The organism is Nonomuraea sp. ATR24, from assembly GCF_041950485.1.
GTDB classification, from domain to species: domain Bacteria; phylum Actinomycetota; class Actinomycetes; order Streptosporangiales; family Streptosporangiaceae; genus Nonomuraea; species Nonomuraea ceibae.
This window is the reverse complement of record NZ_JBGNUU010000005.1, coordinates 1-53065: the sequence shown is the minus strand read 5'-3', so window position 1 is coordinate 53065 and position 53065 is coordinate 1. Positions and strand designations below refer to the sequence as shown.

The following is a 53065-nucleotide window of genomic DNA, read 5'->3' as shown; positions in this document are numbered from 1 at the left end:
TCCTTGTACGGGCGCACCTGGCTGACATCGAATGACGTGTCCGCGGTCATGGTGGTCCGGGACCTCGTGGCCGCTTCCATGGTCTCGGCCAGGATGTCGACCTCGTCGGCGGAGTTGTACAGGTAGAAGGAGGCCCGGATCGCGGCGGGGACGCCGAACCGGCTGCACGCGAGTTGCGCGCAGTGGTTGCCGGACCGGACGGCGATGCCCGCCTCGTCCAGGCTCGTCCGCATACGTTGCAGCGGGATGCCGTCCACCACGAACGAGAGCAGTGGCAGCCGGTCCACGGTGTCGGTCGGGCCGATGAAGCGGACACCGGGCACGTCGCCGAGCCGGTCCAGCGCGTACTCGATGAGGGCCTGGTCGTGGGCGGCGATCGCGTCCATGCCGATCTTGCTCAGGAAGTCGCAGGCGGCGCCGAGGCCGACGGCCTGCGCGACCGGGGGCGTGCCGGCCTCGAACTTGAGCGGGGGAGCGGCGTAGTGCATGGCGTCCACCGCGACGTTCTCGATCATCTCGCCGCCGCCGAGGAAGGGTGGGAGCGCCTCCAGGAGCTCGTACCTGCCCCACAGGGCGCCGATGCCGGTGGGGCCGCACATCTTGTGGCCGGAGAACGTGACGAAGTCGGCGCCCAGCGCGGTGACGTCGATGCCGAGGTGGGGGACCGACTGGGCCGCGTCGACGACCATGAGGGCGCCGACCTCGTGCGCGCGGGCGGCGATGGTGGCGATGGGGTTCACCGTGCCGAGGATGTTCGAGGCGTGGACGACCGAGACGACCTTGGTCCGATCGTTGATCTTCTCGCGCAGGTCGGAAAGGTCCAGCCGGCCGTCGTCGGTGATGCCCAGGTATCTGACCTTCGCGCCCACCCGTTCGGCCAGCAGCCGCCAGGGGATCAGGTTGGAGTGGTGCTCCATCTCGGTCAGGACGATCTCGTCGCCGGGGCCGACGCGGAGCCGCCCGTCCGCCCAGATGACCGCGTTGGCCAGCAGGTTGACGGCCTCGGTCGCGTTCTTGGTGAACACGATCTCCTCGGCTCGCGGGGCCCGTACGAACGCGGCGATCTTGCTTCGGGCGCCTTCGTACAGCTCGGTCGCCCGTACGGCCAGCCGGTACACGCCGCGGTGCACGTTCGCGTTGGCGCGGATGTAGTAATCGTTCAACGCGTCCAGGACGACGGCGGGTTTCTGCGTGGTGGCGGCGCTGTCGAGGTAAACGGGTGGGCGGGAACCGTCAGGGGCGGTTTCGAAGAACGGGAATTCCTTCCGAATCGACTCGACGTCGATCGCCATCGTGGTCTCCTCCTGCCGAATGGTGTAGCGGCAGTGTCGGCGGAGCCCGACCGGCTGGATCCAACTGGAGTTGCGTCTTCGCGACCCTCCAGAATAGCCGACATTTCAGGCGGGTATGGGCGGCAAAGAGTTGCCGTCATTTCCGGCCATCGATGGCCTGGAAATTCGTCACCTAATGTGGCGATATGGTCGGCGATTTCTTGGTGGACGGCGCGCGGATCATGGCCAGACGCCGCTCGCGCGGCCTTACCAGGCGAACCCTGGCCGACCTGGTCGGCTGCAGCGAGGAATGGCTCCGGCTGGTCGAGAACGGGGTGAAGCCCCTGGACCGGCTGTCGACCATCATGCGGATCGCCGAAGTGCTCCGCGTCGAGGACCTCTCCGAGCTCGTCGGCGGCCCGACGAAACTCCCACCCGCCCGCGACCCCGGCGAATCCGACGACGTGGGGAACGCGCTGCTGCTGCCGGGCCGGTTCACCGGTGAGGCGGCCGAGAGCGTGCCGCGGGTGCGGCACCACGTGATGGCGGCGTGGGAGATCTGGCAGCGCTCGCCCCGCCGCTACACCGAGACGCGCCGCCGCCTGCCACCGCTGCTGTCGATGGCCGACCTGTCGGCCAGGAGCGCCACCGGCGCGGACCGGGAAGCCGGTACGGCCGGCCTCACCCAGGTGTACCGGCTGTTCGCGGCGCTGCTGCGAAGCTGCGGCCAGCACGCCCTGGCCCTGGTCGCCGCCGACCGCGCGGTGGCCTCCTCGGGAGGCTCGGCGATCACCCAGGCCGAGGTGGCGGGCGTGCTCGTCTCGCTCGGCCGGCACGCCGACGCGCACTGGCTGTGCCAGGCGGTGATCGGAGACCGGCCCGAGTCGCTGGAAGTCACCGGGCTCTGCTACCTGACGGCCGCGCTCGCCGCTGCCGAGGAGAGCGACGTGCTCCGCACCGAGGAGCTGCTGAACCACGCCCGCAAGATCGGTGACCGGCTGGGCCCGGAGTTCGCGTTGGAGGTGGAGCTGCACCGGGTGGCGGTCTCGGTCCGTACGGGCCGGTACGCGCAGGCGATCCGCCTGGCGGCGGGCGTCGACGTGGACCGCCTCCCCGACAAGGACCGCCAGGCGCGGCACCTGCTGGCCGTGGCGACCGCGCACGCGATGGACGGCGACTCCGGCGCGGCCATGGCGCTGCTGTGGCGGATCGTCGAGGGCTGCCCGGAGGAGCTGCGGTTCAACGCGGACGCCGGGCCGGTGCTGGCCCGGTTGCGGGCGATGGACTGCGAGTCGACCCGGGGCGAACTGCGGGAGATGACCCGGAGCACCGCTTGACGCGCCAGGTCAGGTGAGCGGATCTTCGTCGGCGGTGAGGGTGACGAGGTAGCCGATGAACTCCCGTTCGCCCTGGTTCGGAGTCCACCCATCGGCGGAGGTCAGCGGCGAAAGGACTCCGTCGACCGGGTAGGAGTAGGCGTCCTTCCCTTCGGCGAGCCGCAAGCGGGCGTGGACCGCCGAGATGCCGGCGACCTGGGCTTCGACGCGCATCTGGCCGGCGGACGGCTCGTCGTGGTGCTCCTCGCTCCACTCGATCGTGGCGGCGGTCTCCTCGCCGAGGGCCTGGGCCAGCCACGCCCGGTCGGCCGGGACCAGGGTCCACGAGACCGTCGCGCCGACGCTGAACGGCTCGCCGCAGCACTGCATCTGCCAATCGGCGACCCAGACGTTCCATCTCATCCCGTCAGTCTCCCTCGTCGACCAGCCTCATTGCGCTCGGGGACGCGCCGGCTGACGTCGCTCTCTGCGACAGGTTCGCCCGGGCATGGGCCTCCACATCGGGATGCGGATCTCCGGCGAGTATCCGTAAGACGGCTTCCGGCGTGGTGGGGTCCATGGCCAGGCACCATCGTACGTAGATCGATCGATCACGGGCGAGACGCAGCAGTTCCTCGAGAGGGAGCCATTCCGGCTGCACTGCGGCTTCGCGTACGACGGCGGACCTGTCGTTCGCGAGCAGGCGGAGTTGATCCACCGTGAGGCGGAAGTTCCGCGCCGCACCGGCGCGTACCTGGGGATCGGCGTCGGCAACTAGGGTCGCCAGGATGTCCGGGGCATCGGTATGCGCCGCCAGGCTCGCCCTGACGATCGCCGAGCGATCCCCGGCCAGTGCCGCATTGGTTTCCTCGTCCAGTCCTCGACACCCAGCGAGTAGGTTGCGCAGAACCTCGTCCGCGGACCGGCAGATGGCACGGTGCAGCTCGGCGTCGGCGGCAGGATGGTCCGGCAGTGACCACCGGACCGACTGGTGAGGGTCTTCCACCAACGCCACCAGAACGTCAGGTGGACAGGCCGGATTCTCGACAACGGTTCGACGGGTCTTCAGGTCCGGGTCGCCGGCGAGTGCACGGAGCACGTCAGCCGGCGCATCGGTCCGAGCCGCGAGGGCCTGTCTGACCCTGCGCGAGGGGTCCGTGGTCATGGCCCGCAGGATCTCGGGGGGCGTACTGGGATCGCCTGCGACGCCCGCCCGGACGCCGACCTTCTTGTCGCGAGCGCGTACGCCGAGGTCAGCCATGCCGGTACCGCCGGCTGCCTTCGAGGCGGTGGGCCCTTGGTGCACCGTTCAGTCCTCCCGTACGTGAGCATAAATCGCGGGATATGCCGTATCTGGCGACGATAATGGCCGGCGTGACAGAGGTCCGGGTTGTGGTCGCCCATCGTGAGCGGGCGACATTGCGTGCCGGTGACGTGTTCCTGAAGATCGACGCCGATCAGGCTCGCACCGACGTCGAGGTCGAGGCGATGGGCATGGCGCCGGTGCCCACCCCGGAGGTCCTGTGGCGCAAGCCGCCGGTGCTAGCGCTCGCCGCTCTCCCGGGGCGGGCGCTCGGCCGGCTGGGCGAGCCGTCGACCGCGTCTTCGGCGGCGTGGGCCGCGGCCGGCGCCGCCGTGCGCAAGCTGCATGAGGCGCCGCTGCCGCCGTGGCCCGGCCGGAGCCTCGACGAGGTCGCGTCGCAGCTCGACGTCGAATGCGAGTGGCTCGTGGCGAACGGCGTGCTTCCCGCCGACCTGGTCACGCGGAACCGCGAGGTGGCCGAGGCCGCGCTCCGACCGTGGACGCCGGTGTTCACGCATGGCGATCTGCAGGTCAGTCATGTGTTCGTGGACGGGGATGAGGTCACCGGCGTGATCGACTGGTCCGAGGCCGGCCGGGGGGACGCCCTGTACGACCTCGCCACGCTGACGCTGGGACACGAGGAGCACCTGGACGACGTCGTCGCCGGCTACGAGGCGGACGTCGATCTCGACGTGATCCACGGGTGGTGGTCGCTGCGGAGCCTGCTGGGGATCCGCTGGCTGACCGAGCACGGCTTCGACCCGACCCTGCCCGGCTGCGAGGTCGACGTGCTGCGCGCCCGGATGTGAGGCGGCGCAGGAGTTCCGTACGGGGGTGGTCAGGGGAGGGCGTTGCGGATTCGGGCGGCGTCCTGGTCGAGGAGTTCGCGGGGGCGCTTCTTCCAGTCGGCCGTGACCGTCACGCCGTCACCCGGGAAGCGGGGCACGACGTGCAGGTGGAGGTGGAAGACCTCCTGGCCGGCGGCTTCCCCGTCCGCCAGGGACAGGCGTATCCCGTCGCAGCGGAGCCCCGACCGGCGCAGGGCGGTCGCTATGCGCCGCGCCGCGCGCCAGATCGCGGCGCCGGTCGCGTCGTCGGTCTCCGCCAGGCTGGGGATGTGCCTGCGGGGGATCACCAGGACGTGACCGGGGGTGGCCGGTTGGTGGTCGAGGATGGCCACCACCGTTTCGTCGGCGTGGACGATGCCGGCCTCGGTCCGGCCCGCGATGATCGCGCAGAAGACGCAGGGTTCGTCGGCGCTCATGGCCGTCTGTGGGCGAGGAAGAAGGCCTGCGGACCTGAGCGGGGCTTCTCGGTGTCGTCGGGCTCGCGGATGAGCCGCACGTCGAGGACGAGGCCGGAGCCGGTCAGGAGTTCGGCGTAGTCGGCGGCGACGGTGTCGTACGCCTGCCGGGTGGAACTCAGGTAGGCGGGCTCGGTCATGGTCAAGGACGATAGCGCCGATATCATCGCCGTCGTGGCGGATTGGGAGCTTCGTCTGGCTTCGGCCGCGGACGTGGATGCGGTGGCCGAGTTGCGGGCCGTGGTGCTGAGGCCGGATCTGGAGCGGCTCGGGCGGTACGACGCCGTACACGTGCGGGAGCGGCTGCGGAAGGCGTTCACCCCGGCGCACACCTGGGTGATCGAGGTCGCCGGAGCCTGGTCCGGATGCGTGGCGCTGCGGCCCGATGGTGACGCGTACTGGCTGGAGCATTTCTACCTGGACCCGGCCACGCAGGGCAGGGGCGTCGGCGGCGCCGTGCTGCGCAGCCTGCTGGAACGGTGTGACCGCGAGGGCGCCGTGGTCTGGCTGGACGTGTTGCAGGGCAGCGCGGCGCGGCGGCTGTACGAGCGGCACGGGTTCGCGGTGGAGATCGAGGACGAAGTGGACGTCTTCATGGTCCGCCGACCGTCGACGGGCGGGTTTCACCGCTCTCTCTGATGCGGGGGCGAAGCGCGCCGCATCTCGTGCCTGATCGCCAGGCGGATCGTCCAATAGAGACCGAAGAAGACCAGCATCGCGGGGATGACCCAGAGCACCGCGATGAGAAGGATTTCGACAGCCCCGATATTCATCGTTCCTCCGTGCGGGCAAACTGGCGTGTGCTGCCATCATGGTGTCATGCCGGACGACAGTACGGGAAAAGGCCGAGCGGGAGAGAGCGCGCTGCTGGCCGTGGTGAAGGAGGCCGAGCCTTTCGTCGCGCACTGGCGGCGGCGTTTCGATTCTTTCACCGAAACGGGGGTTCCGGCGCACGTCACGGTGCTCGTGCCTTTTCTGGACGCCGGCCGGATCGACGCGGCGACGGAGCGCGAACTCGGGCTGATTCTCGGCGCGCATGCCCCTTTCGCCGTCCGTTTCGAAAGGTGCGGTCGTTTTCCGGAGGTGCTTTATCTCGAACCGGCGCCCGGCGGGCCGTTCCGGGAGTTGACCGGGGCCGTGGTGAAACGGTGGCCGGAGGCGCCTCCTTATGGCGGGCAGTTCGCGGAGGTCGTACCGCATCTCACGGTCGCTCATGGCCAGGACGAGCGGGTGCTCGGTGAAGTGGAGGCCGAGGTGAGCGCGCGGCTGCCGTTCGCGGCGCAGGTCACGTCGATCAGCCTTTACGTGAGTGACGGCGACCGGTGGCACGAGCGGGCCGAGTTTCCGCTTCTCGGCTGATCTCGATATCGCCGGAACCGCGTGCGTGTGAAGATGGGGCCATGAATGGGACGGCGGTTGTGGGGGAGTCCGCGTTACGCAGGGTCGCCTATCTGGCGGTGGTGCTCGTGGCCGGGGTGGCGTTGCTGGCCGGGGTCTTGATGCTGGCTCCGGGAAAGCGGGAACGGGCGGCTCTGGAGAATGAGCGTTTCGTACGCTCGGCCGCCGCGATGGAGGAGGTCGCCCGCACGCTCGGCGAGGGCGACGAGCTCGGGGCGCGGAATATCGGGGAGCTCTCGTTCGAGACGATTCACCGCGAGGACGACCTGGTCTACTTCGCACAGGGCCGGGACATGGACAACCAGCCTTATGGATATGTGTGGACGCCGCCGGGCGGGCCGCACTGGACGTTCGCGGAGCGGGAGGACGTCCGGCCGGTGCGCGGCCCTTGGTTCGAATACCACCTCAACGTGAATCTCACCGCCGCGGGCAGGACGAAGTGAAAGCGGTCGTTCAGCGGGCGTACGGGTCGCCGGACCTTCTCGAGGTGCGCGAGGTCGACAGGCCGGCGGTCGGTGACGACGAGGTGCTGGTGCGGGTGCGCGCGGCGTCCGTCCATCCGGACGTGTGGCATGTCGTGAGCGGCCGCCCTTACGTGTTGCGCCTGATGGGGAACGGGCTGGCCAGGCCGAAGCTGCGCATTCCCGGCACCGACATGGCGGGCCGGGTGGTGTCGGCGGGCAAGGACGTGAGCCGGTTCCGGCCGGGTGACGAGGTCTTCGGGGAGACGGTACGGGGTTACCAGTGGCGCAACGGCGGCGCGTTCGCCGAGTACGTCGCCGTTCCGCAGAGCGCGCTGGCGTCGAAGCCGGGCAATGTGTCGTTCGAGCAGGCGGCGTCGGTGCCGACGGCCGGGCTGATCGTCCTGCAGAACCTGCCCGAGGGACGGGTGCGGGCCGGGCAGCGCGTGCTGGTCAACGGCGCGGCCGGTGGGGTGGGGGCCCTCGCCCTGCAACTGGCCAAGGCCGGCGGGGCGTCCGTCACCGGGGTCGACCACGGGGCGAAGCTGGATCTGGTGCGGGACCTCGGGGCCGATCAGGTCATCGACTACACGCGGGAGGATTTCACCCGGACGAGCGAGCGGTACGACCTGATCTTCGATGTCCCGGGGAATCATTCCTTCGCGGACTGCCGTAAGGCGTTGACGCCCGACGGGATGTACGTCCTCATCGGGCATGACCATTTCGGCGGCGTCGGCAGCCGCTGGCTGGGGAGCCTGCCGCATTTCGTCCGGCTGATGGCGCTCTCGCCGTTCAGGAAGCAGTTGCCGAAGGTGAACGCCGCGACCCCCGACAAGCAGGCGCAGCTCGCCGTCCTGCGCGGGCACCTGGAGTCGGGCGCGATCACGCCGGTCGTCGACAGGACGTTCGCGCTGGACGAGGTGCCGCAGGCCATCCGCTACCTGGCGGAGGGGACGGCACGCGGCAAGGTCGTCATCAGCCTTCCGGAGTGACGACGGCCCTCTCTGTTATGTGAACGTTACGGGACGCGGCCGGCGACACCCCGGCCCCGCCACCGGCGCTCTGACCTGCGATGACGCATTCCCGTCAGTGGCCACGGCCTCCTCGGCCGATTTTTTCCGCGTTATTGACCAAATTTGAGCGGCTTGGGCAGACTCTGCGGCACGCGCCGCTGTGCGGGAACGGGCCGCGCAGCCGGAGCCGACGTGGGAGGACGCTACTGATGACGAGTTCCGACAACCGGTTGTCCGTCGGCCGCAGGTCCCTGCTGACCGGGGTCGCCGGGCTCGTGGGGGCCGCGGCGCTCCCCGCGACCGCCGCACAGGCCGAGCAGGCCGCTTCGGCGCTGCGCCGGCACCCGGCGAACTGGCCGGACCCGCAGCCCTACGGCCTCGCCGACACCCGGCCCGACCTGTGGCCGCGCCCGGACAACTCCTTCATCCTCCCGCTCGAACTGCGCCCCCGCGACCGCGAGCGCGGCCGGGTCTGGATGCGCGACACGTACGTCAACTGCTTCGTCGTCGGCGGCCGACCGGTCTACGTCGCCACCGGCACCACCCGCGTGCCCGGCCTGGAAGCGGCAGGGCCGTGGAACGACGGCATCTTCGTGTGGATCGCGCCCTCGTTGCGCGGCCCGTGGCGGCTCGTCGACACGACCGGCATCCGGCCCGGCGCCGAGAAGGGCAAGGTGTGGTCGCCCGAGTTCGCCGGCGAGAACCGGCCGGGGCGCATGGTCGTCGCGCCGTGGCAGGAATACTGGCACGACGACCAGTTCGGCAAACGCGGCCAGGCGTGGGCGCCGGAGGTCCATTACTTCCGCGACCGGTGGTACATCGTCGCGTGCATGGGCGACCATTCGCGCAAGGTCGGCTCGTTCATGCTCGTCAGCGAGGGCGGGATCGAGGGCCCGTACCGGCTCGTGGAAGGCAACCACGACAAGCCGTTCGGCGACCCGTTCATCGGCGGGCCCAAGTTCATCGAGCCCGGCGCCTACCACCACATCGACGGCAGCCTCTACACCGAGGGCGACGACGCCTGGCTGGTGCTGCACAACAACTTGTACGCCAAATTCCGGGACGACATGGAGGACATCGTCCCGGCGACCGGCCTGCCGCAGTTTCAGCAGCGGCTCTACACGCCGGAGCCTTATCTCGAAGGCGCGTACGTGTTCAAGCACGGCGGCAAGTATTTCCTCCTGCACGCGGCGTGGAACCGGACCTCGGCCAATGCCGACGGCAGCACCCGTTACGCCTACGATCCGCCAGGACCGGGGCGTACGCAATACCAATATGACGCGGTCATCGCCGTCTCCGACCGTTTCGAAGGCCCCTATTCGGAACGGTGGACCGCCGGGGTCGGGGCCGGGCACAACAACATTTTCGCCGACCGCAGCGGGCAGCTGTGGGCGACGTTCTTCCGCAACCCGAACTTCGGCTACTGGGCCGACCCGTCACGCCTGGCCGACACGGCGGTGCCCGGCGTCGTGCGGCTGGAATGGACCGGCCCGCAGGGCAACCGCCTCTACGTCCAGCGGCGCAGACCGGGTCACGCGGACCGCGGCTGACCTGCGGTGACTACTGGGGTTCGAGCAGCAGGTAGTCGATCTTGCCGTCGTCGCCGACGGAGATCCGCGTGTCGTACTTCTGCCCGGCCGGGATGGACGTCAGCCCGATCAGCTCGGTCGGCTTCGTGCTGCTCAACTCGTCCAGCTTCAGCCCGGCCAGGCCCTTGGCGAGCTCGTTGAACCGCGCGGCCGGGATTTCTTTCAGGAAAGCCGGACTGAGGTGCTCCTTGAGCTCGTCGCCGGGAATCGGAGTGCGGTTGACGGCGCCCAGATACCACTCCAGTTGCGTGCCGACCGCGCTGTCGGGAATGGCGATCGTCTTTTCTTCTCCGGCGGACGCGCATCCCGCCACGAGGACGGCGAACAGGGCGAGCGAAGCGGAAACCAGTCGCATCAGGACTCCCAGCGTGGAAAACCAGTCAGCGAATGCTAGCGACCGGCGCCGACATCACCGGAACCGCCGGTGGCGCGTCACGGCGGGCCGGGGTCAGGGCGTGTCGCCGCGCAGGCGGCCGTACACCCAGCCGTCGCGCCACGCGCCCGCCCGGAACTCGATCGAGCGCAGCACGCCCTCCAGCCGGAACCCGGCCTTCTCCAGGGACTTCTGCTCGGCGATGTTCTCCGGATGGGTGCGCGCCTCGATCCGCTCGGCCGGCGTGTGCGTGAACAGGTAGTCGCACAGCGCCGCCTGCGCCCGCCAGCCGACGCCGCGGCCACGCCAGTCGGGCAGCAGGGCGATGCCGATCTCCCAGTATTACGCCAGGCCGTAGCCGCTCTCCCGCCAGTCGACGAACCCCGCGGTCCGGCCGTCCGCGGTCACGATGAGGCGGCTGTGGTCGGCGGCGAGGTAGCCGTCGAGGGCGAAGCGCCGCGCGTGGGCCTGGGCGTCGCGGAAGCCGCCCCAGTCGAGCCCGATCAGGCCGGGCTCCGTCGCGAAACGGCGGAACATCTCCAGATCCGCCTCCGTCACCGGCCGCAGCACGACGGACGACACCCCCACGACAAACCTCCCCGAATTCAGGCGTTACCCATCATGCCACCGGGAGGCCGGTTGGCGGGGTCCTTGATCCACGCGCGGATGCCGCGTCCGGCGAACGGCTCCCCGGCGTAACGCGGCACCAGGTGGCAGTGCGCGTGCGCGACGCTCTGGCCCCCGACCGGGCCGACGTTCCAGCCCACGTTCCAGCCGTCGGGCGCGTGGGGAAGGGCCTTACTTTCGACAGGGGGGTGGGGTGACGATCGGCAGATGATCGGCCGGGGCTGCCGGTGGCACGCTCACCCGGCATGAACGCATACTTTCCCGGACGATGGATCGGCGGCGCGGCCCTGGTGGCGGGGCCGGTCGTGCTGGCCGCCGGCTACCTGCTGCGCTACGTGGCCACGGTCACCGCGCTCAGCCCCGAGCAGCAGGCGTGGGCCGACGAGCAGCCGTTCGCCGCCTACGGGCAGCTGCTCGCCTACACCGCCGAGCCCGCCCTGATCACGCTCGCGTACGGGGTGTTCGCGCTGGGGATGATGCTGCTCTTCCCGGCGTTCGTCGCGCTGGCGCAGCGCGCCGGGGGCGGGCTCGCGTTCTGGGGCGGCGCGCTGCTGGTCGCCGGGCTGTTCGCCCGGCTGTACTTCGCGGGCGCCGACCAGACCGCGTTCCAGCTCACCGAATCGGCCGGGCTGGGGCGGGCGACCGACGGGGTGATGGCGGAGTACGTGGACATCGCGTACGGGCCGTGGCACATCCCGGTCATGGCCTCCGTCGGCCAGTACGCGGGCACGCTCCTGCTGGCCGTGGCCGCCTGGCGCGCGGGCGTCTTCGGCACCGCCCGCGCGCTGATGCTGCTGCTGGCGGGCGGCACCTGGGTGGGGGTGCTGAAGGGCGCCTCGATCCCGGACGTGCTGGTCACCGTGCTGCTGTGCGTGGCGCTGGTCCCGCTGGGGGTGGCGGTGCTGCGCGGGCGGGAGCCGGAGCCGGCGGGCCGGCCGAAGGCGCTGAGCTGGTGAGCTCAGACCGGCTCGGCGTCCCTGAACCGCTCGTGGGCGGCCTGCTTGGAGATCCCCATCGCGTCGCCGACCTGCGACCACGACGCCCCTCCGGCCCTGGCGGCGGCCACGGCCCGGTCGAGGAGGGCGCGCTGCCAGGCTTCCACCTGGGCGAGCAGGGTGAGGGCGGCGAGCGGGCGGTCGCCGGTGAGGTTCGCGACCTGCTCGCACAGCAGGTTCGACTTGATCACCAGCCAGTTGGGCGGCGCGGCGGCGAGCAGCGGGCCGGTGTGCTTGTACCACTGCTCCTCGGCCTCCTTCGCGCCCTGCGGCGAGGGCGGGAAGCGGCGCCGGTCGGCCCAGCCGCACGAGCAGGCGGCCTGGTAGCCGATGAAGGTCCTGGTGAACGCGCTGCCCGAGCGGGCGAGCTCGCCGCCGGGAAGCACGGGTGCCGCGAACCCCTCGTGGCCGGGGATGTCGCTCAGCTTCAAGGTCATGCCGTCAAGATACCCTGACGGTGACCCGGCCGGAAATGAGGCGGTGATCGCGGCCGGGCGTCACTACGGTGATCGGGTGACCGGCTACGAGGATCTGGTGGACCAGGCGGTCCGGGCGTCCGTGCGCGGATGGGACTTCTCCTGGCTGCGGGGCAGGACGAGCGGCGGGACGCCGTCGTGGAGCTACGCGGCCCGCGCGTCGGCGCTGCTCGCCTCGGCGCGCCGCCCGCTGGACGTCGACACCGGCGGCGGCGAGGTCCTGGCCTCCCTGGCGCCGCTGCCGCCACGCACGGTCGCCCTGGAGGGCTGGCCGCCCAACCTGGCCGTCGCCGCCCGGCGGCTCGGGCCGCTGGGCGTGGCCGTGCTCGGCGGCTCCGCGGAGCGCCTGCCCGCCCGGGACGCGGCCTTCGACCTGGTGCTCAACCGGCACGGCGGGCTCGACGCGGCCGAGGTCGCCCGCGTGCTCGCCCCCGGCGGGCGACTGCTCACCCAGCAGGTCGGCAGCCGCAACGACCTGGAGCTGAACGCCGCCCTCTGCGCGCCGCCCGCCGCCACGGCGGACGGGTGGACGCTCGACGTCGCGGCCCGTCGCCTGCGCCGCGCCGGCCTGCGCATCGCCGACGCCCGGGAGGAGATGACCGAGTACGTCTTCCACGACATCGGCGCCGTCGTCTTCCACCTGCGTGCCGTCCCGTGGCAGATCCGCGACTTCGACCACGAACGCCACGCGGGCCCGCTCCGCGCGCTGCACGAGCGGATCACGTCCGACGGCGGCTTCTCCGTGCGCAACCACCGGTTCCTGGTGGAGGCGGTGCTCGACTGAGCCTTCGCTCAGCAGAACGCCGTCGCCAGCACCTTCGGCAGCGCGTCGGCGGGGGTCTCGCCCGTGTACGGGTTGCCGGACAGGACCAGCGTGCGGCCCGAGTCCGAGCGCAGCGCGTAGGTCAGGTAGCCGAACGTGCCGCCGCTGTGCCCGTACACCTTGCCCCCGCACGGCAGCGGGAACGCCTGCAGGCCCAGCCCGTAGCCCATGCCCTGGCCCGCGTTCTCCATCGTGCGCATCTGCTTGAGCGCCTGCCCGCTGGTCAGCTTGCCGCCGAGCAGCGCGTCCAGGAACGTCGCCAGATCGGCCGTCGTCGAGATCATCTCGCCCGCGCCGTACTCCAGGGACGGGTTCATCCGGGTCGCGTCGACCATCTTGCCCTGGTACGGCGCGTAGCCGCGCGCGTGCGGCTTCGGCAGGTCCTTGCGGTGGCCCGGCAGCAGCGTGTGCCGCAGGCCCAGCGGGCGCAGGATGCGGTTCTCGATCTCCTTCGCGTACGGGTTGCCGGTCAGCTTCTCAATCAGCATGGCGGCGATCACGTAGTTCGTGTTGGAATAGCGCCAGCCCTGGCCCGGCTTGAAGTACGGCGGCTTCGACAGGCCCACGGCCAGCAGTTCCTGCGGCGTCTGGTCGTACAGCGTCTCCCTCGGCCGGTAGTCGCGCGCCGACCAGCCGGGGATGCCGGCGCCCGCGTAGTCGAAGACGCCGCTCGTGTGGTTGAGCGCCTGGCGGACGGTGACCTGGCTGTCCTCGGGGAGCGCGCCCGGCAGGTGCTTGCTCACCAGGTCGTCGAGGGACAGCTTGCCCTCGTCGGCGAGTTGCAGCAGCACGGTCGCCACGAACGTCTTGGTCACGCTGCCGACGCGGAAATGGCCGCGCGGGTCGGCGGGCGCCTTCGAGCGCACGTCCCGCACGCCGACGGCCATCGCCCGGTCGCGGCCGTCCTCGCGCACCAGCGCCAGCGCGGCCGTCATGGCCTTCGCGTCCACCAGCGCGTCCAGCTGGGTCCTCAACTGCTCGTGCGTCGGCGCCACGGTGGTCAGGGCGAGGGCGAGCGCCACGGTCTTCGTCAGGATCATGACCTCAACGCTAGGGACGCCGGACCGGCCGGACCATGCGGCGGACCGCACACCCACCTGCGGAAAACCTCAGCCCGCGACCCTGGCGTACACGTACGCAGTGCCGCGCACGCCACCCCCTGCCCCCTGGCCGATCCGGCCACCCAGTAGCCGACGCTCCCGCGGCCGTGGGGGCCGGGCCACAGCCCGATCTGGCCGACGGCGCGGCCGTCACGGGCGATCGCGAACGAGTAGCCCACGCCGTCGGCGGCTCTCGCCCACTGGCGGCGGACGAAGGCCGCGCCCTCGGCGTCGGAGTACACCGCCGGAACGGAGGTGATCAACGGGATGTACGGGTCGGCGGCGGCCTCGGCGACCGCGGGCAGGTCGGTCAGCCGCCACGGCCGCAGCAGGAAACCGCCGTCGGCGGGAAGGTCGGGGACGGTCATGGCACCATGATGGGCTCATGGGCGCCATCGTCTACGTTCGCGGCTGGCTGGAGTTCAACGGGTTGCGGGACGAGGCCGCGCGGGTCATCGGGGACGACCCGGGGTGGTCGTTCCCGGAGGGCTGGTTCGACGTGGCCTCCTACCTGCGGGCCGTCCCCGCGCCTCTGCTGGCCGACTTGGAGGAGCGGGTCCGCGCGGTCGCCGCGCTGCCGGCCGCCGACGAGGACGGCGACCGCGTGTGCGGCCTGTTCCTCGTCTTCCACGAGGTCCACGGCCAGGACGAGTGGCAGGTACGTGACGGCGGCCTGCACATCCGTCCGGCGTCGCCCGACTACGACTATCTGTGGGTCTGAGGTTCTGGGGCGACATGGGGCATTTGGATGAGAAAGGGCTAATGTTCGCCTCACCGGGCCCTCACCGCTGATCGAGATGCTTCTTCATGTCCGCACCGATGGGAAGGAAACGACATGAGGAACGTCAAGCTGGTTCTGGCAGGCGCCGCGCTGACCACCGTGTTCGGCGGGTTCGTGGCAGCCGGTCCGGCGCTCGCCGACGACAGGACCTGCCGGGGCACGATCGGCGCGGTGAGCGTGGACAGCCTGTATGTGCCGAAGGGCGCCACGTGCAAGCTGTCCGGCACCCGGGTCGAGGGTGACGTGAAGGTGGGCAAGGGCGCGACGCTGCTGGCCAAGCGGGTGAAGGTCGACGGCAACGTGCAGGCCGATGGCGCCCGCTCGGTGTCGGTGACCTCCCGTTCGGTGGTGGGCGGCGACATCCAGGTGGAGGACGGGGGCGCCACCACGGTGACCTCGTCGCGGGTCGACGGCAACATCCAGCTTGAGGACAACGACCGCCGCCAGCGCGTCGAGGGCAACCGGGTGGACGGCGACATCCAGGTGAAGGACAACCGCGGCGGCGTCCGCGTCCACCGCAACAAGGTCGACGGCAACCTGCAGTGCGAGGACAACAGCCCGCGGCCGACCGGCGGCCGCAACTCCGTCGACGGCGACAAGGAAGGCCAGTGCCGCCGCCTTTGACCGCGTTTTGACCATGCTTGCGTCGATCCGGTTCGGGTGGGCATCGTAGACCGGGTGACCAGCGATGAGACACGCGACGGGGTGGCGCTGACCAACCTCGACCAGCCCCTGTTCGACGGCGCGGAGGCGACCAAGCGGGACCTGGTCGACTACCTCGACGCGGTGCGCGACCGGATGCTGCCGGGGCTGCGCGAGCGGGCGCTGTCGGTGATCCGGGTGCGGCCCGGCCAGGCTCCCTTCATGCAGAAGAACCTGCCCAAGTACGCCCCCGACTGGATCCGTACGACGTCGATGTGGGCGGAGGCGTCCCGCAGGCGGGTCACCTACGCGCTGTGCGACGACCGGCGGACGCTGCTGTGGTTCGGCAACCAGCGGGCGGTCGAGTACCACCCGGCGCTGGTGCGGGGTGATCACTTCACCCACCTGGTGCTCGACCTCGACCCGCCGGAGGGGGCGGGGTTCGGGGCGGTGGTGGCCGCCGCGATGCTGGTACGGCAGGCGCTGGCCGACTGCGGGCTGGCCGGGGCGGTCAAGACCAGCGGGGCCAAGGGGGTGCACGTGTTCGTGCCGGTGGTGGCCGGGGTCGGCATGGAGGACCTGGCGGCGGCCACCCGGGCGCTGGCGGCGCGCGCCGAGCGGATCGACCCGTCGCTGGCCACGACGGCGTTCATCCGGGAGGACCGGGGCGGCAAGGTGTTCCTGGACTCGACCCGGGCGGGCGGGGCGACGGTGGTGGCCGCCTACAGCCCGCGCATCCGGCCGGGCACGCCGGTCTCGTTCCCGGTGGCGTGGGAGGAGCTGGAGCGGGTGTCGCCGCGTGACTTCACCGTCCACACCGCTGTGGACAGGCTCGGCGACGGTGACCCGTGGGCCGAGCTGATGCCCGCCGAGCAGCGGCTGCCCGCCGACCTGATCGAGGAGGGGCACACGATCCCGGTGGCGCGGGTGCAGGCGATGCACGAGGGCAAGCGCCGCGCCAAGGCCCGCCGGGAGGATGAGCGTTCGCCTTAGGCGTTCGTCTTGCGCGATCGCCCAAATCCGGGGTACGGTTCCGGACATGGACATCGTGCTCACCGACCGCGGCCCCGTGCGCGGGCTCGTCACCGCCGACCACCGCGCCTACCTCGGCATCCCGTACGCCGCCCCGCCCGTGGGCGAGCTGCGCTGGCGCGCGCCGCGACCGGCGGCGGCCTGGACCGAGCCGCTGGACGCCACCCGGCCGGGGCCGATGTGCGCGCAGACCGGCGACCACCTGGGAGCCGGGAGCCTCAGCGAGGACTGCCTCTACCTCAACGTGACCGCGCCCCGCGAGGGCGCCGGGCTGCCCGTGATGGTGTGGCTGCACGGCGGCAGCTTCAAGGACGGCGCCGGTCACCTCTACGACGCCCGGCGGCTGGCCGTCCAGGGCCGGGTGGTCGTGGTGACCGTCAACTACCGGCTCGGCGCGCTCGGTTTCCTCGCCCATCCGGCGCTCGACCCCGAGTCGGCCGACTGCGGGCTGCTCGACCAGCAGGAGGCGCTGCGCTGGGTGCGGCGCAACGCGGCGGCGTTCGGCGGCGACCCGGGCAACGTGACGCTGTTCGGCGAGTCGTCCGGAGGCGTCGCCGCCGGGGCCCACCTGGTGATGCCGGGATCGGCCGGGCTGTTCCACCGGGCGATCCTGCAGAGCGCGCCGGTGACCGCGCCGTGGGCGCCCTCGCTCGCCCTGGGCAACAACCCGCGCCCCCGCGCGCAGGCCGAGCGGGAGGGCGAGGCGCTGGTCGAGCGGCTCGGCCTGGCCGACCTGGGCCGGCTGCGCGAGGTCCCGGTAGAGGAGCTGCTGCGGGCCGCAGCCGACCCCGCGCAGCCCGGGTTCGGGCCGGTCGCCGGAGGCGGGGCGCTGCCGGTCGATCCGGCGGCGGCGGTGCGGGCCGGCGACTTCCACCCGGTTCCGGTGCTGTTCGGGATCAACCGGCACGAGCAGCGGATGCACGTGTGGGGGCTGGAGATGGCCGTCCACGGCGGGCCGATCCCCGCCGGGCGCTACGCGGACGAGGTGCGCGCGGCCTTCGGCGGCGACGCGGACGCGGTGCTGGCCGAGTACCCGGCGGACGCCTACGCCTCACCGGGCCAGGCGCTGGCCACGGCGCTGACCGACGCCCAGTACGCGCGGCACGCGCTCGACACCGGGGCGGCGCTGTCGCGGCGGACCGCCGCCTACGCCTACGAGTTCGCCGACGCCGCCGCGCCCTGGTTCGCGGCCTTCCCCAAGCCGTACGACATGGGCGCCTATCATGCCGCCGACCTGCCGTACCTGTTCGACGTGGGCTACAACGAGCCGCTGGACGAGGGGCAGCGGCGGCTGGCCGAGTACATGATCGGCCGCTGGGCCGCCTTCGCCCGCGACGGCGACCCCGGCTGGCCCGCCTTCACCGCGCCCGAGCCGTACGTGCACGCGCTCGCACCGGACGCGACCGGGCCCGTCGACTTCGCCGGGGAGCACCGGTACGCCTTCTGGGCCGCGCTGAAACTTTCAGCTCCGGCCGGGGTCTGACCTGAATCGATACAACGGCAGCCGCCCGCGCGATTGACCACCGCGCGGGCGGCTCCTAGCGTCTGAGGCGTCTCAGTCCTCCCCTCAGTTGGGACTTCACGATGAATCGATTCAAAGCCTGCCTGGCCGCCACGGCCGGGCTCGCGGTCGCGGGCGCGCTGGTCGGGCAGTTACCCGCCTCCGCCGCCGTGGCCTGCGCCGTGGACTACGCCGTCGCCACGCAGTGGTCCGGCGGGTTCACCGGCAACGTGACCATTCGCAACCTCGGCGACGCCGTCAACGGCTGGCGGCTGACCTGGACTTACGGGGCCGGGCAGCAGATCACCCAGGCGTGGAACGCCCAGCCGAGCCAGAGCGGCGCCGCCGTCACCATGACCGACGTGGGCTACAACGCCGCCCTCCCGGCCGGGGGCAGCGTCGCCTTCGGGTTCAACGCGTCCTGGAACGGCAGCGCGAACCCCGTACCGGAGTCCTTCGCCCTGAACGGCGTCGCCTGCACCGGCGCCGAGCCGTCGCCGTCTCCCACCGTCACCACCCCGCCGCCCGGCCCCGAGGGCGGCAAGCAGGTCGAGGACCTCGACCGGGGCCTGGTCAGCGTGCGCTCCGGCAGCGGCAACCTGGTGTCCTGGCGGCTGCTCGGCACCGAGGCCCGCGAGACCGCCTACAACGTCTACCGGGGCGGCACCCGCATCGCCACCGTGACGAACTCCACCAACTACCTGGATCCCGGCGCCGCCGCCGACGCCACCTACACCGTCCGGCCCGTCACCGGGGGCGCCGAGGGGCCCGCGTCCGAGCCGTCGCTGCGCTTCGGCAACGGCTACCTCGACGTGCCCGTCAGCCCGCCGTCCTCCGGCCACCACGCCAACGACGCGAGCGTCGGCGACCTCGACGGCGACGGCCGCCTCGACCTCGTGCTGAAGTGGGAGCCGAACAACGCCAAGGACAACTCCCAGTCCGGCGTGACCGACCCCGTCTACGTCGACGGCGTCAAGCTCGACGGCACCCGGCTGTGGCGCGTCAACCTCGGCCGCAACATCCGCGCCGGAGCCCACTACACCCAGTTCCAGGTGTACGACTACGACGGCGACGGCAAGGCCGAAGTCGCGATGAAGACCGCCGACGGCACCGTCGACGGCCGAGGCGCCGTCATCGGCGACGCCGGAGCCGACCATCGCAACTCCGGCGGCTACATCCTCACCGGGCCCGAATTCCTCACCATGTTCAACGGGCAGACCGGCGCCGCCATGTCGACCGTGCCCTACGACCCGCCGCGCGGCGACGTCTCCTCCTGGGGCGACAGCTACGGCAACCGCGTCGACCGCTTCCTGGCCGGCACCGCGTACCTCGACGGCGAACGGCCCTCGCTCATCATGGCGCGCGGCTACTACACCCGCTCGGTCATCGCCGCCTGGGACTTCCGCGACGGCCGCCTCACCAAGCGCTGGACGTTCGACTCCAACAGCTCCGGCAACAGCGCCTACGCCGGCCAGGGCAACCACTCGCTCACCATCGGCGACGTCGACGCCGACGGGCGCGACGAGATCGTGTACGGCGCCGCCGCCGTCAACGACGACGGCCGCGGCCTGTGGAACACCCGCTGGGGCCACGGCGACGCCGCCCACCTCGGCGACCTCGACCCCGGCAGGCCGGGCCAGGAGTACGTGAAGATCTCCGAATCGTCCTCCCCGCCCGGCCTCTACATGCTCGACGCCCGCACCGGCTCGGCGCTGTGGCGCACCGGCAGCTCCTCCGGCGAGGGCCCCGGCCGCGGCGTCGCCGGCGACATCCACCCGGGCAGCCCCGGCGCCGAGTCCTGGGCCGCGGGCGCCGGCCAGGACGGCCTGCGCAACACCTCTGGCACCGTCATCGGCCGCCAGCCCTCCTCGGCCAACTTCCTGTCCTGGTGGGACGGCGACCCCGTCCGTGAACTGCTGGACCAGACCAGGATCGACAAGTACGGCACCGGCGGCGAGACCAGGCTGCTGACCGCCTCGGGCGTCCACTCCAACAACGGCACCAAGGCCACCCCGTCCCTGTCGGGCGACATCCTGGGCGACTGGCGCGAAGAGGTCATCTGGCCGACGACCGACAACCGCGCCCTGCGCATCTACGCGACGCCGCACGTCACCACCACCAAGATCCACACCCTGCTGCACGACCCGCAGTACCGGGTCGCGCTCGCCTGGCAGAACACCGCCTACAACCAGCCCCCGCACCCGAGCTTCTTCATCGGGAACGCCATGCCCACCCCACCCACCCCGGACGTGTACGTCCGCTGACCGCACGCCGGGAGGCGGGGGTCGGTATCGTGGCGCGATGGCTGTTCAGGTGATCGTGCTCAATGGCGGGTCCAGCTCGGGGAAGTCCGGGATCGCGCGGTGTCTGCAGGCGATCCTGCCGGAGCCGTGGCTGACGCTCGGGGTCGACACGATGATCGAGGCGATGCCCGTCGCCATGCGCTCGTCGGAGGCGGGGATCGAGTTCGCGCCCGACGGGGGGATCAGCGTCGGGCCGGAGTTCAGCAGGCTGGACGCCGCCTGGATCGCCGGGGTCGCCGCGATGGCGCGGGCGGGGGCGCGGGTGATCGTGGACGAGGTGTTCCTGGGCGGGGCCGCCTCGCAGGAGCGGTGGGTGCGGGCCCTGGCCGGGCTCGACGTGGCGTGGGTGGGCGTCAGGTGCGAGGCGGCGGTCGCGGCGGCGCGGGAGACGGCGCGCGGCGACCGGGTGGCGGGGATGGCGGTGTCGCAGGCCGAGATCGTGCACCAGGGGGTGCGCTACGACCTGGAGGTCGACACCGCGAAGGCCGAGGCGCTGGAGTGCGCTCGGGTCATCGCCCGGTTCGTCGAGGAGCGGGAGCGCGGCGGCCGGGCGCTGCCCGGGGATCGGTGAGCGTTCTCAGGACTTCCTGGCGAAGGTCTGACCGGCGACGAGCGCGCCGAGCGCGAGGACGAAGCCGGCGATCTGCCAGCCGTTGAGCGTCTGGCCGAGCACGGCGAGCCCGGCGACGGTGGCCACGAGCGGGTTGGTGAGGCCGAGCAGCGACACGGAGGTGGGCGCGAGCCGGTCGATGCCGCGGAACCACAGCGCGTAGGCGATCGCGGTGCCGAACACGCCCAGGTAGGCGAAGCCGAGCAGGTTGGGCCCGGTGAGGGTGGCGGGCAGCCCCTCGACGGCCAGGGTGAGCGGCGCGATGGCCAGGCCGCCGATGGTGAGCTGCCAGCCGGTCATGACGAGCGGCGACTCGGGCCGTCCCCATTTCTTGGCCAGCACGATGGCCAGGCCCATGAGGGAGGTGGCGGCCAGCATGGCGAGGATGCCGAGCGGGTCGAGCCGGGCCTCGGAGGTGAGCGTCAGCAGGGCCACGCCGCCGGTGCCGGCCAGGGCGGCGTACAGGACGGCCCTGGCGGGGCGGGCGGACAGGACGAGGATCGACAGCAGCGCCACGACCAGCGGTTGCACGGACCCGATGGTGGCGGCGACGCCGCCGGGCAGCCGGTAGGCGCCGAAGAACAGCAGGGGGAAGAACGCCCCGAAGTTCAGCATGCCGAGCACCGCGGACTTCCACCACCACGAGCCGGTGGGCAGGCGCCGGGCGACGGCGAGGAGCACGAGCCCGGCAGGGAGGGCGCGCAGGGTGGCGGCGAGCAGCGGCCGGTCGGGGGGCAGCAGCGTGGTGGTCACGACGTAGGTGGTGCCCCAGCTCATCGGGGCGAGGGCGGCCAGCACGAGGTCGCCGACGCGGCCCGGGCGGACGGTCGCCGGCGCGGCGATGGTTGCCATGACGTTCCCTCCTCATTGATAATCTCAACGTTGAGATAACAACACATTGATTCAGCGAACGTCAAGTCTCTTAATGTTGAGAGGATTACCGATGGGCGACGCGGTGGACGCGGTCACCGCTCAGTGGCGGCGCGAGCGGCCGGACGTGGACGTGTGGCCGATGGAGGTCATCGGCCGGGTGTCGCGGCTGTCGCGGCTGCTGGAGCGCGGGATCAAGGAGGTGTTCGGCGCGCACGGGCTGGAGAGCTTCGAGTTCGACGTGCTGGCCACGCTGCGCCGCTCCGGCGCCCCGTACGAGCTGAGCGCCGGGACGCTGCTCAAGGCGGCGATGGTGACCTCGGGCGCGATCACCAACCGGATCGACAAGATGGAGGCCAAGGGCCTGGTCGAGCGGGTGCGCGACGTGGAGGACCGGCGCTCGGTCCGCATCAGGCTCACCCCGCGCGGGCTGGAGCTCGTCGACAAGGTCCTGGTCGAGCACGTCGCGAACGAGGCCCGCCTGCTGTCCGGCCTGGCCCCGGCCGACCGCGACACGTTCGTCGCCCTGCTGCGCGGGCTGCTGGAGTCGCTCGGGGACACCGCGATCGACTGATCAGTCGTCGAGGCCGCGCGCGCTGAGCGCCTCGCCCAGGGCGTCGGCGTGCCGCAGCGCGCTGACGACCAGCGGCACCGCGAACGCGCGCAGGCTCCACTCGACCCCCCGCGCCCGCTGGGCCTCCCTGACCCGGACCGCCAGCCCGGCCATCACCGGCACGGTCCTGATGGTCAGCGACAGCAGCAGCGACAGCCGGAACGGGTCGACGCCGAGCCGCCGGGCCGGCCGCAGGCCGCGTTCCAGCGTCGCCAGCATGGCGGAGGTGCGGGTGGTGAGCGTGACCAGCGCCGCCAGGGCCACAGCCAGGACCAGCCTGGACGTGAGCATCGCCGCCGTCGGCAGCCCCGCCATCACCCACTGCACGGCGAACAGCGCCACCGCGAACCAGCGCACCGGCCGGATCTGCGCCCAGGCCGCCGCCGCGCCCACCCCGGACAGCGCGTAGAGCCCGGCGGTCACCAGCGCCGCCGCCCCCATCGCCCACGGGGAGCGCAGCAGCACGAGCACCGTGCAGCACACCGCCAGGCCCAGCAGCTTGACGCCCACCGGCAGCCGGTGCAGCGGCGAGCTCCCGGGCACGTAGATGCCGGCCAGGCCGTTCGCGCCGCTCACGCCATGAGCTTCCGGTAGTGGCCGAGCGCCGACTCGGGGGTGGCGTCGGCCACGATCCGGCCCTCGTCCAGCACCAGCACCCGGTCGAACCCGTCGAGCAGCGGCAGGTCGTGCGTCACCACGATCACCTGCATCGGCAGCTCGCGCAGCACCTCGGCGACCAGCCGGGAGTGGCGCAGGTCGAGCAGCGTCGTGGGCTCGTCCATGATCAGGATCTCCGGCTCCAGCACCAGGACCGAGCAGAGCGCCAGCAACTGCTTCTGCCCGCCGGAGAGCTGGTGGGCCGGGTGGTCGGCGTGCCCGTCGAGCCCGTAGCGGGCCAGCACGGCCGACACCCGCCGTGTCACCTCGGCGGCCGGCAGCTTGTGGCGGCGCAGCGAGAACGCCACGTCCTCGGCCACGGTCGGCATCACGATCTGCGCGTCCGGATCGGTGAACAGGAACCCGACCCGCCGCCTGATCCGCGCCGCGTGCCGCCGCGTGTCGTCGCCGAGCACGGTCACGGTGCCGGACGAGGGCAGCGCCAGCCCGTTGAACAGCCGGGCCAGCGTGCTCTTGCCGGAGCCGTTGGCGCCGGCCACGCCGATCCGCCGCTCCGCGAGCGTGGCGGTGATGCCGCGCAGCACGTCGCGCTGCCCGAGCCGGACGTGCACGTCAGCCAGGTCGATCATTCACACCACCTCGAACAGGGCGGCGACCCCGAGCCCGCCGCCGACCGCCGCCGTCGCCAGCCCGAGCGTCCCCGCCGGCGCGCCCGCCCGGACGAGCCGCGTGAACAGCCGCGTCACCACGACCGCCCCGCTCGCCCCCCACGGGTGCCCGAGCGCGAGCGCGCCGCCGTCGGCGCACACCCGCCCGGCGTCGGTGCCGAGCGGGTCGAGCCCCAGCGCGTCGGTCACCGCCAGCGTCTGCGCCGCGAACGCCTCCACGATCTCCACCGCCGCGACCTGCTCCATCGTCACCCCGGTACGGGCGAGCAGGCGGCGGACGGCGGGCACCGGCCCCCATCCGGGCAGCGCCGGATCGCATCCGGTGACGGTCCCGGCCACCAGCCGCAGCCCGGGCAGCCCGGCCCGCAGCCGTTCCGGCACGACGGCGACCGCGGCGGCGCCGTCGCTGTTGGGCGCCGAGTTGCCGGCCGTCACCGCGCCGCCTGGCACGAACGCCGCCGGCAGCCGCCCCAGCGACCCCTCGCGCAGCAGCCGGGGCCGCTGGTCGCTGTCGCGCCCCTCGACGGGAACGATCTCCGTCGCGAACCGGCCCGCCTCCCGCGCGGCCACCGCCTTGGCGTGGCTCGCCAGCGCGTAGCGGTCCTGCCGGTCCCGCTCGACGCCCCTGGCCACGCCCAGCGCCTCGGCCGCCGCGCCCATCTCCGGGTCGGGATGGCCGTCGGGGGCAAACGGCGCGCGCTCGTACGGCTCGGCCTCGCCACGGCGGGTGCGCAGCGGCGCGGTGGACGCGCTCTCGACGCCGCCCGCCACGACGAGCTCCGCCTCACCGCTCCGTACGGCCTGCCCGGCGAGCAGGACGGCGGCCAGGCCGCTCCCGCACTGCCGGTCGACCGTGACCCCCGGCACCTCGTGGCCCAGCCCGGCGCCCAGCGCCGACACCCTGGCCAGGTTGCCGCCGGGACCCATGCAGTTGCCCAGCATCACGTCGTCCACCGGCAGCCCGAGCCCGGCCGCGTCGCGGACGACCGCCGCGATCACCGGGGCGGCCAGCCGGTCGGCGCCCACGCCCTTGAACGCGTGCCCGGCCGTCCCGATCGCCGTCCGGCGCGCGGCCACCACCACGGGCGCGTCCATCAGGACAGCCGCCGCAGGGCCGGGTCGCCGTCGGCGAGCCGGGCGGCGACGAGCGCGCGGGCCGGCTTGCCCGTCGCGGTGCGCGGCAGCTCCTGGACCGCGTACCAGCGGCGGGGCCGCTGCGCCAGGTCGAGCCCGCCGCGCGCGACGGCCTCCAGCGCGGACCTGGGCGGCGGCGCGCCGGCCGCCTCGACGATCGCGGTGACGACCGAGCCCAGGTCGGGATGGGGCGAGCCGATCACCACGATGTCGCCCACGCCGGGCACGGCCCGCAGCACCTCCTCGACGTCCTCGGGCACCACGGTCGCCCCGCCGGTCTGGATCGCGCCGTCGCCCCGGCCGCGCAGCCGCAGCGCCTCTCCCGGCCGGTACGGCTCGGCCAGGTCGCCGACGCTCATCCACCCGTCGCCGTCGCGGAGCAGCGGCCCGCTCGCCCCGGCCGCGTAACCCTCGGCCAGCCAGGGGGAGCGGGCCCACACGGTGCCGAGGTCGCGGCCCGGCTTGACCCGGACGTCGATCTCCACCCCGGGGAACGGCCGCAGCCCGGTGCCGTCGGCGTCCGCGGCCACGAACGACAGCTCGGTGGCCCCGTAATAGGACACCACCCGCATCCCGGCGCGCTCGCGCAGCCCTTCGGCCAGTGCCGCGCCGCCCACGGCGGCCACCCGCAGCGGGCTGGCCGCCGGCCGGGCGGCCAGCAGCTCGGGCAGCCGGTGCGGCACCAGGTGCACGGCCGTCGCGTTCGCGAGCTGCCCGGCCAGCGCGCCGGGCGACCAGCGGCCGGGCACCAGCGCCGTCGCCCCGGCGGCCAGCGCGTGCACGGCCGCGAACCCGTACAGGGAGGAGATCAGCGGCCCGGGCACCAGCACCACGTCGTCGGCGGTGATGCCGGTGAGCTCGCTGAACGGCTCGAACGAGCCGGTCCACGAGCCGCGCGTGCGCACCACGGCGCGCGGGCGGCCGGTGCTGCCCGAGCTGAAGCAGGCCCAGGCCAGGTCGCCGGGCCGGGCCGGGCGGCCGGTGAAGGCGGCGTCCGGCAGGCGGGCCGGGACGGCGTCGACGGTGAGGGCCGCGGGGATCTCGGGCGGCGCCTCGCGGGCCGGGTCGCACAGCAGCGGCGTCCCGCCGAGCAGGTCGACCGCCAGCACGGCGGTGAGCTGGTCGACGGGGTCGGTCGCGCGGATCACGGCCAGAGGCGTCGCGGCGCCTGCCGGGAGAGGGGCGAGGGCCGCGGCGAGCCGTTCGGCCCGCCTGGCCAGGGCGCCGTAGGAGAGCTCGCCCGACGGCCCGGCCAGCGCGAGGCGGCCGGGTCGGGACGCGGCGTGCCGCAATACCTGTGCTGCGACTGGCATGCCAGGTTCAGAGTTCCTTTCCGGCTCGGAGCCGTTCGCGGTGCACGGCCGGGACCGCGTCGGGGTAGGCCCGCTGGGTCCCGCGCGCCACGAACGCCGTCAGCACCGCCTTGGCCACGTCACCCGGCACGAACCCCAGCGTGAGCAGGGCCGCCTGCCCCAGCGTCAGCCCGCCGACGAGCGCCCACAGCGGGATGCCCACCAGATAGACGACCCCGAGGCCACCGGCCAGGGAGGCTACCAGCAGCCGTCCGATGCCCGGGGAGCGCCCGCCGCGCTCGACGATCCACCCGATGAGGGCGGCGCCGGGCAGCCAGCCGAGCAGGAACCCGACCGACGGCCCGGTGAACACCCCCAGCCCGCCGCGGAAGCCCGCCAGCAGCGGCAGCCCGGCCGCGACCAGCAGGATGAACACGCCGACCGCCAGGGCGGCCCGCCAGGAGCCGAGGATCGCCCCGGCGAGCATGACGCCGAGCGTCTGGAGCGTGATCGGCACCGGGCCGAACAGGTTGAGCCCCGGGACGAGGCCGAGCGCGGCGATCAGCGCGGCGAAGACGGCCACCCGGGCCACGTCCACGATGGGGAGGCGCAATCGGTACATTCCCGCTCCTCAGCTAGGTTTTTGCTGCCGGGTCCGATCCCACACCAGAACGTCCGCCGGGGTTATGGAGGGTTGCCACAACGTTGCCCGGCCGAAGATGTAGCGCATAGGCACGCCGCCACGGGCTAGAGACAAGGCATGGCAGACGGGATCGTCGACTGGGTCACGGGTCTGATGGAATCGCTGGGCGCGCCGGGGGCGGGCCTGGCCGTCGCGCTGGAGAACCTGTTCCCGCCGGTGCCGAGCGAGGTGATCCTGCCGCTCGCCGGGTTCACGGTGAGCCGGGGGGAGCTGGTGCTCTGGCAGGTGCTGGTGTGGACGACGGTCGGGTCGGTGGCGGGCGCGCTCGCGCTGTACGGCATCGGCGCGGCCCTGGGGCGCGACAGGATGCACGCGCTGGCCGAGAAGGTCCCGCTGGTCAAGGTCGACGACGTGCGCAAGACCGAGGCGTGGTTCGAACGCCACGGACGCAAGACGGTGTTCTTCGGGCGGATGGTGCCGATCTTCCGCAGCCTGATCTCCATCCCGGCCGGCGTGGAGCGGATGCCGCTGCCGGCGTTCACGCTGTTCACCACGCTGGGCAGCTTCCTGTGGAACACCGCCCTGGTCATGGCCGGCTACCTGCTGGGCGAGCAGTGGTCGCTGGTGGAGCGGTATGTGGGCATTCTCACGTACGTGGTCATCGGGCTGATCGTGCTGGCCGTCGGGGTGTTCGTGTGGAAGCGGGTGACGGAGGGGCGCAGGGCCCGCCGGTAGCCTCGGCTTCCGTGAACATCAGAACGGGCGTCGCGGCCGATGCCGACGCCATCGCGGCTCTCCACACCGAGAGCTGGCGCACCGCCTATGCCGGGATCATGCCGGAGTCCTACCTGGAGGGGCCGCTGCCCGCGACCCATCGCGAGCTGTGGCGGGCCAGGGCCGAGAGCGAGGTTTACCTCAACGGCGGTGACCCGCCCTGCCTGCTGGTGGCCGAGGACGAGGCGGGTGTGAGCGCGTTCGCGTATCTGGTGCCGGAGCGCGACGGCCGGGTGCTGCTGGACAACCTGCACGTGCGGCCCACGCTCAAGCGGTCCGGCCTGGGCCGCCGGCTGATGGACCGGGGGCTCGGCTGGGCCGCCGAGCACCACCCGGGCAAGACCGTCTACCTGGAGGTTCTGCGCGACAACGCCGCGGCCAGGGCCTTCTACGAGCGGATGGGCGGCAGGCCCGGCCGCGCGTTCGTGGAACGCTTCAACGCCGGGTTCGAGCTGGACGTCGTCGAATACACCTGGAGCCCGGTCAACGGCCGGTGAAGTGCCGGGTGAACCAGTCGCGGGCCAGGTCCGCGACCGTCTCGAGCGCCCCGGGCTCCTCGAACAGGTGGGTGGCACCGGGGACGATCCGCAGCTCGCTCTCGGCGTTCAGCTGCCGCTGGGCGGCCTCGTTCAGCTCGATCACCGGCTCGTCGGCGCCGCCCACCAGGAGCAGCGTCGGGGCCCGTACCGACGCCAGGCGCGGCCCGGCCAGGTCGGGACGGCCGCCTCGGGAGACGACGGCGGCGACGATGTTGTCCGGTTCGGCGGCCGCCCACAGGGCGGCCCCGGCGCCGGTGCTGGCCCCGAAGTAGCCGACCGGCAGCCCGGTCGCGCCCGGGTCCTCGCGCACCAGGGCGGTCGCCGCGAGCAGCCGCCCGGCCAGCAGCTCGATGTCGAACACGTTGCCCCGGTCGGCCTCCTCCTCCGGCGTGAGCAGGTCGAACAGAAGCGTGCCCAGCCCCGCCTCGTTGAGCGCGTCCGCGACGAAGCGGTTGCGCGGGCTCAGGCTGCTGCTGCCGCTGCCGTGCGCGAACACCACCACGCCGAGGGCGTGTTCGGGCACCACGAGCTGCCCCGATATTTCGACATCCACCTGTGACACCTCCAGTCACCAGGCTCCTACCCACTGTGATGCTGGGTAGGACCCGGGTGTGGAGGAGGAATCGCGCAGACGGGGCAGGAGCCTGCCGCCGCTGGAGCGCATCTCCCGGCACGGCAGGATCGTGCTGGAGCAGGCGCGGCGGCTGGGGCTCGGCGACTGGCTGCGCACCGAGCGGGAGTCCCTGGCCCAGACGGTCAAGGTGACGGTCGCCTGCATGGTGGCCTGGTGGCTGGCGGCCGTGGTGATGAAGACGCCGATGCCCGTGCTGGCCCCGATCGGCGTCCTCGCCACGGTGTCCGTGACCGCCTACAGCACGGTCGTGCGGGGGGCCCAGCAGATCGGCGCGGTCGTGGTGGGGGTGACGGCGGCGATCGCGCTGATCATGTTCATCGGCGCGAACGCGGTCACGCTGGGCCTGCTGGTGGCCGCCGGGCTGGTGCTGACCCGGCTGCTCAACCTGCCCAACCAGAACGTGCAGATCCCGATCACCGCGCTGCTCGTGTTCGCGCTGGGCAGCACCTACAGCATGTACCGGCTGGCCGACCTGCTGCTCGGCGTCGGCGTCGGGATCGGCGCCAACCTGCTCGTGCTGCCGCCGCGTTACATCGAGGAGGCGCAGAAGGACCTGGCCGCGCGCTCGGCCGACCTGGCGGAGCTGGCCCGCGACATCGCCGAGGGCCTGTACGGCCGGTGGGGTGAGAACGAGTCGCGCGAGTGGCTGGACCGTTCCCGGGAGCTGGCCCGCGACCTCGACGACAGCGAGGAGGTCGCCGAGCAGGCCGTCGAGTCCGTACGGCTGAGCGTGCGGCCCCGACGCTACGAGGAGCGGCTGGACCAGGTCGCCGAGGCCATGACCGCCCTGGACCACGCCTGCCAGCAGTTGCGCGGCATCGCCAGGGCGCTCAACGACCTGGTCGTGGGCGCGCGCGGGCTGCCGGACGTGGACGCGGCGCTGCTGCCGGTGGCGCTGGGCGACGAGCTGGAGGCCATCTCGCGCGCCTTCTCCGCGTTCGGCGGCCTCCAGGTCGGCTGCGGCACCGAGGAGGACCTCGCCGCCCTGCGCCAGGCGTTGCGCGACGGCGAGCAGGAGGACCGCGCCGTCGCCGACACCTTCAAGGACACCGAGCACGTCGGCCTGTGGTCGCTGTACGGGGCGATGCTCGACGCCTGCCGCGGGATCAGGCACGAGCTCGACCCCGACCACGGGCCGCACCGGGCCGCGTTCCCGCCGGACTGCAAGTGACTCAGGCGAGCAGCAGCGCGGTCACGAACTGCAGCACGTGCCAGGCCACGTAGGCGGCGAGCGAGCCGAACGCCCACTCCTTGGCCCGGGAGATCCGCCCCGCCCAGCGCAGCGCCTCGACGGGCTCGCGCCCGCGCCGCCGCCCGGCCCTGGCCACGAAGAACGCGGCCACCAGCCAGCCGGCCGCCGAGAAGGCGAGCAGGCCGGCGGAGAGCGCGAGCAGCGGCGCGGAGGCGGGCGGCGCGGCCCCGGGGACGAGCTGGCGCACCCAGGCCATCGACACCATGGCGAGCACGGTCAGCGTGATCCGCCTGTCCTTGCGCGCCTGTCGCCTGAGCCACTGAAGGTCTTGACGCAGATGGTTCTTGAGCATCCGGATCACCTCCGCTTGGAGTAGCTGGTGAGACCAGCTAACGGGGGAACCCGGGCCAAGATCTGCGACCTAAGGCCCAAAAAATCACGACATTTCGCGGAGTTCTGCGGCGGCTTTCCGCGCCTCGAACACGTCACCCACCTCCTCCAGCGTCCGCACCGCCTCGCCCAGCAGCTCCGCCGCCGCCACCGCGTCACCCTGCCGCCGCGCGATCAGCCCCAGCGCCCGCAGCGCGCACCCCAGGTCACGCCGCGTCCCGCAGCCCCGGTGCACGTCCCTCGCCTGCTCGGCGTACGCCCGCGCCTCCTCCGGCCGGTCCAGGTCGAGCAGGATCATCGCCAGCGTGGTGAGCGCTGCCGCCCACCGGTCCCGCGTGCCCGTCTCGTGCTGCAGCTCCACCGTCCGCGCCGCGTACTCCAGCGCCGCCGCCGGCCGGCCCGCCGTGTGCAGCGCCTGCGCCACCGACAGCAGCGCGCTGGCCCGGTCGTCGCGGACCTCCTCCCGGATCGCCAGCGACGCCAGCGCCGCCCGCAGCGCGTCCCGGTGCCGGTCCAGCGACAGGTACGTGTACGCCAGCGTCTCCTGCACGTCCGCCTCGGCCCGCCGGTTGCCCAGCCCCTGCACGATGTCCAGCGCCTCCAGCGCGTACACGAACCCCACCTGCGGCTGCCCCTGACGCCGCCGCACCCGCGCCAGCCGGTTCAGCATCCGCGCCTCGGCCGGCAGGTCGCTGATCACCCGGCTGATCGCCAGCGCCTGGCTCAGGTAGTCGTCGGCGCGCAGGTAGTCGGCGAGCCGCCAGTGCACCAGCCCGATGTCCCCCAGCGTCTCGGCCCGGCCCTGCTCGTGGTGCAGCTCCACCTGTACGGCCAGCGCCTGCTCGTACCGGTCGAGCGCCTCGTCGTAGCGGGAGCCGTTGCGCGCGATGCGGCCCAGTGTGCACAGCGCCCGGCCGTAGCCGTGCTGGTCGCCCGTGGCCGTGTAGCCGGCCAGCGCCCGCTCCGCGTCACGCTGGGCGTCCTGCGGCAGCCGCAGCGCGTCGTACACATCGGCCAGGCAGAGCAGCGTCTCCGCCTCGGCGTGCTCGTCGCCCAGCTCATGGCAGACGGACAGCGCCTCCAGCCCCTCCGACAGCGCGGCGTTCGGCTCGCCGAGGCTCTGCTGCACCCGGGCCAGGATGATCAGGCTCTGCGCGGTGCCCCGGCGGTCGCCCAGCTCCTCGCGCACCTCCAGCGCCTGCCCGGCGTGGTCCAGGGCCAGCTCGTGCCGGTTCTGCGACAGGTGCAGCCGCGACAGCGTGTGCAGGCTGTCGGCCACCCCGGTCAGGTCGCCGATCTCCCGGTAGAGCTCCAGCGCCTCGCCCGCGCACTTCAGCGCCTCCTCGCCGTTGCCCGCGATGCCGTGCACCTCGGCCAGGTCGTTCAGCGCCCTGGCCCGGCCCTCCCGGTCGCCGAGCAGGTCGAAGTCGGCCAGCGCCTCGCCGATGTAGCGGGCGGCGCGCGTGGAGGGCCCGATGGCGCGGTGGATCGAGCCCAGATGGCTGCGCATGACCGCGATCGCCCGGCGGTTGCCCACCTGCCGCGCGCAGTCGAGCCCGGCCTGCTGGATCTCCAGGTTGTTCTCGTAGTAGCGCAATCGCCTGAACGGCTCGAACACCGCCTCGGCCAGCCGCCAGGCGATGCCGTGCGCGCCGGTCTCCTCCGCCAGCCGCGTCACCGAGACCAGCGCCCGGCGCTCGGCCTCGAACCACTCGCCCGGCGTCGCCGGATCGGCCGCCTTGGCCAGGTAGTGGTCCAGCAGCCGCACCCTCGCCTCGCGCACGCCCGCCTCGGCGTGCCTGCCCAGCTCCCTGGCCAGTCCCTTGACCAGGTCGTGCACCCGGTAGCGGACCCCGGGCAGCGGCTCGACCAGATACGCCCGGTGCAGCCCCGCCAGCGCGGTCACGGCCTCGCCTACCGGCACGCCGAGCGTCGCGGCCAGCACCTCCGGCGTGAACGCCCCGCCCGGCAGCAGCCCGACGTGCCGGAAGGCCCGCCGCTGCGCCGGGTCCAGCGACTCGTACGCCAGGTCGAGCGCCGAGCGGAACGCCTCCTCCGGGTCGCCCGAGAACGTCGGCCGCAGGTCGGGCCGGCGCAGCTCGCGCACCCGGGAGGCGACGCTGAGCTCCGGGTTCTCGGCCAGCTTGGCGGCGGAGATGCGCAGCGCGAACGGGTGGTAGGAGCACACGCGGGCCAGCTCGGCCAGCCCGTCGCGGTCGGCGGCGCGCGGCGACTCCTCGCCCAGCACCGCCACCAGCAGCGCCACCGCGTTGCCCGGGTCGAGCACGGGCACGTCCATCAGGTCGGCATGCCCGGTGGCGCGCAGCGGCCCCATCCTGGTCCTGCTGGTCACCAGCACCACGCAGTCCTTGCTGCCGGGCAGCAGCGCGCGCACCTGGGCCGGGTCGGCGGCGTTGTCCAGGATGAGCAGCAGCCGGCGCCCGGCCAGCCTGCTGCGGTAGAGCAGCATCAGCTCGGCCTCGTCGGAGGCGGGCATGTGCTCGCCGACGCCGAGCGAGCGCAGGATCTGGCCCAGCGCCTCGGCCGGGTTCATCGGCGGCTGGCTGGGCGACTGGCCGCGCAGGTCGATGACGATCTGCCCGTCGGGGAACCGGCCGGCGTGCAGGTGGGCCCAGTGCGTGACCAGCGCGGTCTTGCCGACGCCGGGCAGCCCCTGGACCACCAGCGTGTTCGTCCGGCGGGGCCGCTCCAGCCAGGAGGTGAGCCGGTCGAGGCTCTGCTGGCGGCCGGTGAAGTCGGGCACGTCGGCGGGGAGCTGCGCCGGCCGGGGCACCTCGCCGGCGACGAGCGGCGCGTCCGGCTTGGCCAGGAACGGCGTCACCCGGCCCGTCCACGGCTCGGCCAGGTGCTCCCAGCTTCCGGCGGCGGCCCGCAGCGCGACCGGGTCGGCGATCACCAGCTTCCGGTAGCCCGGGCCGCACCAGCCAGCCGCGCCGCGCCCAGTCGGCGAGCTGCCGCTGCACCACGTCGGCGGAGCTGCCGACCAGGTCGGCCAGCGTCTCCATGGACAGCGGCGGCGCCGCCTCGGAGGCCAGCCCGTAACGCTCGTCGAGCTGTAAGAGCCACACGGCCAGCCGGGCGGCGACCGGCGCCCGCGCCAGCGCCTCGTGCCGGCGGGCGGCCACGTTGCGCGCGAACAGCTCCTGCACCAGCGCCGTCGCCGCCGCGCTGCTGGCCGCCACGTGCTCGCGCAGCCGCCGCAGGTCGATCGGCCAGGCCCGCACCTCGGTCAGCGCGTCGATCCTGACCCGCTCGCCGGGACTCCAGAACGCCAGCTCGCCCACGAGGTCACCGGCGGAGCGCAGGTCGTGGATGACCTCGCGGTCGCCGCCCGGCAGGTATTCGCGGGCGAAGCCGTAGTCGATCAGGTGCACCCGGCTGGCCGGGCGCAGCGGCGAGCAGATGTGCTCGTTGCGCCGGTAGATCCGGGCCTTCTCGTCGGCCAGCGACCGGAAAGGGCTCACCGCCACCACCATTCCCCGGGACGGCGGCGTCCACGACTCGACACTTGTCAGATCAGTTGAACTCCGATCAAGGCAAGTGTCAACGGTTCATACGTGCGCGGAATCGGCCCGATCGGGAACGAAGCGGTAACCCACGTTGCGCACGGTGCCGATCAGCGACTCGTACTCGGTGCCGAGCTTGGCCCGCAGCCGCCGCACGTGCACGTCGACCGTGCGGGTGCCGCCGAAGTAGTCGTAGCCCCAGACCTCCTGGAGGAGCTGCGCCCTGGTGAACACCCGGCCGGGGTGCTGCGCCAGGTATTTGAGCAGCTCGAACTCCTTGAACGTGAGGTCGAGCACCCGGCCGCGCAGCCGGGCCGTGTAGGTGGCCTCGTCGATCGACAGGTCGCCGCTGCGGATCTCGTCGGGCACCTCCTCGGCCGACCCCTGCGACATGCGGCCCACGGCCATCCGCAGCCGCGCCTCCACCTCGGCCGGCCCGGCGCTGTCGAGCAGCACGTCGTCCACGCCCCACTCGGCGGTCATCGCGGCCAGCCCGCCCTCGGTGACGATCACCAGCAGCGGGCAGTCGATCCCGGTGGTGCGGATCAGCCGGCACAGGCTCTTGGCCTGCACGAGCTCCTTGCGGGCGTCGACGAGCACGGCGTCGGACGGCGGGGCGTCGATGAGCGCGGACGCCTCGGCGGGCGCGACGCGGACCGAGTGGAGCAGCAACCCGAGCGCCGGCAGCACCTCGGACGACGGTTCGAGGGCGTTGGTCAGCAGGAGCAGGTTGCTCATCTCGGCCTCCTAAACGCGCAGGGACCCGGGGGCTACGTCGCCCAGGTCCCGTAGGCGAGGATATCCCACGGCTTTGTCGCGGACATTGCGCGTCCAGGGGGTGAACAACGGCTCTCATGAAACATCCGTGTTAACGAACGTGCACAATGGTGGAGAATCTACGGTGAGGTACTGATGGCCTTGGGAAAAGTGCGTTATTGGGCGGCGGCGAAGCAGGCGGCCGGGGTGGCGGAAGAAACGTTCGAGGCCGCCACGCTTGGCGAACTCATGACGAAAATCACAGAAAACCGCGCCGAACTCGCTCGGATCGTGAGCAGGTCGTCATTCTTGATCGATGGTTCTCCCGTCGGTAAGAGGCCGCATGACGAGGTGCCTCTCGGCGACGGCGTGACCGTCGAGGTGTTGCCGCCGTTCGCCGGTGGGTGATGGCGCGCTTTGGCGGGGAATCAGTCGATAAGCTCATGACCCCCCGCGTGAGACAGGGAGCCCGATGCGCAAGCTGCTCGTTTTCCTGATGCTGCTGATCGTCCTCCTGGTCGTCCTCGACCGGGTCGCGGTCGCGGGCGTGCAGCGCGACCTGGCCAACCGCATCGCCGCCGCCACCGACGTCACCGGCACCCCCGAGGTCACCATCGAGGGCATCCCCTTCCTCACCCAGGCGATCTCGGGCCACTACCCGGAGGTGCGCTTCGACCTCGGCACGCTCAGCTACGGCGGCGTGCCGATCGAGAACCTCAAGGGCGCCGCCTACGACGTGACCGCCCCGCTGACCGACGTCATCCAGAACCGGGCCGACATCCGGGCCGGGCGCCTGGCCGTCACCGGCACCGTGTCCAGCGCCACGATCGACCGCTTCGCCCCGCAGGGCGTCAAGGTCAGCGGCAAGGGCGACAGGTTCGTCGCCTCCGGCGAGCTGATGGTGGGGGCGCAGAAGGTGAAGTTCACCGCCGAGATGCGGGCCGAGCTCGCCGACGGCGGCATCCGGCTCCAGGCCGAGAAGATCGAGGGCGTGCCCGACCAGCTCGCCCGGCTGGTCAACTACACGGTCCCGTTCAAGGGCAAGCTGCCCTTCGACGTCAAGGTCACCGAGGTGAAGAGCGTGGCCGGCGGGCTGCAGATCTCCGCCGAGGGGACCGACGTGCCGCTGCGTGGATGATTCCGTGGACGACGCTGAACCGGTCCGGCGCCCCGTACGTGAAGAGGGTGTGAGTCCAGCTGGCACCGCCGACGAGGAGCTTGTGAGAAGCCTGTTCGACGAGCACGCAGGGCCACTGTACGGATACGTGCTGCGGCTGACGGGCGATTCGGGACGGGCGGAGGACGTGGTGCAGGAGACGCTGCTACGGGCGTGGCGGCATCCTGACGCGCTCGCCGACCGGCCGATCAGGGCCTGGCTGTTCACCGTGGCCCGCAACCTCGTCGTCGACCAGCACCGGGCCCGCAAGGCGCGCCCGCCGGAGATCGGCGACGAGGCGCTGGCGGTGCTGCCGGCGGACGACGACCTGGAGCGCGCCGTCGAGTCGTGGGCCGTGGCCGAGGCGCTGGCCGAGCTGCGGCCCGAGCACAAGGACGTGCTGCTGGAGGTCTACTACCGGGGGAGATCGGTGAAGGAGGCGTCGGCGAAGCTCGGGATCCCGCCGGGCACCGTCAAGTCGCGCACCTATTACGCGCTGCGGGCGCTCAAGCTCGCCCTGGAGGAGCGGGGGCTGGCGCCGTGATGACGTGCGAGGAGGTGCGGCTGTCGCTCGGCGCGCACGCGCTGGGCGCGCTGGAGCCGGACGAGGCCGAGGAGATCGACACCCATCTGGCCACGTGCGAGGCGTGCGGGGCCGAGCTGCTGGACCTGGAGGGGGTCGCCGGCTTCCTGGGCAAGGTGTCGGAACGTGACGTGGAGCTGGTCGCCAGCCCGCCCCGGGCGGTGCTGGACCGGCTGCTCGACGACCGCGCCAGGCGTCACCGGCGCGGCAGGCGGCTGACCGTCGTCGCCGCGGCGGCCGCGGCGCTCGTCGTGGGCGGCACGGTGTGGGGCGTCACCCAGCAGGGCGGCGCCACGGAACAGGCCGCCTCGGCGCCCGCCGCGCAGTCGACGGTGAACCAGCCTCTGACGAGCGAGGAGGCGGCCGACAAGGCGATGCCGCTCCCGTCGACGGGCAGGCCCGAGCGCGCGATGCCGCTGCCGTCGTCCACCGAGCTCGACCAGGCGGAGCCGCTCCCGTCGTCCAGCGAGCGCGTGAAGGCGACCCCGTCGGCGCGCGAGTCCGAGGCGCCGTCGCTCTTCATGGAATCGGCGGAGGAGCGCGAGTTCGCCGGCGCGCGGCAGGGCCGCGACGTCACCGTGCGGGCGCAGCCCGCCGAGGACGGCGCCGAGCTCCACGTCGTGGTCACCGGCCTGCCGCCGGACGCGGAGGGCCGCATCGTGGTCCGCGGCCGTGACGGCGGGCGCGAAACCGCCGGGTCCTGGACCGGCTCCGCGCCGCAGTTCTCCGTGCGCACGCGCATCCCGCTGGATCAGATCGCCCGGCTCGACGTCGTCGGCGTCAAGGGCGACCTGTACGTGAGCGCCGTGCCGAGGAATTGACCGGAGGCCCGCGCTGGTTGCACCGGACGTGCTGCTGAACGAGACCGAGCTGGGCGCGGCGCTGGGGGAGCGGGCGACGCTCGTCCAGTTCTCCACCGCGTTCTGCCAGCCGTGCCGGGCCACCCGCCGGGTGCTGAGCGACGTGAGCGCCCTGGTGCCCGGCGTCGCCCACGTGGAGATCGACGCCGAGTCGCGGCTGGATCTGGTGCGGCGGATCGGCGTGACGGCGACGCCGACGGTGCTCGTGCTCGATTCCGCGGGAAAAGTGGTGAAGAAGGCGGCCGGGCAGCCGCGCAAGGCCGACGTGCTGCACGCGCTGGCCAGCGCTTTGTCTCACGATCCATCTCATGACTCGGACGAGATGTGACAGATGGCGAGACGGCGATGTAATGTCGTCGCTGTGAACCCATCGACAGAGCTGCTGACGAAGCGGCGCGCGGTTGATTTCTGCCGCGTCGCCACCGCGCTCTGTCGCGCTGCCTGAGGACGGTCTACGCGCGTTCCAACCGCGCCCCCACCCGACCCTTCAGGAGCATCCCATTGATGCGTGCCGATCTGCCGTGCTCCGGCGTGGCGCCTGCCATCACCACCCCCACGAGGGGTGTCATCGGGATGCTCTCCTCACTGCAGCCTGGGGAATGCGCCTCGGCTGCGACAGAAATCCGCTGACCCGCCGTCTCCTGCCCGCCGCCAAACTGGAGGTTTCCCAATGAGCCGCTCCGCCGTCCTGGTGGACGCCGACTGGGTCGAGGCCAACCTCGACACCCCCGGTGTCGTTCTCGTCGAGGTCGACGAAGACACCAGCGCCTACGACAAGGGCCACATCCGTGGCGCCGTGAAGATCGACTGGAGGACCGACCTCCAGGACCCGGTCCGCCGCGACTTCGTGGACAAGACCGGCTTCGAAGCCCTGCTCTCCGAGCGCGGCATCGCCAACGACGACACCGTCATCCTCTACGGCGGCAACAACAACTGGTTCGCCGCCTACGCCTACTGGTACTTCAAGCTCTACGGCCACGACCAGGTCAAGCTGCTCGACGGCGGGCGCAAGAAGTGGGAGCTCGACTCCCGCGAGCTGGTCAAGGACGTTCCCCAGCGGGCGAAGACCGCCTACGTGGTGTCCAACCAGGACGACAGCATCCGCGCCTTCCGTGACGACGTCGTCGCCGCGATCGGCAAGCTCAACCTGGTCGACGTGCGCTCGCCCGACGAGTTCACCGGCAAGCTGCTCGCCCCCGCCCACCTGCCGCAGGAGCAGGCGCAGCGTGGCGGCCACGTGCCCACCGCGCGCAACATCCCGTGGTCCAAGGCGGCCAACGACGACGGCACCTTCAAGTCCGACGACGACCTGCGCGCCCTCTACGGCGCCGCCGGCGTCGACTTCGGCAAGGACACCATCGCCTACTGCCGCATCGGCGAGCGCTCCGCGCACACGTGGTTCGTGCTGCACGAGCTGCTCGGCCAGGCGAACGTGAAGAACTACGACGGTTCGTGGACCGAATACGGTTCGCTCGTGGGCGTTCCGATCGAGCTGGGGGAGGCCCGCTGATGAGCACTGCACAGGGTTGCGGAGCGCCGGAGCAGACCATCGCGCTGCCGGCCGGGATCGATCTGTCCAACCAGGCCGTCATCCAGGGCCGGGTGACCGGCGCCGGCACCGCCTACGCGCGGCTGCTCGACCACTCCGGCGAGTTCACCGGTGAGGTCGTCGTGTCCGACGAGGGCATCTTCCGCTTCTTCGCGGCGCCCGGCGACTGGACCGTGCGCATCATCGCCGGCGGCGGCGTCACCCGTGACGTCCAGGTGGAAGCCCGGCTGGGCGAGGTCTCCGAGCTGGCCGTAGCGGTTTGACCCAGGTCACGCGAAGCCCGCGTCCCCTTCCCGGGGGCGCGGGCTTCTCGCGTGCAACCGAATCGCGCTCGCCGGTGTTCTACTGAACGTGAGCCAGACCGACTGCCTCGACCCGGTGCGCAAAGCACTGCTCGACGACCTCGACGAGGGCTTCGCCGAGCTCTACTCCGCGCACCGCTGCGTGGTCTTCACCACCGCGCTGCGGCTCAGCGGGGCCTGGAGTGACGCCGAGGACCTGACCGCCGAGGCGTTCCTGCGCGCGTACCGGGCGCTGACCGGCTACGACTCCGACCGCATCGCCGCGCTTCAGCCTCGCGCCTGGCTGCTGACGATCCTGATGAACCTCTGGCGCAACTGCGCCCGCACCCGTTCCCGCAAGCCGCCGCCCGACCTGCGCGACGAGCCCATCGAGACGCCCGACCCGCGCGAGGGTGTCGAGGAGAGCGCCGTCCGCCGCGAGACGGGCGACGAACTGCACGCCCTGCTGGGCCTCCTGCCGGCCGACCAGCGTGCCGCCGTCGTGCTCCGGCACGTCGTCGACCTGCCCGTCGCCGAGATCGCCACCGTGCTCAAGATCCCGCAGGGCACGGTCAAGTCGCACATTTCGCGCGGACTCAAGCGCCTGCGCGCCCTGGGAGGTGCCCGATGACCCACCACGCCACCGACCCGCTCCTCGCCCGGCTGGCCGGGCTCGGCGTCGACGCCCCCGCCGGGCTGCTCGACCGCGTCGCCGCCCGCTGGGTGCGCGTGCCCGGCCCCGTCGGCGACGTGACCGTCGCCTTCACCGACCAGGGCATCGCGTACGTGCGCGAGGACCACGACGGGTTCGCCGCGGCCTTCCATGACCGTTTCGCCCGGCCGCTGCTGCCTGCCGCCCGGCCGCCCGCCGGGCTCGTGACCGCCCTGCGCACCGGCCGCGCCGCGACGCTCGCCCTCGATCTGCGCGACCTGACCCCCTTCCAGCGCGACGTGCTGCAGGCCGCCCGGGCGATCCCCCGCGGCGAGGTCCGCCCGTACGCCTGGATCGCCGCCCGCATCGGCCGCCCCACCGCCGTCCGCGCCGTGGGCACGGCGCTGGCGGGCAACCCGGTGCCGCTGCTCGTCCCGTGCCACCGCGTCATCCGCTCCGACGGCGCGACCGGCGAGTACGTCTTCGGCGCCGCGGCCAAGGAACGCCTGCTCGCGGCCGAGGGCGTCGACCTCGGCCGGCTCCGCGCCCTGGCCGGCTCCCGCGTCTTCTACCTGGCCAGCGACACCACCGGCATCGTCTGCTTCCCGACCTGCCACAACGCCCGGCGCATCACGCCGGCGCACCGGCACGGCTTCCGCACCCTTCCCCAGGCCCGCGCCGCCGGCTACCGCCCCTGCCGCTCCTGCCGCCCGGCCGCCTGAGGCGGTAACGGGGCATGGCCTCTCAAGAGGGGCAGTGTCCCCCAGGAGGGCAGGGGCGGGTCGTAGGCTGCCGGGATGGAGCGTACGGAACGGGTTGTCGGGGCGGTTGTCGGGTCGGCGGTGGGTGACGCGCTGGGGGCGCCGTTCGAGTTCGGCCCCGCGGGCGCGTTCAGCGCGCGCTTCCCGAAGGCGGGCGGCCAGGGGGAGATGTGCGGTGGCGGCGGCTGGGGCCCGGGCGAGGCGACCGACGACACGCAGATGGCCGTCCATCTGGGCGAGTCGCTGCTGGAGCGCGGCGGTCTGGACCTGCCGGACGTGTTCGCGCGCTTCCAGCGGTGGGCGGCGGCCGAGCCGAAGGACATCGGCCTGCAGACCGAGCAGGTGCTGACGAACGGCATGCCGTGGGACCTGGCGGCCGCGTTCCACTTCGAGAGCACCCGCCGCGCCGCCGGCAACGGGTCGCTGATGCGGGCGACCACGTCGGCGGTCTACTTCGCCCGCCAGGGCCGTGAGGCGAGCATGGACGCCGCCCGGCGCATCGCGGCGCTGACCCACGGCGACCCGGCGGCGTGGGCGGGCACGGCGATCTACCACGAGCTGCTGCGCGTGGCGCTGGACGGCGGCGACCCGCTCTCGGCGATCGGCGACGCGCTCGCGCACGTGCCGGCGGAGCACCGTGAGCGCTACGCGGTGGCGCTGGCGCCCGGCTGGCATCCGGACCAGGCGACGGAGTTCAACGGCGCGGTGTGGCCGTGCCTGGGGTCGGCGGTGTGGGCGGTGCGCACCACGTCGGGGTTCGAGGACGCGCTGCGGGCGGCCGTGGACGTGGGCGGCGACACCGACACGGTGGGCGCGGTGACGGGCGGCCTGGCGGGCGCGGTGTACGGGTCCGGCGCGATTCCGGCGGGCTGGACGGAGCCGCTGCACGTGCCGCTGCCGGGCGCGGGTGACCGGGTGCTGCGGCTGCCGGAGCTGGCTGACCTGGCCCGCCGGCTGGACGCGGGGGCCTGAGGCCGCATTCCGTAGTTGCTGCTGCGGCACTTGGGGCAGACCGCTACGATTCAGCAGATGTCCGGATCGTCAGGTGTGATGGCACCGCCCCGGCCTGGGCCCGAACCGGCTCAGCGAGTGCCGTCGCCGTTCTCGCTGCCCCTGCACGCGCTCAGGCTCGCAGGGCGGTGCGCGCTGCCTCTGATCCTGTGGTTCTCCGTCGGCGAGCTGCTGCGCTGGGGACTCCTCTACGCCGCCACCGAGGTCCAGCACGGCAGCTTCAGGCAGCCGCGGCTCATCCTCGCTTACGTGCTCCTGACCGTGATCATCCTCGTCTCGATGACGGTGATCACCGGCATGTTCCTGTCGCTGCGCCGCGCGCTCATGGAGACCCGGGCCAGACGGGCGGACGGGCAGCCGGACGAGCAGTTCTGGTACTCGCTGAACCGGGTCGCGCCCGCCTTCGCCGTCATCTACATGGCCTGGTCGCTGTTCTACGAGGACGCCGCCGACTTCCAGCAGATGGACCTGTTCCACAACCTGGACGACAACTTCTACACGCCCATACTCAACAACGTGGCCAACGGCACGAACGAGGAGGTCACGTACGGGCTCGGGCTGGTCAGCCTGGACTGGCGGGTCTCGCTCGCCGCGATGGTCGTGACGTTCGGGCTGCGGCTGCTGTTCGGCCGGATGGTCGAACGGGGCACCGGCCGCTACTCCGGCATCGCCGCCGCCTTCGCCGAGTTCTCCTTCGTGTTCTGCGCGCTGAACGCCCTCTACAACATCGCGCTGGCCCGCAGCGAATGGGCCGAGCACCGGGCCGTCGTCGACGGCACCAAGAGCTTCTGGGAGCAGGCCAAGCAGAGCGTGCCCGGCTGGGAGGCGTTCTGGAACTGGTTCGGCGAGGTCTGGCCGCACATCACCGAAGCGCTCGCCGTGCCGCTGACCTGGCTGGCCGTGGCCATTCTCGTGTTCGGCGGAAGCGTGGACGACACCCGCAGGGCGCTGCGCGGCACCAAGCTGGAGCGGGGCGTCGACCGGCTGGAGAAGTCGCACACCATCACCCAGTCGGCCGTGGACCGCGTCGCCGGCGGCTTCATCGAGCGCTGGGTGCCCGTGGTCAACGCCTTCCGCATCACCATCAAGGGCGGGGCCGCGCTGTTCGGGCTCATGTGCCTGCTCTACACCGGCATCCACGTGGGCGCCGACTACCTGGAACGGGCGGTGCGCACGCTCGTCGGGTCGGACGTGCCGTTCATGTGGCTCTACGCCGGTTACCCGGTGACGTTCGTCAAGGAGCTCCTGGTGACCGTGCTGACCTACAGCGTGCTGGCCGCGGCCTTCGACATCGCGGCCACCAGGGCACGGCTGCAGGGCGAGGACATCACCGCCTGAACACCAGCACGTCGTTGCGCGCGGCCTTCGCCTCGTCCTCCGGGCTGATCGCCATGAGCTTGTCCACCGGGGTGTCGGAGCGGTAGGTGATGTCCGGCGCGAGATGCAGCTCCACCTCCGCGGCCACCGCCTTCGGCACGACCGCGCCCGCCGTGTAGGAGTACGGGACGCCGACCTCGTGCTTGTCCGTGGGCAGGTCGTTCTCCACGATCTCCACCCGCCAGGTGCGCTCCCGCTTGTCCTCCAGCGTGAGCTCCGGCACGCCGGTGAGCACCGCGCCGGTCTCGTCGGCCGCCTTCCGCGTGACGACGATCTTGAGCCACTGCTTGTCGGGCGTGTTGTGCCTGCCGCCGGGCGGGGCCTCCATCGGCTCGATCGACGACTTCCACGTGACGTGCTCGAACGTCTTCTCCTGGCCCGCGGGCACCACGTGGACGGTCTCGCCCGGCTGGCCGCTCTTGTAGAACAGGTAGCGGTCGGCCGTCGGCAGGCCGATGCTCAGCGCCAGCGCCAGCACCGCGCCGACCCCCAGCAGCACCGTACGCGGGCGCTTGGGCGGCTGCGCCGCCGTCCGGGCGTCGTCGCCCGGCGGCTCGGCGTCGCCGGAGGCCGCCCCGGGCCGGGCCTGCGGGCCCTGCGCGTGGGCGCCGGGCGGGTGCGCGAGGCCGGGCGGCTGGGCCGCGCCGGGCGGGAGCGGGCCCGCGCTGGGAATCGCCGGGATCGGCTGCGTGGAGCTGGTGGACTCCCGGCGCATGGGCGGCCACACCTGCTGGTCCGGGTGCACGCCGACGCGCCGCTGCATCCCCGGGTACGGCTGCTGCCCCGGAGGCGCCCCGGGCCTGCCCTGACCTGGGGCCGGTGCGGCGTGACCGGGCGTGCCCTGGCCGGGGGGCACCGGCCTGGAACGGCGGCGCCGCCCGGGGAGCGGCTGGCCGCCCTGCGGCGCCCCGCCGGGGTACGGGGGACCGCCCTGGGGCGGGCCCTCCGGGTACGGCGGACCGCTCTGGGGCGGGCCCTCCGGGTACGGCGAGCCGCCCTGGGGCGGACCGCCCGGGTGCGGGGCGGCGGGGGGCCGGTCGTCGGGCCGGGCCGGGCGGCCGGGGGCCGGGGCGAACCAGTCGCGGTCGTCAGTGCTCATCGTCTACTTCTTCTCGCCCAGGTCGACAACGTCCGCGGGCGCGGAACTCAGCTTCTTGGCCGTCGCCGCGTCGATGCCCAGGTCGATCTGCGCCTCCGGCGGCATCGGCTCGACGTACAGCCCGGCGATCGGCAGCCGGAACACGACCTGCGCGCCTTCCAGCGCCGAGGCGGGCACCTCGAACACGAACCGCCCGGAGGTCGTCCAGCCCGGCTGGATCCACGGGTACGCCAGCGTCGCCATCTTGTCGACCTTGTCCGTGGCGGTGTACTTCTTGCCGTCGGCGGCGAGCAGCACAGCGGGGCCCAGGTGAAGGGGTTCCTTCGGCACGGTCGCCTCGGCCTCGACGACGAGGAACACCTGCTCGGCGGTCACCGCCTCGTCCTGGTTCCTGACGGTCCTGGCGGTGGTGACGTCGCGTACGCGGACGGAGAAGCGCCCGGCGTCGACCATCTCGCCCTTGGCGCCCGCGTACGTGAGCGGGGCGCCCGTCTCCTCGACGGAGAGCCGCAGCGACTGGACGCCCACGGCGCCGGCGGCGAGGACGATCCCGGCCAGGGTGCTGAGCAGGACGGCGCCGGCGCCGCGGCGGCGCGGGGCCTGACGGCGGGAGCGGCGCGGGGCCACGGTCTGCGCGGTCATCAGGCGTCCTCACGCTTGACGGGCAGGGTGACCGTGGCGGCCACCTCGGTCGCTCCCGGCTTGCCGAGGGGGTCGTCCTCGCTCGGCAGGATCCAGCTGGTCTCGCCGGTGAGGGGGTTCTCGACGGACTCGTACACGCCGAGCTCGTAGGTGACCTCCGCGGGCGGCTCGGCGGCGGCGTCGAGCTCGTAGCGGGCGACCACGGTGACGGGGACGCCGGGGTGGAGCTGGGCGGACTCGGCGCCCTTGGAGGTGACGAACAGCCGGCCGCCGGACTTCGTCTTGATCTCGGGCGTCATCTTGAGCAGCGCGCCGCCGAAGCTGTAGCCGCTGCCCTTGTCGGTGGGCAGGTGGCCGACCGAGATGGTCTCGTCGGTCTTGTTGGTGACCTTGAAGAGCACGTCGAGGAAGCGCTTGTTCTCGGCGGACCCGATCTGCGCCCGCTGCAGCGTGACCTTCGACTCCACGAACTGGGTCTCGAACTGGCCCTGGTCGAAGCTGTGCCCGGTCTTGACCTTGGGCGGCGGGGCCTCGGGCGCCTCGTTGAGGCCGCCGAGCAGGGCGGTGACGCCGATGGCGGTGAGCGCCACCAGGGCCAGGGCGGGCACCGCTACCGGGCGTCTCGGCTTGTCGCTGCCGCCGGAGGGTTCCGTCATGGGTATGGATGGTAATAGGTCACACTCATCCCACTCACCCCAATGCGCCCATTGCGCTGGCCGAATTGCCGCGAACCCTGCCACAGCAGGGGTTGTAGCTTTTACGCTGTCATGACACAGGGCAGCCGGAGGGGGTCACGTGGCGGACGTGCATCCCGATCACGCACAGCTCCAGTCGGACCGCATCTATCTGGGCTGGCAGTACCTCCTGCTCCATCCCGATCCGGGCCCGCCGCCGAAGCGCCCCTCGCCCGCCGAGGAGGCGCCGGCCGCCGGTGACGGGCCGGACCCCGAGCTGCTGCGCCGCGAGCGGCTCCAGGAGGACATGCTCAACCGGCCGGTGCGGTTCGTGCGCATGTTCATGCTGGCGCTGACCGCGCTGCTGCTGGTGGTGGCCGTCGCCGGCTACCTGGACTGGTCGTTCGCGCTCCTCGGGATAGCGGCGGCCGGCGGTGTGGCGGCGATCTGCGCGTACGCGATCCTCCAGGGCGACCGGGCGGTGAAATACCGCGTGTCCGAGCAGCAGGCGCGGGCCGACCGGCAGCGTCAGGAGCGCGACCGGGAGCTGTTCCGCGCCCAGGAGGAGCACGCCCAGCGCTACCGGGAGTGGCAGGAGGTCAAGGAGCGCCACGACCGCCAGCTCAACTGGTACGCGGTGGCCGTCCCCGACGAGATCGACCGCGTCGACGTGGCGGGCGGCACGCTGCCCGGCTGGTCGGCGCTGATCACGCTGCTGGGCGCCACCCGCCTCTACAGCGGCGGTCACCTGACCGTGCTCGACCTGTCGGAGGGCGCGATCGCCAAGGACCTGATCGAGCTGGCCCGCAAGGGCGGCGACGATCCGCTGGTCTGGGTGCTGCCCGTCGACCTGCCCCGGCTCGACCTGGGCGCGACGCTCAAGCCGGAGGCGTTCGCCGACGTGCTGGCGCACGTGGTCAGCGTGAGCGAGGAGCACCGCACCACCCGCGACCTCAGCTTCGACAACGCGATCCTGGAGCGGGTGCTGGAGGTGCTCGGCGAGAACGCCACGATCAGCCAGGTCACGGCCGCGCTGCGGGCGCTCGCCCAGGTCGGCGACCCGCGCGACGACCTGCGGTTCGGCCTGATCACGGCGTCGCAGCTCGAGCGCATCGGCACGCTGTTCGGGCGGGGCGTCAGCGACCGGGTGGTGATCGAGCGCGCCTGGGCGCTGGAGTCGCAGTTACGCAAGCTGGAGACGCTCGGCACCCAGGCGGTGCGGCTGCCCCCGGCGAGGCTGCGGGTCGTCAGCATGGACCGCCAGGCGGGCGTCTTCGGCAACCGGGTGCTGGGCACGTACGTCGCGACGGCGCTCACGCACATCCTGCGCCAGTCGCCCGCCTCCGACCGGCCCTGGTATCACACGATCATCGTGGCGGGCGCGGACAAGCTCCGCGGCGACGTGCTCGACCGGCTCATGGACGCCTGCGAGACCTCCCGTACGGGGCTCGTGCTCACGTACCGGTCGCTGACCCCGACCGTGCGCGAGCGGCTGGGCCGGGGGCACGCGGCGGTGGCGTTCATGCGGCTCGGCAACGCCGAGGACGCCCGCGTCGCCAGCGAGCACGTCGGCACCGAGCACCGGCTGGAGCTGGCCCAGCTCACCGAGACGATCAGCGACTCGCTGCCGCGCCTGGACGGCGGCTACACCTCCACCATCGACCAGCTCGACGACGGCGGCCAGGAGCGCGCCGAGAGCCACGCCGACCTGGCCGAGGACATCACGGAGTCCACCGAGTGGGGCAGGACCGCCGACAAGATCTCCGAGACCGAGCGGGTGCTCCAGCGCTCGCGCGAGTTCCTCGTCGAACCGCACCAGCTCCAGCAGCTCCCCACCACGTCGGTGATCGTCACCGACGCCACCGCGCAGGGCCGGCGCGTCCGCCTGGCCGACGCCAACCCGGCCATCCTCACCTTCCCCAAGACGACGCTGGGCGAGCTGGAGGACGTCCGCGACGCCGTCCTCGGCGCCGGACACCAGGAGAACGGCGACGGCGAGCCGCCGCCGAATCTGGGCCCGCCCCCGCCGCGCCTGGACTGGCGCAAGGACAGGCAATGACATGGTCAATGCCGAGGTGCCGCGCTGGCGGGGGGCGGAGTTTTACTGAACGACCGTCTGTGGGGGGATGAAATGCAGCCGAGTGTGTCGCTGAGCGGGCCCTGGTACCGGATCCAGTCCATCGCAGCACCCTCGCGCAGCTCGTCGGCGGAGTGGGATTTCGTCACCGTGCTGCCCGCCGTGCTGTCGGCAGCCCAGCGGGACCGGCCGTTCGTCATCGGCTGGCTGTCGCGCGGCTCCGGCGCGCCGCTGGAACTGATCACCAACGCCGGGCCGCTGTCGCCGCCGCGCCAGCCGCGCCGCTCGCCCGACGCGCCCGGCCGGCCCGCCGGGCCGCAGCCGCTGCTCTTCCCGGGCGGCGCGCGCGGCGTCGAGCTCGACGAGGAGTACCTGGCCGACCTGGCCGACCTGGTGTGGACGCCGTGCCCGGGCCGCCAGGCGCCGCCGCTCGGCGGCCGGCGCGACTCCGCCGGGCTCGACCCGGACGAGCTGAAGCGGCCCACGCTGTTCGAGTCGACGCTGGTGACGCTCATGTCGCGGCCGTTCGCCTGGCTGGTCGTGGCCGAGCCGACCGACCTGCTCGACGCCGAGGTGGCCCACCTGCGCACCCAGCTCAACGTGCTCAGGCAGTACGGCGACGCCTCCGAGCGGTCCCGGTTCGACGCCGAGCGGGCCGAACGCCGGATGCAGGAGCTGGACGCCTTCCGCGAGGCCGGGCTGTGGAACGTACGGGTGCTGGCCGGGGCCGCCACCGCCGAGGAACTGGGCCAGATCGCGCCCGTCCTGGTCGGCTCGGTCGAGATGAGCCACCACCCGTACCGGCTGCGCAGCGCCCAGGGCTCGGTGCACGCGCTGCCCGAGGCGCTGGCCATCACCATGCAGGACCCCGCCGACGGCGCCGCCGCCCCCTTCGCGGCCACGGCGGGGGCGCTGGCGGCGCTCGCCGGGCTGCCCAGGCGGGAGGTGCCGGGCGTGCGGGTGCTCGACTCCGGGTTCTTCGACGTGACCTCCGAGGCGGGCGAGGGCGAGCTGGAGCTGGGCGAGATCCTCGACGGCCAGGACCGCGGCGTCGGCTCGTTCCGGGTGCCGCTGGCCACGCTCAACCGGCACGCCTTCGTCACCGGCGCCACCGGCTCGGGCAAGTCGCAGACGGTCAGGCACCTGCTGGAACAGCTCAGCCACGCCGGCATCCCGTGGCTGGCCATCGAGGCGGCCAAGTCCGAGTACGCGGCCATGGCCGGCCGGGTGGAGTCGATCGGCCCCGTCACGGTGATCAACCCGTCGGCGCCCGGCGGCGTGCCGTTCAGCATCAACCCGCTGGAGCCCGAGCCCGGCTACCCCGTCCAGGCGCACATCGACATGGTCAGGGCGCTGTTCATGGCCGCCTTCGACGCCGAGGAGCCGTTCCCGCAGATCATGTCGCTGGCCCTCCAGCGCGTCTACGAGGCCACCGGCTGGGACGTCGTCACCGGCGGCGCGGTGCCGGGCTCCAAGGTCCCGCCCAGCGTGCCGACACTCGAACAGCTCCAGCAGCACGCCATGGACGTGATCAAGGAGATCGGCTACGGCCGCGAGGTGCAGGCCGACGTGGAAGGCTTCATCTCGCTGCGGCTGCGCTCGCTGCGCGTCGGCTCGGCGGGCCGCTTCTTCGAGGGCGGCCACCCCGCCGACATCGGCGGCCTCATGCGCCGCAACGTCGTGCTCGCCATCGAGGACGTCGCCAACGACGAGGACAAGGCGTTCCTCATGGGCACGCTGATCATCCGCATCGTCGAGCACCTGCGGATGCGCGCCCGCCAGGAGAAGACCGCCGACCTGCGGCACGTCATCGTCATCGAGGAGGCGCACCGGCTGCTGCGCGACCGGGGCGCCGGCCGGGCCGCCACCCACGCCGTCGAGCTCCTGGCCGGCATGCTCGCCGAAATCAGGGCGTACGGCGAGGGCATCGTCGTGGCCGAGCAGATCCCCACCAAGCTCGTCCCCGACGTGGTCAAGAACACCGCGCTCAAGGTCGTGCACCGGCTGCCCGCCGAGGACGACCGCCGGCTCGTCGGCGCCGCCATGAACCTCAGCGACGAGCAGTCCCGCCACGTCGTGTCGCTGCCGCCGGGCGACGCCGCCGTGTTCGCCGACGGGATGGACCGGCCGCTGCGCGTCCGCGTGCCGCTCGGCGAGTCACGCGAGAAGCTGCTGGCGAGCCCGCCGCCGCCGATCCGCGGACGCCGCTCGGCCGCCTGCGGCGCGCAGTGCCGCACCGGGCAGGCGTGCACGCTCGTCGAGCTGCGCGAGGCCGACGTGCTCGCCGACGCCCCCGACTGGGCGTGGCTGCGCATCTGGTGCGACACGGTCGTGCTCGCGTTCGTCAGCAACCGGCCGCTGCCCGGCGTCCCGCGCAGCCTTGCGGGCGCCTGGTCCGACCTGCCGGCCCGCCGCCGCGAGTGCCTGCTCGCCACCCTGGTCGAACGGGCCGTGCAGCGCCGCGCCTGGTCGCTGCGGAGCTGGTTCGACCCCGCCCTGCTCACCGAGAAGGCCGCCGAGACCGCCACCCGCCTGCTCGGCTCGCTCGAACCGGGCGGCGAGCGTCCCGGCGCGTCGTGGGTGATCCCGCAGGTGCGCTGGCTGCACGAGGTCGACAGGCTCTTCCCGTACGGCAGGCCCGCGCCCGACCTGCGCAGCCCCGCCCCGCCCCTGGAGTACGCGCTGTTCCGCCAGCAGGCCAACGGCAACGGCTCCGCCGACCTGATGCACGCCGAGCTGCTCGGCCACCGGGCCAAGGCACTGCGCCACCACCCGCTGTCGATGGAGGTCGCGCACAACAGGGCGCTGGCGTGGCGGGTCATCCTCGGCGACGACGAGGGCGACGGCGTCCAGCGCGACGTCAACTCGGTCGCCATCGGCGTCGAGGCGCCCGCCAGGCTCCGCCACGTCGGCCAGACGATGGGCGCCGGATGGCTGGAAGGCGTGCTGTCGTGGCCGCGCCGGTTCGTGCTGCCGTTCGAGGACGGCGGCGCCCCGGAGATCGCGTTCGTGGAGTCGGGCGGCGAGTAGGAGGGCCCGGGATGCCCCGGGCCGACTAGGATTCTTGTTCATGACCCAGCTTCCACTGCGGGCTCAGCTCGCGAGCGCTCTGGGCCGCAGTGCCGCGACGCTGTCCAGGATGACCGGGCGGGGTGACGGTTCGGTGATCGGCGGCAGGGTCGGCCTGATGCTCGAGCCCGACCTGCTCCGCCAGCTCGCCCGCGACCGCAAGCTGGCCCTGGTGAGCGCCACCAACGGCAAGACGACCACCACCCGGCTGATCACCTCCGCCCTGCTGGAGCTGGGCGAGGTGGCCACCAACGCCTATGGCGCCAACATGCCGGCGGGCCACGTCTCCGCGCTGTCGCAGCACAAGAGCGCCCCCTACGGCGTGCTGGAGGTGGACGAGAAATACCTGCCCGAGGTGCTCGACACCACCGGCGCGGGCGTCGTCTGCCTGATGAACCTCAGCCGCGACCAGATGGACCGCGCCGCCGAGATCTGGCTCCTGGCGCAGAAGTGGCGCAGGGCGCTGTCCGGCAAACCCACCCACGTCATCGCCAACTGCGACGACCCGCTCGTCACCTGGGGCGCCTCGACCGCCGCCAAGGTCACCTGGGTGGCCGGCGGCCAGCGCTGGAAGGAAGACTCCTGGAGCTGCCCCGAATGCGGCGGCCCGCTGGAGCGCAAGGGCGTCGACTGGGCCTGCCGCGAATGCACCTTCCACCGGCCGGAGCCGCAGTGGGTGCTCGACGACGACGCGGTCATCGACCCGCGCGGGCAGCGCTGGCTGCTCGACATCCAGCTCCCCGGCCTGGCCAACCGGTCCAACGCGGCGATGGCGCTGGCCGTCTCCGAGGCGTTCGGGCTGCCGGTCGAGCGGGCGCTGCCCCGGCTGCGCGAGGTCACCTCGGTCGCCGGCCGCTACACGACCGTCGAGCGCGACGGCCGCCACGCCCGGCTGCTGCTCGCCAAGAACCCGGCGGGCTGGCTGGAGGCGTTCGACGTCACCGACCCGAGCCTGCCGATCATCCTGTCCGTCAACGCCCAGGGCCCGGACGGGCGCGACACCTCCTGGCTGTGGGACGTCGACTACCGCATCCTGCGCGGCCGCCCGGTGTTCGTCACCGGCGAGCGGCGGCTCGACCTGGCGCTCCGGCTGGAGGTCGCCGACGTGCCGTTCGCGCTGTGCTCCTCCTTCTCCGAGGCGCTGGCCATGCAGCCGCCCGGCCGGGTCGACGTGATCGCCAACTACACCGCCTTCCAGCTGATCCGATCGGAGTTCGGCCGTGCCGTCTGACAGCGCCCTTCGCATCGTCTGGATCTACCCCGACCTGCTCAGCACCTATGGCGACCAGGGCAACGCGCTCGTCCTGGAGCACCGGGCGCAGCGCCGGGGCATCGAGACCGAGACGATCCACGTACGGTCCGCCGACCCCGTCCCCGAGACCGGCGACATCTACCTGATCGGCGGCGGTGAGGACCGGCCGCAGATCCTCGCGGCCGAACGCCTGCGCCGCGACGGCGGCCTGCACCGCGCCGTGGCCCGCGGCGCCGCCATGCTCGCCGTCTGCGCCGGCTACCAGATCATGGGCAGCACATTCGGCGGCGAGGAGGGCCAGCCGGTCGACGGCATCGGCCTGCTCGACATCTCCAGCGCCCGCGGCCCCGCCCGCGCCGTCGGCGAGCTCGTGGCCGAGGTCGACGCCGCGCTCGGCCTGCCCACGCTGACCGGCTTCGAGAACCACATGGGCGTCACCCGGCTCGGCCCCGGCGTCCGGCCGCTGTCCAAGACCGTCAAGGGCGTCGGCAACGGCGACGGCTTCGAGGGCTGCTACGCCGGTCACGTCATCGGCACCTACCTGCACGGCCCCGCCCTCGCCCGCAACCCCGCGCTGGCCGACCTGCTGCTGTCATGGCGCGTCGGCGAGCTCGCCCCGCTCGACGACACCCGCTACGAGCAGCTCCGCCAGGAGCGCCTGAGCACGGTCCTGGCCTCCTGACGGCGTGTCCGCTCCCCTGTGGCCGGGGGATCCGGCATCCGTAGGCGGTCACCGCTTGCTCGGCCGTCTTGGCGAAGGGGGCCAGGGTGTCGTCTACCTCGCCGAGACGGCCGCCGGGCAACGGGTCGCGATCAAGGTCTTACACCCGCTCGCCCCCACCGACGCCCACGCCCGCGAGCTGTTCCTGCGCGAGGTCGCCGCCGCCCGGCGCGTCGCCCAGTTCAGCACCGCGCGGGTGCTCGCCGCCGACCTCACCGGCGGACGCCCGTACATCGTCAGCGAGTACGTGCCCGGAGAGTCACTGCAACAGCTCGTCACCCGCGACGGGCCCCGCGAACCCGGCGCCGTCATCCGCATCGGCATCGGCACCGCCGCCGCGCTGTCGGCCATCCACCGCGCCGGCATCGTGCACCGCGACTTCAAACCGGGCAACGTCCTGCTCGGGCCCGACGGGCCCCGCGTCATCGACTTCGGCATCGCCCGCGTCCTCGACCAGACCTCCACCGCCGGCGGCCTCGTCGGGACGCCCTCGTACATGGCGCCTGAACTGTTCGCCGGCAGCCGCGCCACGGCGGCCTCCGACATGTGGGCCTGGGGCGCCACCCTCGCCTTCGCCGCCACCGGCCGCGCCGTCTTCGGCGACCACAGCCTCCCGGCCGTCATGCACCGCATCCTCACCGGCGCTCCCGACCTCACCGCCCTCCCCGCCGCCCTCCGGCCCCTCGTCGAAGCCTGCCTCGCCAAGGACCCCGCCGCCCGCCCCACCCCCGACG

Annotated in this window: 62 protein-coding genes and 2 pseudogenes (1 of these 64 cut by a window edge); 37 read left to right on the top strand and 27 right to left on the bottom strand. The window is 72.7% G+C overall.

What is annotated here, in order from left to right; all coding sequences use genetic code 11:
• Both ACBI99_RS14355 and ACBI99_RS14350 read right to left on the bottom strand, forming a co-directional pair.
• On the bottom strand, positions 1-50 hold the start of the coding sequence (locus ACBI99_RS14355) for a class I SAM-dependent methyltransferase (RefSeq protein ID WP_246646414.1). Its footprint begins 745 nt before the window's first position; the window shows 50 of its 795 coding nt (coding positions 1-50); its start codon is at positions 48-50; the stop codon falls past the left edge of the window.
• 12 nt (positions 51-62) lie between these two features.
• Positions 63-1292 (bottom strand): annotated as a pseudogene (locus tag ACBI99_RS14350) (aminotransferase class V-fold PLP-dependent enzyme); the annotation flags it as partial.
• Between the two features lie 185 nt (positions 1293-1477).
• Between ACBI99_RS14350 and ACBI99_RS14345 the strand changes: the two are divergent.
• Complete coding sequence (locus tag ACBI99_RS14345; RefSeq protein ID WP_375072475.1) at positions 1478-2608, top strand: helix-turn-helix domain-containing protein; 1131 nt, start codon at positions 1478-1480, stop codon at positions 2606-2608.
• Positions 2609-2617: 9 nt separating this feature from the next.
• Here the strand turns inward: ACBI99_RS14345 and ACBI99_RS14340 are convergent, their stop codons facing one another.
• On the bottom strand, positions 2618-3010 hold the full coding sequence (locus tag ACBI99_RS14340) for a DUF6578 domain-containing protein (RefSeq protein WP_375072474.1): 393 nt from the start codon (positions 3008-3010) through the stop codon (positions 2618-2620).
• A 4-nt stretch (positions 3011-3014) separates the two neighbouring features.
• A complete protein-coding gene (locus ACBI99_RS14335) occupies positions 3015-3848 on the bottom strand; it encodes a hypothetical protein (protein WP_375072473.1) in 834 nt (277 codons plus the stop codon).
• A 113-nt stretch (positions 3849-3961) separates the two neighbouring features.
• Here ACBI99_RS14335 and ACBI99_RS14330 point away from each other — a divergent pair, with 113 nt between their 5' ends.
• Positions 3962-4699: a phosphotransferase gene (locus tag ACBI99_RS14330; protein WP_357584419.1), complete on the top strand. Its 738-nt coding sequence runs from the start codon at positions 3962-3964 to the stop codon at positions 4697-4699.
• A 29-nt stretch (positions 4700-4728) separates the two neighbouring features.
• Here ACBI99_RS14330 and ACBI99_RS14325 read toward each other — a convergent pair whose 3' ends face one another.
• Complete coding sequence (locus ACBI99_RS14325) at positions 4729-5154, bottom strand: HIT family protein (RefSeq protein ID WP_375072472.1); 426 nt, start codon at positions 5152-5154, stop codon at positions 4729-4731.
• Positions 5151-5333, bottom strand: a complete 183-nt coding sequence (locus ACBI99_RS14320) for a hypothetical protein (protein ID WP_375072471.1) — start codon at positions 5331-5333, stop codon at positions 5151-5153. Before ACBI99_RS14320 ends, ACBI99_RS14325 begins: the two co-directional genes overlap by 4 nt.
• 34 nt (positions 5334-5367) lie before the next feature.
• Between ACBI99_RS14320 and ACBI99_RS14315 the strand changes: the two genes are divergently transcribed.
• The 5 genes from ACBI99_RS14315 to ACBI99_RS14295 all read left to right on the top strand — a co-directional run bounded on the left by ACBI99_RS14315 (position 5368) and on the right by ACBI99_RS14295 (position 9615).
• Positions 5368-5832 carry a GNAT family N-acetyltransferase gene (locus ACBI99_RS14315; protein ID WP_375072470.1) on the top strand — a complete coding sequence of 155 codons (465 nt, stop codon included), beginning with the start codon at positions 5368-5370 and terminating at the stop codon, positions 5830-5832.
• Between the two features lie 180 nt (positions 5833-6012).
• On the top strand, positions 6013-6552 hold the full coding sequence (locus ACBI99_RS14310; RefSeq protein ID WP_375072469.1) for a 2'-5' RNA ligase family protein: 540 nt from the start codon (positions 6013-6015) through the stop codon (positions 6550-6552).
• A gap of 41 nt (positions 6553-6593) precedes the next feature.
• Positions 6594-7034 carry a hypothetical protein gene (locus tag ACBI99_RS14305; protein WP_375072468.1) on the top strand — a complete coding sequence of 147 codons (441 nt, stop codon included), beginning with the start codon at positions 6594-6596 and terminating at the stop codon, positions 7032-7034.
• A complete protein-coding gene (locus ACBI99_RS14300) occupies positions 7031-8044 on the top strand; it encodes an NAD(P)-dependent alcohol dehydrogenase (RefSeq protein WP_375072467.1) in 1014 nt (337 codons plus the stop codon). Before ACBI99_RS14305 ends, ACBI99_RS14300 begins: the two co-directional genes overlap by 4 nt.
• Before the next feature lie 230 nt (positions 8045-8274).
• Positions 8275-9615 carry a family 43 glycosylhydrolase gene (locus ACBI99_RS14295; protein ID WP_375072466.1) on the top strand — a complete coding sequence of 447 codons (1341 nt, stop codon included), beginning with the start codon at positions 8275-8277 and terminating at the stop codon, positions 9613-9615.
• A 10-nt stretch (positions 9616-9625) separates the two neighbouring features.
• Here the strand turns inward: ACBI99_RS14295 and ACBI99_RS14290 are convergent, their stop codons facing one another.
• The 4 genes from ACBI99_RS14290 to ACBI99_RS14275 form a co-directional block, all read right to left on the bottom strand.
• Positions 9626-10009 (bottom strand): Cpe/LpqF family protein, encoded by a 384-nt coding sequence (locus ACBI99_RS14290; RefSeq protein ID WP_219512555.1) that lies wholly within the window; start codon positions 10007-10009, stop codon positions 9626-9628.
• 93 nt (positions 10010-10102) lie between these two features.
• Complete coding sequence (locus tag ACBI99_RS14285) at positions 10103-10345, bottom strand: GNAT family N-acetyltransferase (protein WP_375072680.1); 243 nt, start codon at positions 10343-10345, stop codon at positions 10103-10105.
• A gap of 24 nt (positions 10346-10369) precedes the next feature.
• A complete protein-coding gene (locus ACBI99_RS14280) occupies positions 10370-10615 on the bottom strand; it encodes a hypothetical protein (protein WP_375072465.1) in 246 nt (81 codons plus the stop codon).
• 17 nt (positions 10616-10632) lie between these two features.
• Positions 10633-10863: an HIT family protein gene (locus tag ACBI99_RS14275; RefSeq protein WP_375072679.1), complete on the bottom strand. Its 231-nt coding sequence runs from the start codon at positions 10861-10863 to the stop codon at positions 10633-10635.
• A gap of 36 nt (positions 10864-10899) precedes the next feature.
• Here ACBI99_RS14275 and ACBI99_RS14270 point away from each other — a divergent pair, with 36 nt between their 5' ends.
• Entirely contained in the window at positions 10900-11610 is a 711-nt protein-coding gene (locus tag ACBI99_RS14270; protein WP_375072464.1) for a hypothetical protein, read from the top strand.
• Between the two features lie 2 nt (positions 11611-11612).
• Here ACBI99_RS14270 and ACBI99_RS14265 read toward each other — a convergent pair whose 3' ends face one another.
• Positions 11613-12086 (bottom strand): hypothetical protein, encoded by a 474-nt coding sequence (locus ACBI99_RS14265; RefSeq protein ID WP_375072463.1) that lies wholly within the window; start codon positions 12084-12086, stop codon positions 11613-11615.
• Between ACBI99_RS14265 and ACBI99_RS14260 the strand changes: the two genes are divergently transcribed.
• Complete coding sequence (locus tag ACBI99_RS14260; protein ID WP_357584401.1) at positions 12085-12909, top strand: class I SAM-dependent methyltransferase; 825 nt, start codon at positions 12085-12087, stop codon at positions 12907-12909. The genes ACBI99_RS14265 and ACBI99_RS14260 overlap by 2 nt on opposite strands.
• Before the next feature lie 8 nt (positions 12910-12917).
• On the opposite strand, the gene ACBI99_RS14255 is transcribed toward ACBI99_RS14260, so the two are convergent.
• Both ACBI99_RS14255 and ACBI99_RS14250 read right to left on the bottom strand, forming a co-directional pair.
• The gene (locus ACBI99_RS14255) at positions 12918-13988 is read right to left on the bottom strand and encodes a serine hydrolase domain-containing protein (RefSeq protein WP_375072462.1); all 1071 of its coding nucleotides are present in this window, start codon (positions 13986-13988) and stop codon (positions 12918-12920) included.
• Complete coding sequence (locus ACBI99_RS14250; protein WP_375072461.1) at positions 13985-14416, bottom strand: GNAT family N-acetyltransferase; 432 nt, start codon at positions 14414-14416, stop codon at positions 13985-13987. The genes ACBI99_RS14255 and ACBI99_RS14250 overlap by 4 nt, the downstream gene beginning before the upstream one ends.
• A 17-nt stretch (positions 14417-14433) precedes the next feature.
• Here ACBI99_RS14250 and ACBI99_RS14245 point away from each other — a divergent pair, with 17 nt between their 5' ends.
• From ACBI99_RS14245 to cpt, 6 genes are all read left to right on the top strand, one after another.
• Positions 14434-14769, top strand: a complete 336-nt coding sequence (locus tag ACBI99_RS14245; protein WP_375072460.1) for a hypothetical protein — start codon at positions 14434-14436, stop codon at positions 14767-14769.
• A gap of 114 nt (positions 14770-14883) precedes the next feature.
• A complete protein-coding gene (locus ACBI99_RS14240; RefSeq protein WP_219512528.1) occupies positions 14884-15453 on the top strand; it encodes a DUF4097 family beta strand repeat-containing protein in 570 nt (189 codons plus the stop codon).
• Between the two features lie 54 nt (positions 15454-15507).
• Positions 15508-16464 (top strand): DNA polymerase domain-containing protein, encoded by a 957-nt coding sequence (locus ACBI99_RS14235; protein WP_375072459.1) that lies wholly within the window; start codon positions 15508-15510, stop codon positions 16462-16464.
• Between the two features lie 46 nt (positions 16465-16510).
• Positions 16511-17986, top strand: a complete 1476-nt coding sequence (locus ACBI99_RS14230) for a carboxylesterase/lipase family protein (RefSeq protein WP_375072458.1) — start codon at positions 16511-16513, stop codon at positions 17984-17986.
• Between the two features lie 101 nt (positions 17987-18087).
• Positions 18088-20268 carry a cellulose binding domain-containing protein gene (locus tag ACBI99_RS14225; protein WP_375072457.1) on the top strand — a complete coding sequence of 727 codons (2181 nt, stop codon included), beginning with the start codon at positions 18088-18090 and terminating at the stop codon, positions 20266-20268.
• Positions 20269-20305: 37 nt separating this feature from the next.
• Positions 20306-20878 (top strand): chloramphenicol phosphotransferase CPT, encoded by a 573-nt coding sequence (cpt, locus tag ACBI99_RS14220; RefSeq protein ID WP_357584387.1) that lies wholly within the window; start codon positions 20306-20308, stop codon positions 20876-20878.
• Positions 20879-20884: 6 nt separating this feature from the next.
• Here the strand turns inward: cpt and ACBI99_RS14215 are convergent, their stop codons facing one another.
• Complete coding sequence (locus tag ACBI99_RS14215) at positions 20885-21769, bottom strand: EamA family transporter (RefSeq protein WP_375072456.1); 885 nt, start codon at positions 21767-21769, stop codon at positions 20885-20887.
• 91 nt (positions 21770-21860) lie between these two features.
• On the opposite strand from ACBI99_RS14215, the gene ACBI99_RS14210 reads away from it, so the two are divergent.
• Entirely contained in the window at positions 21861-22361 is a 501-nt protein-coding gene (locus tag ACBI99_RS14210) for a MarR family winged helix-turn-helix transcriptional regulator (protein ID WP_219512509.1), read from the top strand.
• Here ACBI99_RS14210 and ACBI99_RS14205 read toward each other — a convergent pair whose 3' ends face one another.
• Genes ACBI99_RS14205 through ACBI99_RS14185 form a run of 5 tightly spaced genes read right to left on the bottom strand, consistent with a single transcriptional unit; the run spans position 22362 to position 26734 of the window.
• On the bottom strand, positions 22362-22976 hold the full coding sequence (locus ACBI99_RS14205; RefSeq protein ID WP_357584383.1) for an energy-coupling factor transporter transmembrane protein EcfT: 615 nt from the start codon (positions 22974-22976) through the stop codon (positions 22362-22364).
• Positions 22973-23647, bottom strand: coding sequence for an ABC transporter ATP-binding protein (locus tag ACBI99_RS14200; RefSeq protein ID WP_357584381.1), 675 nt, complete (start codon positions 23645-23647; stop codon positions 22973-22975). Before ACBI99_RS14200 ends, ACBI99_RS14205 begins: the two co-directional genes overlap by 4 nt.
• Positions 23648-24781 carry a thiolase family protein gene (locus ACBI99_RS14195; protein WP_375072455.1) on the bottom strand — a complete coding sequence of 378 codons (1134 nt, stop codon included), beginning with the start codon at positions 24779-24781 and terminating at the stop codon, positions 23648-23650.
• Positions 24781-26133 (bottom strand): AMP-binding protein, encoded by a 1353-nt coding sequence (locus ACBI99_RS14190; RefSeq protein ID WP_375072454.1) that lies wholly within the window; start codon positions 26131-26133, stop codon positions 24781-24783. The genes ACBI99_RS14195 and ACBI99_RS14190 overlap by 1 nt, the downstream gene beginning before the upstream one ends.
• 7 nt (positions 26134-26140) lie before the next feature.
• Complete coding sequence (locus ACBI99_RS14185) at positions 26141-26734, bottom strand: biotin transporter BioY (RefSeq protein ID WP_219512479.1); 594 nt, start codon at positions 26732-26734, stop codon at positions 26141-26143.
• A gap of 138 nt (positions 26735-26872) precedes the next feature.
• On the opposite strand from ACBI99_RS14185, the gene ACBI99_RS14180 reads away from it, so the two are divergent.
• Together ACBI99_RS14180 and ACBI99_RS14175 are read left to right on the top strand one after the other, a co-directional pair.
• The gene (locus tag ACBI99_RS14180) at positions 26873-27490 is read left to right on the top strand and encodes a DedA family protein (protein ID WP_246646405.1); all 618 of its coding nucleotides are present in this window, start codon (positions 26873-26875) and stop codon (positions 27488-27490) included.
• A gap of 11 nt (positions 27491-27501) precedes the next feature.
• The gene (locus tag ACBI99_RS14175; protein ID WP_375072453.1) at positions 27502-28026 is read left to right on the top strand and encodes a GNAT family N-acetyltransferase; all 525 of its coding nucleotides are present in this window, start codon (positions 27502-27504) and stop codon (positions 28024-28026) included.
• On the opposite strand, the gene ACBI99_RS14170 is transcribed toward ACBI99_RS14175, so the two are convergent.
• Positions 28013-28621: a dienelactone hydrolase family protein gene (locus ACBI99_RS14170; RefSeq protein ID WP_375072452.1), complete on the bottom strand. Its 609-nt coding sequence runs from the start codon at positions 28619-28621 to the stop codon at positions 28013-28015. The genes ACBI99_RS14175 and ACBI99_RS14170 overlap by 14 nt on opposite strands.
• Positions 28622-28679: 58 nt before the next feature.
• Here ACBI99_RS14170 and ACBI99_RS14165 point away from each other — a divergent pair, with 58 nt between their 5' ends.
• Complete coding sequence (locus tag ACBI99_RS14165) at positions 28680-29873, top strand: aromatic acid exporter family protein (RefSeq protein WP_219518577.1); 1194 nt, start codon at positions 28680-28682, stop codon at positions 29871-29873.
• 1 nt (position 29874) lies between these two features.
• On the opposite strand, the gene ACBI99_RS14160 is transcribed toward ACBI99_RS14165, so the two are convergent.
• The 3 genes and pseudogenes from ACBI99_RS14160 to ACBI99_RS14150 all read right to left on the bottom strand — a co-directional run.
• Positions 29875-30246 (bottom strand): hypothetical protein, encoded by a 372-nt coding sequence (locus ACBI99_RS14160; RefSeq protein ID WP_375072451.1) that lies wholly within the window; start codon positions 30244-30246, stop codon positions 29875-29877.
• A gap of 84 nt (positions 30247-30330) precedes the next feature.
• A complete protein-coding gene (locus tag ACBI99_RS14155) occupies positions 30331-33201 on the bottom strand; it encodes a tetratricopeptide repeat protein (RefSeq protein WP_375072450.1) in 2871 nt (956 codons plus the stop codon).
• A gap of 34 nt (positions 33202-33235) precedes the next feature.
• Positions 33236-33373 (bottom strand): annotated as a pseudogene (locus ACBI99_RS14150) (hypothetical protein); the annotation flags it as partial.
• A 58-nt stretch (positions 33374-33431) separates the two neighbouring features.
• Here ACBI99_RS14150 and ACBI99_RS14145 point away from each other — a divergent pair.
• Complete coding sequence (locus ACBI99_RS14145; RefSeq protein WP_375072449.1) at positions 33432-33665, top strand: hypothetical protein; 234 nt, start codon at positions 33432-33434, stop codon at positions 33663-33665.
• Between the two features lie 191 nt (positions 33666-33856).
• Here ACBI99_RS14145 and ACBI99_RS14140 read toward each other — a convergent pair whose 3' ends face one another.
• Positions 33857-34549 (bottom strand): response regulator transcription factor, encoded by a 693-nt coding sequence (locus tag ACBI99_RS14140; protein WP_219518567.1) that lies wholly within the window; start codon positions 34547-34549, stop codon positions 33857-33859.
• A 174-nt stretch (positions 34550-34723) separates the two neighbouring features.
• Between ACBI99_RS14140 and ACBI99_RS14135 the strand changes: the two genes are divergently transcribed.
• The 12 genes from ACBI99_RS14135 to ACBI99_RS14080 all read left to right on the top strand — a co-directional run bounded on the left by ACBI99_RS14135 (position 34724) and on the right by ACBI99_RS14080 (position 42758).
• On the top strand, positions 34724-34975 hold the full coding sequence (locus ACBI99_RS14135) for a MoaD/ThiS family protein (protein ID WP_219518564.1): 252 nt from the start codon (positions 34724-34726) through the stop codon (positions 34973-34975).
• Positions 34976-35039: 64 nt separating this feature from the next.
• Positions 35040-35705, top strand: a complete 666-nt coding sequence (locus tag ACBI99_RS14130; RefSeq protein ID WP_219518561.1) for a DUF2993 domain-containing protein — start codon at positions 35040-35042, stop codon at positions 35703-35705.
• A 49-nt stretch (positions 35706-35754) separates the two neighbouring features.
• A complete protein-coding gene (locus ACBI99_RS14125; protein WP_219518558.1) occupies positions 35755-36267 on the top strand; it encodes a sigma-70 family RNA polymerase sigma factor in 513 nt (170 codons plus the stop codon).
• Positions 36267-37127: a zf-HC2 domain-containing protein gene (locus tag ACBI99_RS14120; RefSeq protein ID WP_357584944.1), complete on the top strand. Its 861-nt coding sequence runs from the start codon at positions 36267-36269 to the stop codon at positions 37125-37127. Before ACBI99_RS14125 ends, ACBI99_RS14120 begins: the two co-directional genes overlap by 1 nt.
• Positions 37128-37161: 34 nt before the next feature.
• Positions 37162-37494, top strand: coding sequence for a thioredoxin family protein (locus ACBI99_RS14115; protein ID WP_246646931.1), 333 nt, complete (start codon positions 37162-37164; stop codon positions 37492-37494).
• Positions 37495-37497: 3 nt separating this feature from the next.
• Entirely contained in the window at positions 37498-37611 is a 114-nt protein-coding gene (locus tag ACBI99_RS14110; protein ID WP_357584367.1) for a putative leader peptide, read from the top strand.
• A gap of 225 nt (positions 37612-37836) precedes the next feature.
• Entirely contained in the window at positions 37837-38676 is an 840-nt protein-coding gene (locus ACBI99_RS14105; RefSeq protein ID WP_219518553.1) for a sulfurtransferase, read from the top strand.
• On the top strand, positions 38676-38978 hold the full coding sequence (locus ACBI99_RS14100; protein WP_375072448.1) for a DUF1416 domain-containing protein: 303 nt from the start codon (positions 38676-38678) through the stop codon (positions 38976-38978). Before ACBI99_RS14105 ends, ACBI99_RS14100 begins: the two co-directional genes overlap by 1 nt.
• Positions 38979-39066: 88 nt before the next feature.
• The gene (locus ACBI99_RS14095; protein ID WP_308126233.1) at positions 39067-39627 is read left to right on the top strand and encodes an RNA polymerase sigma factor; all 561 of its coding nucleotides are present in this window, start codon (positions 39067-39069) and stop codon (positions 39625-39627) included.
• Positions 39624-40370, top strand: a complete 747-nt coding sequence (locus tag ACBI99_RS14090) for a methylated-DNA--[protein]-cysteine S-methyltransferase (protein ID WP_375072447.1) — start codon at positions 39624-39626, stop codon at positions 40368-40370. Before ACBI99_RS14095 ends, ACBI99_RS14090 begins: the two co-directional genes overlap by 4 nt.
• A gap of 75 nt (positions 40371-40445) precedes the next feature.
• Positions 40446-41381 (top strand): ADP-ribosylglycohydrolase family protein, encoded by a 936-nt coding sequence (locus tag ACBI99_RS14085; protein ID WP_375072446.1) that lies wholly within the window; start codon positions 40446-40448, stop codon positions 41379-41381.
• 117 nt (positions 41382-41498) lie between these two features.
• Entirely contained in the window at positions 41499-42758 is a 1260-nt protein-coding gene (locus ACBI99_RS14080; RefSeq protein WP_219518541.1) for a hypothetical protein, read from the top strand.
• Here ACBI99_RS14080 and ACBI99_RS14075 read toward each other — a convergent pair.
• Genes ACBI99_RS14075 through ACBI99_RS14065 form a run of 3 tightly spaced genes read right to left on the bottom strand, consistent with a single transcriptional unit; the run spans position 42748 to position 45194 of the window.
• A complete protein-coding gene (locus ACBI99_RS14075; protein ID WP_375072445.1) occupies positions 42748-43896 on the bottom strand; it encodes a hypothetical protein in 1149 nt (382 codons plus the stop codon). The two genes, ACBI99_RS14080 and ACBI99_RS14075, sit on opposite strands and share 11 nt — an antisense overlap.
• Positions 43897-43899: 3 nt before the next feature.
• Entirely contained in the window at positions 43900-44538 is a 639-nt protein-coding gene (locus ACBI99_RS14070) for a hypothetical protein (RefSeq protein ID WP_219519258.1), read from the bottom strand.
• Positions 44538-45194 carry a hypothetical protein gene (locus ACBI99_RS14065; RefSeq protein WP_375072444.1) on the bottom strand — a complete coding sequence of 219 codons (657 nt, stop codon included), beginning with the start codon at positions 45192-45194 and terminating at the stop codon, positions 44538-44540. The genes ACBI99_RS14070 and ACBI99_RS14065 overlap by 1 nt, the downstream gene beginning before the upstream one ends.
• 139 nt (positions 45195-45333) lie before the next feature.
• On the opposite strand from ACBI99_RS14065, the gene ACBI99_RS14060 reads away from it, so the two are divergent.
• From ACBI99_RS14060 to ACBI99_RS14040, 5 genes are all read left to right on the top strand, one after another.
• Positions 45334-47271 carry a hypothetical protein gene (locus ACBI99_RS14060; protein ID WP_219519253.1) on the top strand — a complete coding sequence of 646 codons (1938 nt, stop codon included), beginning with the start codon at positions 45334-45336 and terminating at the stop codon, positions 47269-47271.
• Positions 47272-47343: 72 nt separating this feature from the next.
• Complete coding sequence (locus ACBI99_RS14055) at positions 47344-50319, top strand: ATP-binding protein (RefSeq protein ID WP_219519251.1); 2976 nt, start codon at positions 47344-47346, stop codon at positions 50317-50319.
• Positions 50320-50359: 40 nt separating this feature from the next.
• On the top strand, positions 50360-51589 hold the full coding sequence (locus tag ACBI99_RS14050) for a MurT ligase domain-containing protein (protein ID WP_219519248.1): 1230 nt from the start codon (positions 50360-50362) through the stop codon (positions 51587-51589).
• Positions 51579-52292, top strand: coding sequence for a type 1 glutamine amidotransferase (locus ACBI99_RS14045; protein ID WP_219519238.1), 714 nt, complete (start codon positions 51579-51581; stop codon positions 52290-52292). The genes ACBI99_RS14050 and ACBI99_RS14045 overlap by 11 nt, the downstream gene beginning before the upstream one ends.
• 55 nt (positions 52293-52347) lie before the next feature.
• On the top strand, positions 52348-53065 hold a 718-nt coding region (locus ACBI99_RS14040), incomplete at its 3' end, for a serine/threonine-protein kinase (RefSeq protein ID WP_375072443.1).

What these genes read in the sequence shown, in the direction of transcription:
- ACBI99_RS14345 (WP_375072475.1), top strand. Translation starts at nt 1,478, where the DNA reads ATGGTCGGCGATTTCTTGGTGGACGGCGCGCGGATCATGGCCAGACGC.
- ACBI99_RS14340 (WP_375072474.1), bottom strand. Translation starts at nt 3,010, where the DNA reads ATGAGATGGAACGTCTGGGTCGCCGATTGGCAGATGCAGTGCTGCGGC.
- ACBI99_RS14335 (WP_375072473.1), bottom strand. Translation starts at nt 3,848, where the DNA reads ATGGCTGACCTCGGCGTACGCGCTCGCGACAAGAAGGTCGGCGTCCGG.
- ACBI99_RS14325 (WP_375072472.1), bottom strand. Translation starts at nt 5,154, where the DNA reads ATGAGCGCCGACGAACCCTGCGTCTTCTGCGCGATCATCGCGGGCCGG.
- ACBI99_RS14320 (WP_375072471.1), bottom strand. Translation starts at nt 5,333, where the DNA reads ATGACCGAGCCCGCCTACCTGAGTTCCACCCGGCAGGCGTACGACACC.
- ACBI99_RS14310 (WP_375072469.1), top strand. Translation starts at nt 6,013, where the DNA reads ATGCCGGACGACAGTACGGGAAAAGGCCGAGCGGGAGAGAGCGCGCTG.
- ACBI99_RS14305 (WP_375072468.1), top strand. Translation starts at nt 6,594, where the DNA reads ATGAATGGGACGGCGGTTGTGGGGGAGTCCGCGTTACGCAGGGTCGCC.
- ACBI99_RS14295 (WP_375072466.1), top strand. Translation starts at nt 8,275, where the DNA reads ATGACGAGTTCCGACAACCGGTTGTCCGTCGGCCGCAGGTCCCTGCTG.
- ACBI99_RS14290 (WP_219512555.1), bottom strand. Translation starts at nt 10,009, where the DNA reads ATGCGACTGGTTTCCGCTTCGCTCGCCCTGTTCGCCGTCCTCGTGGCG.
- ACBI99_RS14270 (WP_375072464.1), top strand. Translation starts at nt 10,900, where the DNA reads ATGAACGCATACTTTCCCGGACGATGGATCGGCGGCGCGGCCCTGGTG.
- ACBI99_RS14260 (WP_357584401.1), top strand. Translation starts at nt 12,085, where the DNA reads ATGCCGTCAAGATACCCTGACGGTGACCCGGCCGGAAATGAGGCGGTG.
- ACBI99_RS14265 (WP_375072463.1), bottom strand. Translation starts at nt 12,086, where the DNA reads ATGACCTTGAAGCTGAGCGACATCCCCGGCCACGAGGGGTTCGCGGCA.
- ACBI99_RS14255 (WP_375072462.1), bottom strand. Translation starts at nt 13,988, where the DNA reads ATGATCCTGACGAAGACCGTGGCGCTCGCCCTCGCCCTGACCACCGTG.
- ACBI99_RS14250 (WP_375072461.1), bottom strand. Translation starts at nt 14,416, where the DNA reads ATGACCGTCCCCGACCTTCCCGCCGACGGCGGTTTCCTGCTGCGGCCG.
- ACBI99_RS14245 (WP_375072460.1), top strand. Translation starts at nt 14,434, where the DNA reads ATGGGCGCCATCGTCTACGTTCGCGGCTGGCTGGAGTTCAACGGGTTG.
- ACBI99_RS14240 (WP_219512528.1), top strand. Translation starts at nt 14,884, where the DNA reads ATGAGGAACGTCAAGCTGGTTCTGGCAGGCGCCGCGCTGACCACCGTG.
- ACBI99_RS14230 (WP_375072458.1), top strand. Translation starts at nt 16,511, where the DNA reads ATGGACATCGTGCTCACCGACCGCGGCCCCGTGCGCGGGCTCGTCACC.
- ACBI99_RS14225 (WP_375072457.1), top strand. Translation starts at nt 18,088, where the DNA reads ATGAATCGATTCAAAGCCTGCCTGGCCGCCACGGCCGGGCTCGCGGTC.
- cpt (WP_357584387.1), top strand. Translation starts at nt 20,306, where the DNA reads ATGGCTGTTCAGGTGATCGTGCTCAATGGCGGGTCCAGCTCGGGGAAG.
- ACBI99_RS14215 (WP_375072456.1), bottom strand. Translation starts at nt 21,769, where the DNA reads ATGGCAACCATCGCCGCGCCGGCGACCGTCCGCCCGGGCCGCGTCGGC.
- ACBI99_RS14210 (WP_219512509.1), top strand. Translation starts at nt 21,861, where the DNA reads ATGGGCGACGCGGTGGACGCGGTCACCGCTCAGTGGCGGCGCGAGCGG.
- ACBI99_RS14200 (WP_357584381.1), bottom strand. Translation starts at nt 23,647, where the DNA reads ATGATCGACCTGGCTGACGTGCACGTCCGGCTCGGGCAGCGCGACGTG.
- ACBI99_RS14195 (WP_375072455.1), bottom strand. Translation starts at nt 24,781, where the DNA reads ATGGACGCGCCCGTGGTGGTGGCCGCGCGCCGGACGGCGATCGGGACG.
- ACBI99_RS14190 (WP_375072454.1), bottom strand. Translation starts at nt 26,133, where the DNA reads ATGCCAGTCGCAGCACAGGTATTGCGGCACGCCGCGTCCCGACCCGGC.
- ACBI99_RS14185 (WP_219512479.1), bottom strand. Translation starts at nt 26,734, where the DNA reads ATGTACCGATTGCGCCTCCCCATCGTGGACGTGGCCCGGGTGGCCGTC.
- ACBI99_RS14180 (WP_246646405.1), top strand. Translation starts at nt 26,873, where the DNA reads ATGGCAGACGGGATCGTCGACTGGGTCACGGGTCTGATGGAATCGCTG.
- ACBI99_RS14160 (WP_375072451.1), bottom strand. Translation starts at nt 30,246, where the DNA reads ATGCTCAAGAACCATCTGCGTCAAGACCTTCAGTGGCTCAGGCGACAG.
- ACBI99_RS14140 (WP_219518567.1), bottom strand. Translation starts at nt 34,549, where the DNA reads ATGAGCAACCTGCTCCTGCTGACCAACGCCCTCGAACCGTCGTCCGAG.
- ACBI99_RS14135 (WP_219518564.1), top strand. Translation starts at nt 34,724, where the DNA reads ATGGCCTTGGGAAAAGTGCGTTATTGGGCGGCGGCGAAGCAGGCGGCC.
- ACBI99_RS14130 (WP_219518561.1), top strand. Translation starts at nt 35,040, where the DNA reads ATGCGCAAGCTGCTCGTTTTCCTGATGCTGCTGATCGTCCTCCTGGTC.
- ACBI99_RS14120 (WP_357584944.1), top strand. Translation starts at nt 36,267, where the DNA reads ATGACGTGCGAGGAGGTGCGGCTGTCGCTCGGCGCGCACGCGCTGGGC.
- ACBI99_RS14110 (WP_357584367.1), top strand. Translation starts at nt 37,498, where the DNA reads ATGGCGAGACGGCGATGTAATGTCGTCGCTGTGAACCCATCGACAGAG.
- ACBI99_RS14105 (WP_219518553.1), top strand. Translation starts at nt 37,837, where the DNA reads ATGAGCCGCTCCGCCGTCCTGGTGGACGCCGACTGGGTCGAGGCCAAC.
- ACBI99_RS14100 (WP_375072448.1), top strand. Translation starts at nt 38,676, where the DNA reads ATGAGCACTGCACAGGGTTGCGGAGCGCCGGAGCAGACCATCGCGCTG.
- ACBI99_RS14090 (WP_375072447.1), top strand. Translation starts at nt 39,624, where the DNA reads ATGACCCACCACGCCACCGACCCGCTCCTCGCCCGGCTGGCCGGGCTC.
- ACBI99_RS14085 (WP_375072446.1), top strand. Translation starts at nt 40,446, where the DNA reads ATGGAGCGTACGGAACGGGTTGTCGGGGCGGTTGTCGGGTCGGCGGTG.
- ACBI99_RS14075 (WP_375072445.1), bottom strand. Translation starts at nt 43,896, where the DNA reads ATGAGCACTGACGACCGCGACTGGTTCGCCCCGGCCCCCGGCCGCCCG.
- ACBI99_RS14070 (WP_219519258.1), bottom strand. Translation starts at nt 44,538, where the DNA reads ATGACCGCGCAGACCGTGGCCCCGCGCCGCTCCCGCCGTCAGGCCCCG.
- ACBI99_RS14065 (WP_375072444.1), bottom strand. Translation starts at nt 45,194, where the DNA reads ATGACGGAACCCTCCGGCGGCAGCGACAAGCCGAGACGCCCGGTAGCG.
- ACBI99_RS14055 (WP_219519251.1), top strand. Translation starts at nt 47,344, where the DNA reads ATGCAGCCGAGTGTGTCGCTGAGCGGGCCCTGGTACCGGATCCAGTCC.
- ACBI99_RS14050 (WP_219519248.1), top strand. Translation starts at nt 50,360, where the DNA reads ATGACCCAGCTTCCACTGCGGGCTCAGCTCGCGAGCGCTCTGGGCCGC.